This is a genomic window from Kitasatospora sp. NPDC093806 (assembly GCF_040683335.1).
Lineage (GTDB): Bacteria > Actinomycetota > Actinomycetes > Streptomycetales > Streptomycetaceae > Kitasatospora.
The window spans coordinates 1-47,769 of the sequence record NZ_JBFBDO010000065.1 but is presented as its reverse complement, the minus strand read 5'-3'; the positions used below and the strand labels follow the sequence as shown (position 1 = coordinate 47,769).

Annotated in this window: 33 protein-coding genes; 17 read left to right on the top strand and 16 right to left on the bottom strand. The window is 72.7% G+C overall.

From position 1 onward, the window contains the following. Positions 1 to 212 precede the first annotated feature (212 nt). From AB0N76_RS26275 to AB0N76_RS26265, 3 genes are all read right to left on the bottom strand, one after another. Positions 213 to 1,163: a hypothetical protein gene (locus AB0N76_RS26275; protein ID WP_363560970.1), complete on the bottom strand. Its 951-nt coding sequence runs from the start codon at positions 1,161 to 1,163 to the stop codon at positions 213 to 215. Between the two features lie 17 nt (positions 1,164 to 1,180). After that, the gene (locus AB0N76_RS26270) at positions 1,181 to 2,389 is read right to left on the bottom strand and encodes an MFS transporter (RefSeq protein ID WP_363560968.1); all 1,209 of its coding nucleotides are present in this window, start codon (positions 2,387 to 2,389) and stop codon (positions 1,181 to 1,183) included. Positions 2,390 to 2,471: 82 nt separating this feature from the next. After that, positions 2,472 to 3,818, bottom strand: a complete 1,347-nt coding sequence (locus tag AB0N76_RS26265; RefSeq protein WP_363560966.1) for a discoidin domain-containing protein — start codon at positions 3,816 to 3,818, stop codon at positions 2,472 to 2,474. Between the two features lie 545 nt (positions 3,819 to 4,363). Here AB0N76_RS26265 and AB0N76_RS26260 point away from each other — a divergent pair. From AB0N76_RS26260 to rph, 3 genes are all read left to right on the top strand, one after another. Continuing rightward, on the top strand, positions 4,364 to 6,376 hold the full coding sequence (locus AB0N76_RS26260) for an alkyl sulfatase dimerization domain-containing protein (RefSeq protein WP_363560964.1): 2,013 nt from the start codon (positions 4,364 to 4,366) through the stop codon (positions 6,374 to 6,376). Between the two features lie 272 nt (positions 6,377 to 6,648). Further along, on the top strand, positions 6,649 to 8,238 hold the full coding sequence (locus AB0N76_RS26255; RefSeq protein WP_363560962.1) for an alpha/beta hydrolase: 1,590 nt from the start codon (positions 6,649 to 6,651) through the stop codon (positions 8,236 to 8,238). Positions 8,239 to 8,551: 313 nt separating this feature from the next. Then, positions 8,552 to 11,176, top strand: coding sequence for a rifamycin-inactivating phosphotransferase (gene rph / locus AB0N76_RS26250; RefSeq protein WP_363560960.1), 2,625 nt, complete (start codon positions 8,552 to 8,554; stop codon positions 11,174 to 11,176). A gap of 44 nt (positions 11,177 to 11,220) precedes the next feature. On the opposite strand, the gene AB0N76_RS26245 is transcribed toward rph, so the two are convergent. Next, on the bottom strand, positions 11,221 to 11,595 hold the full coding sequence (locus AB0N76_RS26245; RefSeq protein ID WP_363560958.1) for a hypothetical protein: 375 nt from the start codon (positions 11,593 to 11,595) through the stop codon (positions 11,221 to 11,223). 130 nt (positions 11,596 to 11,725) lie between these two features. Here AB0N76_RS26245 and AB0N76_RS26240 point away from each other — a divergent pair, with 130 nt between their 5' ends. The 4 genes from AB0N76_RS26240 (at position 11,726) to AB0N76_RS26225 (ending at position 16,302) form a co-directional block, all read left to right on the top strand. Continuing rightward, entirely contained in the window at positions 11,726 to 12,484 is a 759-nt protein-coding gene (locus tag AB0N76_RS26240) for a VanZ family protein (RefSeq protein ID WP_363560956.1), read from the top strand. Between the two features lie 103 nt (positions 12,485 to 12,587). Continuing rightward, positions 12,588 to 14,213, top strand: coding sequence for a metallophosphoesterase family protein (locus tag AB0N76_RS26235; protein WP_363560954.1), 1,626 nt, complete (start codon positions 12,588 to 12,590; stop codon positions 14,211 to 14,213). An 84-nt stretch (positions 14,214 to 14,297) separates the two neighbouring features. Beyond that, complete coding sequence (locus AB0N76_RS26230) at positions 14,298 to 15,548, top strand: hypothetical protein (RefSeq protein ID WP_363560952.1); 1,251 nt, start codon at positions 14,298 to 14,300, stop codon at positions 15,546 to 15,548. Continuing rightward, entirely contained in the window at positions 15,532 to 16,302 is a 771-nt protein-coding gene (locus AB0N76_RS26225) for an alpha-ketoglutarate-dependent dioxygenase AlkB (protein ID WP_363560950.1), read from the top strand. Before AB0N76_RS26230 ends, AB0N76_RS26225 begins: the two co-directional genes overlap by 17 nt. 26 nt (positions 16,303 to 16,328) lie before the next feature. Here AB0N76_RS26225 and AB0N76_RS26220 read toward each other — a convergent pair whose 3' ends face one another. Together AB0N76_RS26220 and AB0N76_RS26215 are read right to left on the bottom strand one after the other, a co-directional pair. After that, positions 16,329 to 17,027: an SDR family oxidoreductase gene (locus tag AB0N76_RS26220; protein WP_363560948.1), complete on the bottom strand. Its 699-nt coding sequence runs from the start codon at positions 17,025 to 17,027 to the stop codon at positions 16,329 to 16,331. A 229-nt stretch (positions 17,028 to 17,256) separates the two neighbouring features. Next, positions 17,257 to 17,694, bottom strand: a complete 438-nt coding sequence (locus tag AB0N76_RS26215) for a MarR family transcriptional regulator (protein ID WP_363560946.1) — start codon at positions 17,692 to 17,694, stop codon at positions 17,257 to 17,259. Positions 17,695 to 17,805: 111 nt separating this feature from the next. Here AB0N76_RS26215 and AB0N76_RS26210 point away from each other — a divergent pair, with 111 nt between their 5' ends. Both AB0N76_RS26210 and AB0N76_RS26205 read left to right on the top strand, forming a co-directional pair. Next, positions 17,806 to 19,803 (top strand): aldehyde dehydrogenase family protein, encoded by a 1,998-nt coding sequence (locus tag AB0N76_RS26210; protein ID WP_363560944.1) that lies wholly within the window; start codon positions 17,806 to 17,808, stop codon positions 19,801 to 19,803. Positions 19,804 to 19,864: 61 nt separating this feature from the next. Next, positions 19,865 to 20,686, top strand: a complete 822-nt coding sequence (locus tag AB0N76_RS26205) for a maleylpyruvate isomerase family mycothiol-dependent enzyme (protein ID WP_363560942.1) — start codon at positions 19,865 to 19,867, stop codon at positions 20,684 to 20,686. An 86-nt stretch (positions 20,687 to 20,772) separates the two neighbouring features. On the opposite strand, the gene AB0N76_RS26200 is transcribed toward AB0N76_RS26205, so the two are convergent. The 4 genes from AB0N76_RS26200 to AB0N76_RS26185 form a co-directional block, all read right to left on the bottom strand. Continuing rightward, positions 20,773 to 21,756, bottom strand: coding sequence for a carbohydrate kinase (locus tag AB0N76_RS26200; RefSeq protein ID WP_363560940.1), 984 nt, complete (start codon positions 21,754 to 21,756; stop codon positions 20,773 to 20,775). 54 nt (positions 21,757 to 21,810) lie between these two features. Next, on the bottom strand, positions 21,811 to 23,043 hold the full coding sequence (locus AB0N76_RS26195) for an AGE family epimerase/isomerase (protein WP_363560938.1): 1,233 nt from the start codon (positions 23,041 to 23,043) through the stop codon (positions 21,811 to 21,813). Between the two features lie 154 nt (positions 23,044 to 23,197). After that, on the bottom strand, positions 23,198 to 24,181 hold the full coding sequence (locus AB0N76_RS26190; protein ID WP_363560936.1) for a LacI family DNA-binding transcriptional regulator: 984 nt from the start codon (positions 24,179 to 24,181) through the stop codon (positions 23,198 to 23,200). Positions 24,182 to 24,847: 666 nt separating this feature from the next. Continuing rightward, positions 24,848 to 25,564 (bottom strand): FCD domain-containing protein, encoded by a 717-nt coding sequence (locus AB0N76_RS26185; RefSeq protein WP_363560934.1) that lies wholly within the window; start codon positions 25,562 to 25,564, stop codon positions 24,848 to 24,850. 235 nt (positions 25,565 to 25,799) lie between these two features. Between AB0N76_RS26185 and AB0N76_RS26180 the strand changes: the two genes are divergently transcribed. The 4 genes from AB0N76_RS26180 (at position 25,800) to AB0N76_RS26165 (ending at position 30,274) form a co-directional block, all read left to right on the top strand. Beyond that, a complete protein-coding gene (locus AB0N76_RS26180; RefSeq protein ID WP_363560932.1) occupies positions 25,800 to 27,041 on the top strand; it encodes an aminotransferase class V-fold PLP-dependent enzyme in 1,242 nt (413 codons plus the stop codon). Between the two features lie 67 nt (positions 27,042 to 27,108). After that, positions 27,109 to 28,425 (top strand): sugar ABC transporter substrate-binding protein, encoded by a 1,317-nt coding sequence (locus AB0N76_RS26175; RefSeq protein WP_363560930.1) that lies wholly within the window; start codon positions 27,109 to 27,111, stop codon positions 28,423 to 28,425. Between the two features lie 29 nt (positions 28,426 to 28,454). Next, positions 28,455 to 29,441: a sugar ABC transporter permease gene (locus AB0N76_RS26170; protein ID WP_363560928.1), complete on the top strand. Its 987-nt coding sequence runs from the start codon at positions 28,455 to 28,457 to the stop codon at positions 29,439 to 29,441. Beyond that, on the top strand, positions 29,438 to 30,274 hold the full coding sequence (locus tag AB0N76_RS26165) for a carbohydrate ABC transporter permease (RefSeq protein WP_363560926.1): 837 nt from the start codon (positions 29,438 to 29,440) through the stop codon (positions 30,272 to 30,274). The genes AB0N76_RS26170 and AB0N76_RS26165 overlap by 4 nt, the downstream gene beginning before the upstream one ends. A 230-nt stretch (positions 30,275 to 30,504) precedes the next feature. On the opposite strand, the gene AB0N76_RS26160 is transcribed toward AB0N76_RS26165, so the two are convergent. Then, entirely contained in the window at positions 30,505 to 31,842 is a 1,338-nt protein-coding gene (locus AB0N76_RS26160) for a GH1 family beta-glucosidase (protein ID WP_363560924.1), read from the bottom strand. 259 nt (positions 31,843 to 32,101) lie between these two features. Here AB0N76_RS26160 and AB0N76_RS26155 point away from each other — a divergent pair, with 259 nt between their 5' ends. Continuing rightward, positions 32,102 to 33,748, top strand: a complete 1,647-nt coding sequence (locus AB0N76_RS26155) for a serine/threonine-protein kinase (protein ID WP_363560922.1) — start codon at positions 32,102 to 32,104, stop codon at positions 33,746 to 33,748. A 29-nt stretch (positions 33,749 to 33,777) separates the two neighbouring features. On the opposite strand, the gene AB0N76_RS26150 is transcribed toward AB0N76_RS26155, so the two are convergent. Continuing rightward, positions 33,778 to 35,061 (bottom strand): HAMP domain-containing sensor histidine kinase, encoded by a 1,284-nt coding sequence (locus AB0N76_RS26150; protein WP_363560920.1) that lies wholly within the window; start codon positions 35,059 to 35,061, stop codon positions 33,778 to 33,780. A gap of 43 nt (positions 35,062 to 35,104) precedes the next feature. Next, positions 35,105 to 35,779: a response regulator transcription factor gene (locus AB0N76_RS26145; protein ID WP_363560918.1), complete on the bottom strand. Its 675-nt coding sequence runs from the start codon at positions 35,777 to 35,779 to the stop codon at positions 35,105 to 35,107. A gap of 250 nt (positions 35,780 to 36,029) precedes the next feature. Between AB0N76_RS26145 and AB0N76_RS26140 the strand changes: the two genes are divergently transcribed. Continuing rightward, positions 36,030 to 36,320, top strand: coding sequence for a hypothetical protein (locus AB0N76_RS26140; RefSeq protein WP_363560916.1), 291 nt, complete (start codon positions 36,030 to 36,032; stop codon positions 36,318 to 36,320). A 69-nt stretch (positions 36,321 to 36,389) separates the two neighbouring features. On the opposite strand, the gene AB0N76_RS26135 is transcribed toward AB0N76_RS26140, so the two are convergent. From AB0N76_RS26135 to AB0N76_RS26125, 3 genes are all read right to left on the bottom strand, one after another. Then, the gene (locus AB0N76_RS26135; protein WP_363560915.1) at positions 36,390 to 36,887 is read right to left on the bottom strand and encodes a TetR/AcrR family transcriptional regulator; all 498 of its coding nucleotides are present in this window, start codon (positions 36,885 to 36,887) and stop codon (positions 36,390 to 36,392) included. 161 nt (positions 36,888 to 37,048) lie between these two features. Next, positions 37,049 to 38,626: an MFS transporter gene (locus AB0N76_RS26130; protein WP_363560913.1), complete on the bottom strand. Its 1,578-nt coding sequence runs from the start codon at positions 38,624 to 38,626 to the stop codon at positions 37,049 to 37,051. Positions 38,627 to 38,766: 140 nt separating this feature from the next. Continuing rightward, positions 38,767 to 39,555 carry an alpha/beta fold hydrolase gene (locus AB0N76_RS26125; RefSeq protein WP_363560911.1) on the bottom strand — a complete coding sequence of 263 codons (789 nt, stop codon included), beginning with the start codon at positions 39,553 to 39,555 and terminating at the stop codon, positions 38,767 to 38,769. Between the two features lie 369 nt (positions 39,556 to 39,924). Between AB0N76_RS26125 and AB0N76_RS26120 the strand changes: the two genes are divergently transcribed. Together AB0N76_RS26120 and AB0N76_RS26115 are read left to right on the top strand one after the other, a co-directional pair. Then, positions 39,925 to 43,227, top strand: coding sequence for a beta-ketoacyl synthase N-terminal-like domain-containing protein (locus AB0N76_RS26120; protein WP_363560909.1), 3,303 nt, complete (start codon positions 39,925 to 39,927; stop codon positions 43,225 to 43,227). 45 nt (positions 43,228 to 43,272) lie between these two features. Further along, the coding region (locus AB0N76_RS26115) for a beta-ketoacyl synthase N-terminal-like domain-containing protein (RefSeq protein ID WP_363560907.1) at positions 43,273 to 47,769 on the top strand (4,497 nt) is incomplete at its 3' end.

The window sequence follows — 47,769 nt, the reverse complement described above, 5'->3', positions numbered from 1 at the left end:
CATATCTGGCGTTGACTTTTGGCACGCTGTTGAGTTCTCAAGGAACGGACGCTTCCTTCAGGCGGCTTTCACACCGGCCCTCCGGGCGCTTCGTTTGTTTCTCCAGCTTATCAGACGTTTTCCGTGCCGTTTCCGGCGCTTCATTCGCCCGACCTGCTGGCGTCTTCTTGCGACTGGGAGACAGTACTCCCAATCCGTGCCCCACAACAAATTCACTGCGCCGCCGCCGTGACGGCCGCCGGCGACGAGCCGCCGGGTACCAACAGCTGCGGTGTCCCGCTGCCGTCCGCCGGGACGCTCCAGACGTCGCTGCCCTTCCCCTCCTTCGCCGGCAGCGCGTAACCGATGGTCCGGCCGTCGAGCCAGGCCGCCTGGTCGTCCACGCTGCGCGACTCGGCCAGCGGGTGCTCGCGCAGCCCGTCCAGCTCCAGGACGTGAAGGCGCCAGGGCGCAGCCGGGTCGGCGGAGACCTTCTTCTTGAAGGCGATCCGGGTGCCGTCCGGCGAGAGCGAGGGGCACTCCACGTTCTCCCGCAGGGTGCGGGCGGACCATGCCTTGAGGTCGCCCTCGACGAGGTGGGTCCGGCCGCCGGTCGAGACGGTGGCGTAGAACCGGTTGTCGTCGGCGGCGAAGCCGACGCCCCAGTAGTTGACGTCGGCGGCGTAGTAGCGGGTGCCGTCGACGGTCAGCGGGATGGACTCGATCGACTTGACCAGGTAGCCGGTGCGCAGGTCGAGGATCGACGTCCGGGTGGAGAAGGTGCCCTGCGCGTAGGAGTCCCCGACCGCGAAGGTGGTCCAGGAGAGCAGGTACCCGGAGGCCGACACCCGGGCCCGGTTCGGGATCCCGGGGACCGTCACCGTCTGGAGCTCGGTGAACTTCCGGTCGTAGACCACCGCCTGGGTGCGGGCCGGGGTGCCGGGCAGCGCGCGCAGGCAGAGGGCGCGGTCGCCGGCGGCGTAGAAGCGGACGCAGGACGGGCCGTCCGGTGTGCCCGGGCTGCGGGCGACCCGGCCGGTGGCGGTGTCCCGGTAGTAGAGCCCGGGCTCGTCCAGGGTGAACGTGCTCGCCGCGGCGACGAGGCGCGGGCCGCCGTCGCGCTGCCGCGCGTGCAGCACGTAGCCCAGCGAGCCGCCCAGCAGCACCAGGGCGGCGGCGATCATGATCAACGAGCGCGCCTTCACGAGCTGGTCCCCTCCTTGTCGTCCATCTCCGTCTCCTTCGCCGGCAGGACCCGCCAGGCGGCGAGGAGTGCGGCGGCCAGCGCGAGGGCGGCCAGCGCCAGGGCCGGGCGCGAACCCCACCACGTCCAGGCCGCACCGAAGCCGGCCGCGCCGACCAGCCGGGCCAGGGCCTGGCCGGTCTGCAGGACGGCGAGTCCGCTCGCTCGGCCGTCGACCGGCAGGGCGGGCCCGGCGAGCGCCATCAGCACGCCGTCGGTGGAGGCGTAGAAGACGGCCAGGAGCAGCAGGACGAGTGCGGCGGTCGGCCACTGCGGCGGGGCGAGCAGGGTGAGGTAGGCCGCGAGCAGCGCCCCGTGCCCGCAGAGGAAGGGGGTGCGCCGCCCGATCCGGTCCGCGATCCGGCCCAGCGGCACGGCCAGCAGCAGGTAGCCGGCCGCGGCGCCGAGCGGCAGCAGCGGGAAGTACAGGGGTTGCAGGTCCAGGCCGCGCTGGAGCAGCAGGTAGAGGAAGGAGTCGCCGATCGTCGCGGCTCCCAGCAGTGCGGCGGCCGTGACGACCCGCCGGAACGCCGGGTCGCCGAGGACCTTCCTCCTCTTCCGCTGCCCGATCGGCTTCGGTCCGATCGGGCTTCGAACGTCGGCCGGGACGCCCGCCGGCACGCCCGCCGGGACGAAGAGGACCAGCACCAGCACGCCGAGCAGTCCGATGGCGAAGCTCACCACGAACACCGCGTCGTACGCGTCCACCGTCGCCCACAGCACCGCGAACGCGACCAGCGGTCCGAGCAGTGCCCCCGTGGTGTCCATCGCCCGGTGCACGCCGAAGGCCCGGCCGAGCTCCCCCGGCGGGGCGCTGAGCGAGATCAGCGCGTCGCGCGGGGCGGTCCGTACGCCCTTGCCGAGCCGGTCGGCGGCCAGCGCGGCGGCGATCCCTCCGGCCGCGCCGCCGGCCAGCAGCAGCCCGAGCCGCGAGAGCGCCGACAGCAGGTAGCCGGCCCCGGCGACCGTGCGGTGCCGGCCGCCGCCGCGGTCGGCGAGCGTGCCGCCGAGCAGCCGGACCAACGCGGTGGCGCCGTTGAACAGGCCGTCGAGGAAGCCGAATTGGAGTGGCGAGAGGCCGAGCCCCAGCACCAGGTAGAGCGGCAGCACGGCGGTGACCATCTCCGAGGAGACGTCGGTGACCAGGCTGACCGCGCCGAGCGCGATGACCGTGCCGGGGACGCGCCGCCCCGCCCCGGGGGGCGGGGCGGCGCGTCCGGTCGGCGGCCGGTGGTGGCCAGGTACATCATCAGTGGCAGCTGTACTTCGGGCTGCTGTCCTTGACCTGGCCGTCCGTTCCGACGTAGCTCCAGCCGTAGCCGGTGTCGGTGAAGTCCAGCTTCAGCACGCCGTATTCACCGCTGATCCGCTTCTGGCTGTTCGGCTGGACCTGCTCGATCGGGTAGGGCTCGGCGCCGCCCATCCCGCCGACGATCTCGACGATCCCGTCCGCCGTCGCCTTGCCGTCCGGGTCCTGCGGGGCGAACCGCTCGTAGTGGTGGTCGTGCCCGTTCAGCACCAGGTCGGCCTTGGCCCCGTAGAGGATCTTCCAAACCGGCCGGGAGACCGGGTCGTTGCCGTGCCCGCCCGAGGAGTACAGCGGGTGGTGCCAGTAGGCGGCGACGCACTTCTTGGCGTTGGCCGCCAGGTCGGCCTTCAGCCAGTCGATCTGGGCGCTCTGGTCGAAGGCGTTGGAGTCCAGCGCGACGAAGTGCCAGTTGCCCTCGTCGAAGCTGTACCAGCTCTTGCCCTGCGGGTAGGCGATGCTGCCGAAGTACGACTTGTAGCCGGCCAGCGATCCGGCCGGGTCGTAGGTCTCGTGGTTGCCCGGGACCGGGTGGGTCTTGGCCTTGAACGCGCCCCAGCTCTTGTCGTAGTAGTTCTTGAAGTCCGACAACCGGGCGTCGTCGTACTGGTTGTCGCCCATCGTCAGGTAGAACTTCGGGTTGATCTGCTGGGCCAGCGCGGCGGTCTTCGGGTGGGCGCAGCCGCTGTCCGAGGCGGTGCACTGGGCGGCGATGTCACCCGCCGCGACCACGGTGAACGCCCCGCCCGGCGTGGTGGCGGTGGGAGTGGGGGTGGGACCGGTCGGCGTCGGGCCGGTGGGCGTGGGGCCGGTCGGCGTCGGTGTCGGCGTGCCGTCCGGCACCCCGAACACCTGCATCTCGAACAGCGAGTAGCCGTACGAAGTCCCGCGCGCCGTCCCGTACATCCGGACGTAGCGGCCCTTGGCGGTCAGCGCCGGCCAGTCGTCGGTGCCGCCGTTCCCGGCCTTCTCCTCCGCCGCCGTCGTCCAGACGACCCCGTCGGCCGACACCTCCAGCCGGTACGCCTTCGCGTAGGCGGCCTCCCAACTCAGCTTCACCCGGGAGATGGTGGCGTTCCCCCCGAGGTCGACCCGCAGCCACTGCGGGTCCTTCCCCTCCTCGCTCGCCCACCGCGTGGACGTGCTCCCGTCGAACGCCTTCCCCGCCGCGTACGACGATCCCTCGGTGGAGGAGGCCGTCGCGGCCTTCCCCTGCGAGATCAGCGGATCGGCCGCCGCCCCCGCGGGGCCGGACCAACCGAGTAACAGGCCGCCGAGCAACGCGAGCACGGCGGCGAGGATTCCGACACGAACAGGCCTTGCCGAGACACTCAGACGCATCCCTGGACTCCATGACCTTGAGAGACGGCGAGAGCTGGACACCGGTCCACACCACACGAGCTCACCGGGAAAGCGGCGACCGCGTCACCGCGGCGGCCGGGTCAGAGCTCTCACTGAGCGCGTCACGCCCCACCGGAAGCGGGCGCCGCGCCAAGCCGCCGAGCCACAGCGTAGTAGAAAGTAAAGTTACCTTCCAATAGTTGGGCGCCCCTGACTTCGACTCACCGCCCGCGCCGGGCCGCCGCGTTCGACGCGTCCGGGCGAACCGGCCGGCGACCGGTTTCCGCCAGGTGGATTGTCCGGAACGAGCCTTCAGGCGCCATCACCGAGCCCATACTGTGTGCATGCGGATCGCTACGGATCGTGTTCTCGGTCCGGGGTGGGACCGGTCCGCTCGCCATGCCCCGGCGCGCTCCCGCGCGCCCCTCACCCCGGCCTTCGCGCGTGCCGTACCCGGTTGCCTGCCCAGCCGACGAGAAAGGCGTGGAACGCCCGTGACTCCTCCCGATCGTGCCCAGACCCAGCCCGCCACCGCTCTGACCAGGGACCTGAACGCCGCCGTCGTGGTTCCCGACCCGGCCACGGACGCGGAGGCCGCGTTCGCCGCCCGTGGTCTGGTCGCCGCCCTGCCCGCCGACTTCACCGTCGAGAAGGAGGGTGGCGGCCCGGTGCCGGCCTGGTCGCTGGCGCCGTTCCAGTTCCTCACCGGCGAGGCTCCGGACACCGTCAACCCGAGCCTGTGGCGCAACGCCGTGCTGAACATGAACGCGGGTCTGTTCGAGGTCGTCGAGAACGCCGTCTACCAGGTCCGGGGCCTGGACCTGTCCAACATCACCTTCCTGGAGGACCCCACCGGCGCCTCCCGGGAGATCGTCGTCGTGGACCCCCTCATCAGCGAGGAGACCGCCGCCGCCGCACTCGCGCTCTACCGCGAGCACCGGGGCGACGACCGGGTCATCTGCGCGGTGATCTTCACCCACTCCCACGTCGACCACTACGGCGGCGTCCTGGGCCTGTGGGACGACCGGACCCTGCCCGAAGGCGTCGCGATCATCGCCCCCGACGGCTTCCTGGAGCACGCCGTCAGCGAGAACGTCTACGCGGGCAACGCCATGCAGCGCCGCGCCCAGTTCATGTACGGCTCCCTGCTGGAGCGCTCCGCGCAGGGACAGGTGGACGCCGGCCTCGGCAAGGCCAACTCCCTGGGCACCTCGGGACTGCTCGCCCCGACCGTCACCATCACCTCCGACACCGCCGACACCGCCGAGCGCAACGTCGTCCACACCTTCGGACCGGTGAACATCGAGTTCCAGCTCACCCCCGGCACCGAGGCCCCGGCCGAACTCAACTTCTACCTCCCCGACATCCGCTCCCTGTGCATGGCCGAGAACGCCACCCCCACCCTCCACAACCTCTACAGCCTGCGCGGCGCCCAGGTCCGTGACGCCAAGGCCTGGTCGGAGTTCCTGATCCAGTCCGCCGACTGGTACGCCGACCGCTCCGACTCCCTCTTCGCCTCCCACTTCTGGCCCCGCTGGAACAGCGAGGAGGACCCGCAGACGATCCGTTCGTTCCTGACCTCGCAGGCCGACCTCTACCGCTACCTGCACGACCAGTCGCTGCGCCTGGCCAACCACGGCCGGACCATGACGGAGATCGGCGAGGAGCTCGACAGCGCCGTGCCGGAGTCGCTGGCCGGGCAGTGGTTCAACCGCGGCTACTACGGCACCGTCAACCACGACTCCAAGGCCGTCTACCAGCGCTACCTCGGCTGGTACGACGGCAACGCCGCGCACCTGCACACCCTGCCCCCGGAGGAGGCCGGCGCCCGGTACGTCGAGGCCTTCGGCGGCGCGGACAAGGTCGTGGACATCGCCCGGACGACCTTCGAGAACGCCAAGAGCGCGCAGGACTACCGGTTCGCCGCCGAGCTTCTCACCCACGTGGTCTTCGCCGACCCCACGGACACCGGCGCCCGCGGCCTCCAGGCCGACGTCCTCGAACAGCTCGGCTACCAGGCCGAGAGCGGTCCCTGGCGCAACTTCTACCTCGCCGCCGCCAACGAACTGCGCGTACGCCCGGCCGACAGCCCCGTCACCCTGCCCTCGCCGCAGATCATCACCCCGCCGGTGCTGGCCGCGATGCCGCTGGAGATGCTCTTCGACTACCTCGGCATCCGCCTCAACGGACCGAACGCCGCCGCACAGCCCCTGACCATCGGCCTCACCGTCTCCGACGGGATCCCGGGCGACCCCACCAGCTACACCCTGCGCGTGCGCAACGGCGTCCTCGTCCAGTACCCGGGCACCCTCGAAGCCGCCACCACCGACGCCGTCTACGGCATCACCCGTGACGGCCTCAACCGGCTCGCCATCGCCGCCGCCACCCCCGAGCAGCTGCTCGCCGACGGCTCCCTGACCGTCACCAGCGGCACCATCGACCCGCTCAACCGGTTCGACGCCCTCCTCGATACCTTCGAGTACTGGTTCGGCCTCACCACCCCCTGACCGCCGCGGCGTGCGGACCTCCGCACGGGGCCGGTCCGGTCGGGCTGATCAGCCCGGCCGGACCGGCCCCACCTCGGCCGGCGGCCGGCCGCCGCCGACTGGCGCGCGCGAAGCCCATGGTGCGGGGCGATCAGGTCGCGGTACGGGGTGAACGAGGCTCCGGGGGTGCGGGGTTGGGTTTCGGTGCCGGTACCCCCGCGGGGGGATGACACCGGGCCGATCCCTCCCTATGGTCCAGACCTATGTTGACGAGACCCAGACTGACCAGGCCCATGGCGACGAGGCCCACAGCACCAAGACCCGGACCGGCCGGTCCGCTCAGGACCCTCGGTGCCGCGCTCGCGCTGGCCCTCGCCGGGACGACCGCCGGCGTCGGCGCGGCCGAAGCGGTCCCGGCGCCGTCGCCCCAGCGCCTGGTGTGGACGGACTGCCCGGCCGACCCGTCCGGCGCACCGGTGGACCCGCGGCTGCGCTGCACCACCCTGAAGGTGCCGCTGGACTACCGGGCGCCCCGCGGGCGGACCATCGAGATCGCGGTGTCCCGGCTCCCCACCGCCAAGCCGGGCCTGCGGCGCGGGATCCTGGTGCACAACGGCGGCGGCCCGGGGATCGCCAGCCTGCACCTGCCCAGCGCCCAGGAGGCCGGCTACCCGCGGGAGGTGCTGGACCGGTACGACCTGGTGAGCTTCGACCCGCGCGGCGTCGGCCGCAGCACGCCGGTCAGCTGCGGCCGGACGGCCGCCGAGGTGCCCTACGAACTGGTCTTCCCGTACCCGGCGCCGGACGGCTCGATCGCCCCCAACGTGCGCTTCGCCCGCGACCTGGCGCGCGACTGCCTGGCCCGCAACGGCGACTGGATCCGTCACCTCACCACCGCCGACACGGCGCGCGACCTGGACCGCGTCCGGGCCGCGCTCGGCGAGCCGAAGATCTCCTACCGCGCCGCGTCCTACGGCACCTACCTGGGCGTCGTCTACGCCGAGCTGTTCCCGGGGCGGACGGACCGCTTCGTGCTGGACGGCAACGTCAGCCCGAACGTCACCTGGCAGGACCGGCTCGCCACCTGGGACCACGCCGGCGAGCTGCGCTTCGAGGACTTCGCCGCCTGGGCGGCCGAGCGCGACGCCACCCTGCGGTTCGGCGCCACCCCGGCGGCCGTCCGCGCCAACTACCTGGCCCTGGCGGCGAAGCTGGACCGGGCACCGGTGAACCACCCGGTGGCCGGGCCGGTCGACGGGAACCTGTGGCGCACGCTCTACCGGCTGGACTCGTACCACACCGCGCTGTTCCAGGAGATCGCCGACTGGTGGCGCTTCCTCGCCGACGACGGCGCCGGTCCGGTCCCGTACTGGTGGCTGACCAAGGGCACGCCGGGCATCCCGGACGACAACGACGTGGCCGCGCTGACGGCGGTGCTCTGCGGCGACACCCCGGCACCGCGCGACCTCGGCCGCTACCAGCGCAACGTCACCGAGAGCCGGCAGCGCAACCCGATCGTGGCCGGCATGGGCGCCAACATCTGGCCCTGCGCGTTCTGGCCGGCCCCGGTGGAGCCCGCCGTCCGGATCACCGACCGGGGCCCCGCCAACATCCTGCTGCTGCAGACCGCGCGGGACCCGGCCACCCCGCTGGTGGGCGCGCTGGCCATGCGGGCGACGCTCGGCGACCGGGCCCGGATGGTCACGGTGGACGGCGGCAACCACGGCGCCTACGACCGCTCGGTACCGTCCTGCGCGGTCACCGCCGCCGACCGCTTCCTGAGCACCGGCGCGCTGCCGCCCCACGACCTCGCCTGCGCCCCGGACGCGGCCGCGGACGCGCCGACCTCGGCCGCCCCGCCCTCCGGCCGCAGCGGACGGTGACCGGCTCGGGGGCGCGACACCGGGGATGCGACGCCGGGGATGCGACGCCGGGGATGCGACGCCGGGTCAGGTGATCGTCGGAGGTCCGTCCCTGCCCGCCACTCTCAACGTATAACCGACCGGGGGGCTTGCGGCAAGGCCCCCGGTTACGGCGCAGAATCCTTGGCCGAGGCCACGACCTGCGGAAATGAGGGCACGACGTGCGGGTGTTGTTGTCGGCGTACCAGGTGTACCGGGGACGCGGTGACGTCGGAGGAGCGGTGGGAACGGCCGGTGCGGTGCGCCGGGGCTCGGCCGCCTCGGAGGTGTCGCGATGACCGGGCAGTACGTGCGCGACCTCCGAGAGGTCGACCGGACGCAGGTCGCGACCGTCGGCGGCAAGGCCGCGCACCTCGGCGAGCTGTCCCGGATCGAGGGCGCCCTCGTGCCGGACGGCTTCTGCGTGACGACGGACGCCTTCCGGCGGATCATGGCGGTGGCGGCACCGTCGATCGACGATCGGCTCGATCGGCTGTCCCGCCTGAGCCCGGACGACCGGCCGGCGATCAGCGCGCTCAGCGCGGAGATCCGTCGGACCGTCGAGGGGATCGCCGTCCCGGACGATCTCGCGGCGGCGGTCACGGACGCGCTCGCCCGCCTCGGCGGGCGGGCCGCATGCGCCGTCCGGTCCAGCGCGACGGCGGAGGACCTGCCGACGGCCTCCTTCGCCGGCCAGCAGGACACCTACCTCAACGTCGTCGGGCCGGCGGCGGTCCTCCGGCACGTCAGCCGGTGCTGGGCCTCGCTGTTCACCGAGCGGGCCGTGGCCTACCGCCAGCGCAACGGCATCGACCACCGCACGGTCCGGATGGCCGTGGTGGTGCAGCGGATGGTCGTCCCTGACGCGGCCGGCGTCCTGTTCACGGCCGACCCCGTCACCGGCGACCGGCAGGTCGCCACCGTGGACGCCGGCTTCGGCCTCGGCGAAGCCCTGGTCTCCGGCCTGGTGAACCCGGACGTCTTCAAGGTGCGCGACGGCGAGGTGATCGCCCGGACGATCGCCACCAAGCCGCGCGCCCTTCAGGCCCGGCCGGCCGGCGGTACGCGGGAGGTGGCGGTCGACCCGCGACGGCAGGAGCAGCCGGCGCTGACCGACGCCCAGGTGGTGCGGCTGGTGCGGCTCGGGCACCGGATCGCGGCGCACCTCGGCCGCCCGCAGGACATCGAATGGTGCCTGATCGACGACGACTTCCGGATCGTTCAGAGCCGGCCGATCACCACGCTGTTCCCCGTCCCCCGGGCCGACGACCGGGAGAACCACGTCTACGTCTCCGTCGGCCATCAGCAGATGATGACCGACCCCATGAAGCCCCTGGGCCTGTCCATGTGGCAGCTGACCGCGATGGCGCCGATGCACGAGGCCGGCGGGAGGCTGTTCGTCGACGTCACCGCGCGCCTGAGCTCGCCCGCGAGCCGGGCCGGCCTGCTGGACCTCGTGGGGCGAGGCGATCCGCTGGTCCGGGACGCGCTGGAGACCGTCCTCGACCGCGGCGACTTCATCCCGTCGCTCCCGGACGCGGGTCCGGCAGGGCCCGCGAGGCCGTCGGCCGCCGGCGCCTCCACTCCGGTCGAGGCCGATCCGGCCATCGTCGGCGAGCTGATCGCGCGCAGCCGGGCGTCGCTCGCCGCCCTGCAGCGCGACATCCGGACGAAGAGCGGGGCGGCGCTGTTCGACTTCCTGCTGGACGCCTTCGAGGAGCACAAGCGGCTCCTCGGCGACCCGCTGAACATGCGGGCGATCATGGCGGGGATGGAGGCCACCTGGTGGCTCAACGACTCGCTCCAGGAGTGGCTGGGCGAGAAGAACGCGGCCGACACGCTCACGCTGTCCGCCCCCGGCAACGTCACGTCGGAGATGGGATTGGCACTCCTCGACGTCGCCGACGTGATCCGCCCGCACCCGGCGGTGGTGGCGTTCCTGCAGGACGTCCGGCACGAGGGCTTCCCTGACCACGGCTTCCTCGACGAGTTGGCGAAGCTCCCGGGCGGAACCGAGGCGCGCGACGCCATCGAGGCCTACCTCGACCGGTACGGCATGCGCTGCGTCGGCGAGATCGACATCACCAGGCCGCGCTGGCGCGAGCGCCCCGGCACGCTGGTGCCCCTCCTCCTCGACAACATCGGGCTCTTCACGCCGGGCGCGGCCGAGCGGCGCTTCGAGCAGGGGCGGCAGGAGGCGCAGCGGAAGGAACGGGAGGTGCTGTCGCGCCTGCGGACCCTGCCGGACGGCGAGCGGAAGGCCGACGAGACCAAACGGATGATCGACCAGGTCCGGGCCTTCATCGGGTACCGGGAGTACCCGAAGTACAACATCGTCAGCCGCTACTTCGTCTACAAGCAGTCCCTGCTGAAGGAGGCCGAGCGTCTCGTGCGGGCCGGCGTCCTCCGCGCGCCGGAGGACGCCTTCTACCTCACGTTCCAGGAGTTCCACGACGCCGTGCGCACCGAGCAGGTGGACAGCCGGCTCATCCGGGCGCGCAAGGAGGCGCACCGCTCGTACGAGTCGCTCACCCCGCCCCGGGTGCTCACCTCGGACGGCGAGGCCGTCTCCGGCACCTACCGACGCGACGACGTCCCCACCGGCGCCCTGGTCGGCCTACCGGTCTCCGCCGGCACCGTCGAGGGAAGGGCCCGCGTCATCCTCGACATGGCACGGGCCGACCTCGAACCGGGCGACATCCTGGTCACGACCCACACGGACCCCAGCTGGTCCCCGCTCTTCGTCGCCGTCGCCGGCCTGGTCGCGGAGGTGGGCGGCTCGATGACCCACGGCGCCGTGATCGCACGGGAGTACGGCCTACCGGCCGTGGTGGGCGTGGCCCAGGCCACCCACCTGATCCGCGAAGGCCAGCGCATCCGCGTCCACGGCACCGCCGGCTACATCGAGCTCCTCCCCTGACCGACCCCGTCGAGGGGGCCCGCCCGTGGCGGGCGGGCCCGGGGTCACAGGGGGGTGAGGACGTCCTGGTGGGCCTGGTCGAGGACGAGGCCGTTGTCCCAGCGGACTCGGACGGTCAGGCGGGTGCCCTGGTTCTGGTGCGCGGTCCACAGTGGTTCGAGTTCGGCGATCCGGCCTTCCAGCCGGGTCCGGCTGGCCTCGGGCATGGTGTGCCCGTAGTCGTCGAGCAGGGCCTTGAGCCGGGGGTACTCGCGGACCTCCTCGCTCTGCGGGACCTCCCCGTCCACCCGCTCGACGGTGCCCTCGATCCCGGCCGCGAGGGAGAGGAACCCGACGACCGTTCCGGGTTCGCCGGTGACCGCCTCGCCGATCGCGAGGTCCTCGGCCAGCCTGACGCGTCGGCCTTCCTTCAGGGACATCCGTTCCGTGCCTCTCCGTCGATCGGTGCCGCGGGCGTGATCGGCCGGCGGTCCCGGTCATTATCCGCCGGACGGTTCGGGGGCTGCCCGGCGGGAACCGGATACGGCGTCACGGGAGTCGTTGGTCTTCATGGGAACCACGGACCGCACCGCACCTCCGTCGGCACCGGCGCGTCGAAGCCGCCGGGTCGCGCTCCTCCTTCCGGTGGTGGTCGGCGTCCCGGCCGTCGCCGCCGTCGCCGCCTTCGCCGCACGTGGGCCGCTGCACGACCGGCGCGGCGGGTGGCAGGTGTGGGTCGGCACGGTCAACGGCGTGGTCTTCCTGACCCTGGCCGCACTGCCGGTGGCCGCGCTGGCGGTGTGGGGTCTGGCCCGTCGCCGGCGGCTCGCGGGCGCGGCGCCGGCGTGGGCGTGGCGCAGGTCGCTGGCGGAGGTCGGCATGGTCTACGGCACGGTGCCGTGGGTCTGGATGATCATGCTGCCCGGCGCCGGGGCCGGTGTCGTACCCCGCCGGGTGAGCCTGCTGCCGCTGCGGGACCTGGCCGCGATCCTGGCGGAGGGCAGTCCGGTGACGGCGACGGTTCAGATCGTCGGCAACCTGCTGGTGTTCGCGGCACTGGGGTACCTCGCGCCGGTGCGGTTCGCGCACCTGGCGTCGGTCCCGCGGGTCCTGGCGCTCGCGGCGGGCTGCTCGGTCCTGGTCGAGACCGCGCAGTACGTGCTGTGGCTCGACCGGGTGTCCTCGGTGGACGACGTGCTGCTCAACACCGCCGGCGCCGGGCTGGCGGCACTCGCGTCGCGCCGCCGGTGGCGGGCGGCGGCCGACGGACCGTCGGAGCGCCCCCGACCCCGGCCCCGGCCCCGCGTCAGCGCCTCGCAGCGGACGTGATGCGAGCGGCGGCCTGCGGAGCTTGTCGAAACGATCGACTCGCCATGTGCATGCAGTTAGAGTGCAGCGACGTCAGCAGTCCATCCGGGGGGAGCGGGATTCGATGACCATCGCGCGCAGGTCGGTCCTCAAGGGCTCGTCGGTCGCCGGTGCCGCACTGGTGGCGGGCGTCGCGCCCGCGCCGAGCGCCGAGGCCGCACCGGACGCGGAGCCGAACACCGGCCCGCTGTTCCAAGCCACACCGCACCGGCTCGGTGCGCCCAGCGTCAGCGGGCTGCACCTGCAGTTCGGCACCGACGCCTCGTCCGAGATGGTCGTCTCCTGGATCACCCCGCAGACCGTGCGCCGTCCGCACGTCCGGATCGGCTCACCGGACGGCGGCCTCGGGCGGGTGGTGGAGGCCGAGACCCGCACCTACCGGGACTCGCTCTCCAAGGACGAGGTGTACGTCCACCACGCCCGGCTGACCGGACTCCGCCCGGCCACCACCTACCTCTACGCGGCCGGCCACGACGGAGCCAACCCCGAGATGGGGTCGTTCACCACCGCCCCGCGCGGCCGGGTCCCCTTCACCTTCACCAGCTTCGGCGACCAGGCCGCCCCCAACCTCCGGCGCGAGGTCAAGTTCCCCGACGGCGTCCCCGGACCGCTCGGCAAGTACCCGGTGTTCACCAGCAGCCAGGTCGGCACCGCGCACTCCGCCGACATCGTGGCGGCCGTCGAACGGGTCGGCCCGCTGTTCAACCTCGTCAACGGCGACCTCTGCTACGCCTCCTACAGCGGCCGGCACGGTCAGAGCCGCACCGCGACGTGGGCGGACTGGTTCATCAACAACAGCCGCTCGACCCGGCTGCGCCCCTGGATGCCCTGCGTCGGCAACCACGAGAACGAGGGCGGCAACGGCCCGCTCGGCGCCCTCGGCTACCAGACCTACTTCACCCTGCCCGACTCCGCGGCCTCCCTCGACGAGGAGACCCGGGGCATGTGGTACGCCTTCACCGCCGGTTCGGTGCGCGTCATCAGCCTCGCGAACGACGACGTGGCGATCCAGAACAGCGGCGACACCTACCTGCGCGGCTACTCCGGCGGAGCCCAGCGGCGCTGGCTCGAACGGGAGTTGAGGGCCGCCCGGGACAGCCAGGCGATCGACTGGATCGTGGTCTGCATGCACCACCCGATGATCTCCAGCTCCAAGCACGGCAGCGGCAGCGACCTCGGGATCCGGGAGGCCTGGGGCCCGCTGTTCGACTCCTACGGGGTCGACCTGGTGCTCAGCGGCCACGAGCACTACTACGAGCGTTCCCATCCCGTCCGCGGCACCCTGCCCAACGACACCCGCACCCCGGTGCCGACCGGCACCAACAAGGACCTGGCCGACACCGGCCGGGGCACCGTCCACATGATCATCGGCGCCGGCGGCAACGCCGCGACCACCCAGGACGACCTGTTCGAGCAGCCTCTGGGCCGGGTGGCCATCGGGTTGGAGGACCCGAAGCCGGGGATGCCGTACCGGGAGTCGATCTGGCTCACCGAGGACGCCCCGTGGGCCGCCTTCCAGGACCGCGAGCACACCCACGGCTTCGCCGCCTTCGAGGTCGACCCCGGCGACCGCCGGGGTGGACGCACGCGCATGCGGGTCACCTACTACACCTTCGACGGGCCGCACGGCGACCTCACCCCGGTGGACACCTTCACCCTGGAACGCCCCCGCTCCGACGCCCGGGACTGACTCCGGTACCGTCCGGAGTTCATGGAGCGGGTCAGTTGTGGACGGGCCAGCTGTGGACGGATCGGCGATGGCAGGTGTGGCTTGATGGACGCGACGGGGTCGACGGGGCCGGCGGAAGCCCGGATCGACGACGCGGGCAACGTCCTGGTCGCACCCTCGACGTTGCGATCCCATGACCTGGTCCGGGACTTCTTCGGATCCACCGTCACCCCGGAGGAACTCGTCTCCGGTTCGGTGGACCTCGCGCGGAAGACCGTCTACCTGTGCGGTGATGTGTCGGGGATCAGCGGCCGCGAACTGCGTGCGGCGGCCCAGGTGTTCGTGATCCGCGAACTGTCGCACGGTCACCACGAGAGGGTCGACGAGGCCGACGGACCCTGGACCCTCGTGAACCTCGGCCGGGTTCCCACCCGTGTCCACGGCGCCGGCGTGTACTACCGCCGCTTCTTCGACCCCGCCGCCGATCATTTCGGACGGATCCGCGCGGAGCACGCGTTCCAGTCGTTGACGGAGTCCACCAAGCCCGGAACGGCCCACCGCAGCGGAATCTACCTCACGCCCGTCACGCGAAGCGGCGACGAACTGCATTTCCGCCTGCTCCGGTGCTCCACGAATCTCTCGGGCCCGACCGAGGGATTCCGCCCGACCGACCACGGCATCGTCGAGGAGCTGAACCGCGAGGCCGCCGCCCTCTTCCGGAACCAGGCACCGCTGAATCACGTGCTCGCCCAGATCTACCACAACACCGCCGCCACGGCCGAGCGCAAGCAGTCCAAAGCCAGGATCTCGGCCCATGCCGACAAGACCAAGGACATGCCCGTCAACGGCATCATGGCCTTCTGCACCTTCTATGACGGGCTCGACAATCTGCATCCCCTGGGCGAAGACGAATTCGACTACGGCCTGCGGGGTGCCAGCGGGCTGACCAGACTTCACTTCCGACTCAAGGAGCCGACCGAAGAAGGCTTCGGGTCCGCACTCCCCCCGCAGTTCACCCTGTCCCTGCACCCCGGCTCCGTGTTCTTCATGCCGCTGTCCACGAATCGCCTCTACACCCACGAGATCCGGCCCTCGGCCTTGGACGCCGACTCGCTCCCGACCCGCCTGGGCTACGTGGTCCGCTGTTCGAGCGCCGAAGCCGTTCACAAGGACGGCGAAACGTTCCTCAAAACGGCCGCCGGAGACCCGGTGAAGCTGGGGCCGCCCACGCCGGCCGGCATGGACGAACTGCGCAGGCTGTACGCCGAGGAGAACCGGACCTCCGCCTTCGTCGACTACGGCGACGAGCTCCTCTTCAGCATGAACTCGGGAGACTACCTTGCCCCTCGGATCTAGCTTCTCGGACGAGATCCTCTACTGCGCCCTGCCGACCGAGGAGAACCTCTTCGCGGAACTGTCCGCCTCGGCCCGGCTGGAAGACGTCGGAAAGGGCCGCCGGGGCGCGGTGCTCACCAGGGCCGACGAGGCGAACGGCGTGCCTCTCGTCCGGACCACCACTCGCTACGGCAGCCCGGCCCAGCGATTCCGCGATGTGCACAATCGCCTGGCGCAGCGCATTCAAGAACTCGCGGCGATTCCGGTCGGCTTCAACAACGCCCTCATCGAGAACTACACGAACGCGTACACCACCATGGGCGGCCATTCCGACCAAGCCCTCGACCTGGCCGAGGATTCGTTCATCGCCGCCTTCTCCTGCTACCGGAACCCCCAGGCGAATCCGCCGAGAAAGCTGGTCTTCGAATCGAAGGAGCCCGGCGACGAGAAGTTCGAGATCCCCCTCGCCCACAACAGCGTCGTCGCATTCTCCCTCGCCTCAAACCGGCGACTCAGGCACAAGATCATACTCGAAAATCCCGGCCAGGCCGCGGACAACCAATGGCTCGGGATCACTTTCCGAACGTCGAAAACCTTCCTTCGATTCCACGACGGCCACGCGTACCTCCCACAGGGCACGCGGCTCGTTTCGGCCGACGAGGAGCAGCAAGGCGAATTCTTCCGACTGCGCCGCCGCGAGAACACCGAAACGGACTTCATCTACCCCCCGCTGACCTACACCATCAGCGCGAGCGACCTGCTGCCGCCAGTCTGAGCCCCAGGGGCCTTGGGAGCGCCGGGTCAGCCGAGCTGGCCGGTCGGACGCACGGTGATGTGGTTGATGTCCACGCCCACGGGCTGGTTGACGGCGAAGACGATCGTGCCCGCGATCTGCTCGGGAGTCATCGTCGGCGAGGCGTCAGGGGTGCCGCCGCGCTCGCTCCAGAACGGGGTGTCCACCACCCCGGGGGCGACGACGGTCACGCCGATCCCGTCCTTGCCGACCAGCAGCCGGGTGTTCTCGGCCAGCGCGTGCGCGGCCCACTTGGTGACCGAGTACAGGTTGCCGGGCGTGTGGCGCACCCCGGCGACCGAACCGATGATCACGATCCGGCCCTTGGACTCCCGGAGGTGCGGCAGGGTCTCCCTCACCAGCAGGGCCGGGCCCAGGACGTTGGTGAGGACCATGGCGCGCATGTCCTCGGGGGCGTGGCTCTCCAGGTTGCCGGGCAGTGAGAAGCCGGCGTTGGCGATGACGTTGTCCAGCCGCCCCCACGCGTCCACCACGCGGCGCACGGCGGCCGCGACCTCGTGCTCGTCGCCGGCGTCGCCGGTGATCGTCAGCAGCCGCTCACCGGCTCCGGCCGAAGCGGCGAAGGCGGCCAGCTTGTCCGCGTCACGTCCGGTGACGGCCACCCGGTGGCCCTCCTTGAGCAGGGCACGGGCGGTGGCGGCCCCGATTCCGGTCGAGCCACCGGTGATCAGCGTGACGGGTTCCATGGGACGACCTCCTGAGCGATGTGGTCCTCGGGGGCTCCCACCGCGTCCTGGCTGCCCGCGAACGCGAGCCGACGCGTCAAGTCGACGAACTCCCGGCGTCGGCCCCCCGAAACGCCTGCACTATACCCAGCGATCTTCCCACCCAGCCGCTCCCCCAGCGCCGACCGGCCACGACTTGGTCCCGAGGGCGTCCTCGGGACCGGGTCGGCCTCGTTCCCGGGGCGCAGCGTCAGGCCGCGCCGGCCGGGAAGATCCCGGTCAGCAGGCGCTGGAAGGTGCGTCGGTCCTGCTCTCCCAGGTCGTCCAGCCCGCTGAGGGTGGTCAGCAGTTCGGCGCGGATCTCCTGGACGGTCCGCTCGCCCTCCTCGGTCAGGGTGACCCGCTTGATCCGCCGGTCCGCCGGGTCGGCCTCGCGGCGGACCAGGCCGCGCGCCTCCAGCCGGTCGATGATGCCGGTGACGTTGGAGGCGTCGCAGGCGAGCAGGTCGGCGAGGCTCCGCATGGGCATCGGACGGCGGAGCAGGCTCAGCATCTTGCCCTGCATCAGGGTGAGGCCGCGCGCCGCCGCCGCGGTGGCGAAGTTGCGGTAGTACGCGGCCGCCGTCTGGGCCAGCTGGTCCATCAGCTCGACGGACGTGGGCGCGGCAGGCGGGGTGATGCTGGTCATGGATCGAGTGTAGGCGGTATTGGTTGACATCCTCAACCATTGTGACTACCGTCTGAGCCATTACTTGAGGTCCTCAACCATCGAGGTCCTCAATTCCTCTGGAGCACCACTATGACCGCCGCCCTCTTCGTCGTCACCGGCGCCACGCACTGGACCCTCGCCGACGGCACCACCCACCCGACCGGTTACTGGGCCGAGGAGCTCGCCGAGCCGCACCGCGTCTTCCGCGAGGCCGGCTACGAGATCACCATCGCCACCCCCGGCGGTGTCGCGGCCACCGTCGACCAGGGCAGCCTGGGCGCCGAGGTCAACGGCGGCCGGGAGCGGGCCGACGCCATCGCCGGGTACCTCGACTCCATCCGGGCCTCGCTCACCGCCCCCGCCCGGCTGGAGGACATCGACCCGGACGCCTACGACCTGGTCTTCTACCCCGGCGGCCACGGTCCGATGGAGGACCTCGCGGTCGACGAGGCCTCCGGCCGGATCCTCACCCGCACCCTCGACGCGGGCAGGCCGCTCGGCGTGCTCTGCCACGCACCGGCCGCGCTGCTCGCCGCGCGCCGCGCGGACGGCAGCTGGCCGTTCGCCGGCTACCGCATGACCGCGTTCACCAACACGGAGGAAGCCGCGGTCGGCCTCGCCGCCGGCGCCGCGTGGCTGGTCCAGGACCGTCTGGTCGAGCTGGGCGCCGACTTCACCGAGGCCGCCCCGTTCACCCCGCACACCGTCGTCGACCGCAACCTGTACACCGGGCAGAATCCGGCCTCCTCCGCGGCGCTCGCGCACCGCCTGGTCGAGGCCCTCGCCACCGACGCCGGCACCGTCGTGAAGCGGCTGCGCGCCACGTTCCGGTCCGGCCGCACCAAGCCGCCGGCCTGGCGCCTCGGCCAGTTGCAGGCCCTGCGCTCACTGCTGACCGAGCAGTCCGACGCGTTGCTGGCCGCGCTCAACGCCGACCTGGGCAAAGGCGCCGCCGAGGCGTACCGCACCGAGGTGGCCTTCACCGTCAACGAGCTCGACCACACGGTGGAGCACCTGGAGGAGTGGCTGCGCCCGAAGCCCGCCGCCGTGCCCGACGCCTTCCTGCCCGCCGCGGCCCGGGTCGTCCGCGACCCGCTCGGCGTGGTGCTGATCATCGCCCCGTGGAACTACCCGCTCCAGCTGGCGCTCGCACCGCTGGTGGGTGCCCTCGCGGCCGGCAACACCGCCGTGGTCAAGCCCAGCGAGCTGGCCCCGGCGACCTCGGCGGCCATCGCCCGGCTGCTGCCCCGCTACCTCGACCCGCAGGCCGTCGCCGTCGTCGAGGGCGCCGTCCCGGAGACCACGGCCCTGCTGGAGCAGCGCTTCGACCACATCTTCTACACCGGCAACGGCGCGGTCGGGCGGATCGTCATGGCCGCCGCCGCCAAGCACCTCACCCCCGTCACCCTCGAACTCGGCGGCAAGAGCCCCGTCGTGGTCGAGCCCGGCGTCGACCTGGCCGTGAGCGCCCGACGGATTGCCCGGGGCAAGTTCCTCAACGCCGGCCAGACCTGCGTCGCCCCCGACTACGTCCTGGCCGTCGGCGACACCGCCACCACACTCGAGGCCGAACTGGCCGCCGCCGTCCACGCGGCCTACGGCGACGACCCGGCGCTCGCCCCCGAGTACGGCCGGATCGTCAACGAGCGCCACTTCGACCGGCTCACCGCGCTGCTCGCCGACGGACGCGTCGTCACCGGCGGCGGCCACGACCGCGCCGCCCGCTACCTCGCGCCCACCGTGCTCGCCGACGTCCCGCCCGAGGCCGCCGTCATGCGGGAGGAGATCTTCGGGCCGATCCTGCCGATCGTCACCGTGCCCGACCTCGACGCGGCGATCGCCTTCATCAACGAGCGCGACAAGCCGCTGGCGCTGTACGCCTTCACCGACTCCGAGCACACCAAGCGGCGACTGGCGGAGGAAACCTCCTCCGGAGCGCTCGTCTTCGGCCTCCCCGTGTCGCACCTGGCGGTCCCCGAGCTGCCGTTCGGCGGCGTCGGCGAGAGCGGCATGGGCCGCTACCACGGCGAGTACTCCATCGACACGTTCAGCCACAGCAAGGCGATCCTCGACAAGCCGCTCGCCTGAGACCGCGGCGGCGTCCTGAACCACCCCCACCAACCCTCACCCTCCCGAGAGGCAACACACCATGAGCATGTCCGGCCGCCCCGCGCCCGAGCACGGACCGTCCCCGGTCGACCACCGCGCGAACGTCGCCACCGAGACCGCCCGGTTCGTCGAGACGGTCAAGGGCGCCGACCTGACGACCCCGGTGCCCGGCTGCCCGGGCTGGACGCTGACCGACCTGGTCAAGCACGCCGGCAGCGTGCAGCGCTGGTTCTCGGTCCTGCTGCGCGGGCGCGTCCAGGAGCCCCCGCGCAGCCGCGACGTCGACCTGCGGCTGCCGGCACAGGAGGACGGCTGGGCCGACTGGCTGGCCGACAGCGCCACCGAGGCGGCGGGCGCGTTCGCGGCCACCGGCCCGGACACCCCGATGTGGGCGTGGGGCGCCGACCAGCACGCCAGGTTCTGGGAGCGCCGGATGCTGTTCGAGACCCTGCTCCACCGGGTCGACGCCGAGATGGCGCTGGGCATCCGGCCCGGGATCGACCGCGCGCTCGCGGTCGACGGCGTCGATGAGTTCCTGGTGAACCTGCCCTTCGCCGCCTTCTTCGCCCCCAAGGTGGCCGACCTCCGCGGGGACGGCGAGACCATCCGGTTCCGGACCACCGACGGGTCCACCGACAGGGACGGCGACGGGGACGGCGACTGGCTGATCCGACTGCGGCCCGACGGCTTCGGACTCGACCCGGCCCGCGAGGGAGCGGACGCCGCCGACGCGACCGTCCGGGGAACCGCAGCCGATCTGCTGCTGCTCGTGTACGGCCGCCTGCCCCTCGGCTCGGAGGCGTTCGAGCACACGGGAGACCGGGAACTGCTGGCGCGCTGGTTCGCCGGCTCCGCGTTCTGAGCCCCCGTCCGACCGCCCCCGCTCCCTCGGCCGCCCCTCGACGAAACGCCGGAGGACGGGCGGCTCTGGCGCTCGGAGGCTGCCGGTCACTCGGGACGGTGGGGTCGGATCCCGGAGTGGCTTCCTGCGGGAGCGCCGCTCCGGACGCTCGCCCGGTAGGCGGCCAGTTCCTCGGCGGTCGGCGGGTCGGCGCCCGGGCGGGTGCAGGTGAAGGCGGACACCATGGACGCCTCGTCCAGCAGTTCGCCGAGGGTGCCGGTGTCGATCCCGTACAGGCGGTTCGCGTTGTCCGGGCCGAACAGGTCACGGCGGTGCAGCGCGTCGAGCAGGCCGGCCATGAACGCGTCGCCCGCGCCCACGGTGTCGGCGACCACGACCCTCCGGGCCCGCCGCTCCACCGTCCCCGCGCGGCAGACCCCGACGGCGCCGGCCGCACCTCGGGTGACCACCACCAGCGACGGGCCCAGCGCCAGCCACTCCCGGGCGGCGTCGACGACGTCCTGCCCGGGCCGCAGCCACGCGAGGTCCTCGTCGCTGGCCTTGACCACGTCGGCCGAGGCGACCAGCGACTCGATCCGGGTGCGCGCCTGCTCGGGGTCGCCCATCAGCGACGGGCGACAGTTGGGGTCGTACGAGACGGTCCGGCTGCCGCGGGCCCGTTCGACCAGGCGGCGGACGGTGCTCGCGCCGGGCTCCAGCGTGGCCGCGATCGAGCCGGTGTGCAGGCAGGCGCTCCCCGCGAGCAGCCCGTCCGGCTCCAGGTCCGGGAGCTGCCAGGTGACGGCGAACTCGTAGGTCGCGGAGCCCGACTCACCGGTGTGGGCGATCGCGGTGCTGGTGGGGTGCTTGTCCACGGCCCCCGGCGCGAGGGCGACGCCGCTGCCGGCCAGATGGCGGGCGAGCCGGGTGCCATGGGCGTCGGGACCGAGGCGCGTGACCAGCGCGACGTCGTGGCCCAGGCGGCCGAGGCCGACCGCGACGTTGGCCGGGCTGCCGCCCGGGTGCGCGGTGGTTTCGCCCTGGCCGGACCGCACCAGGTCCATGATGGCTTCGCCGACGACTGTGATCACGTTCGGTCCTCCTCGGGTCGGGCGGTCTGGGTCCGGCGGGACTTCGGGCGAGCCTCAGTCGAGCTTTCGGCGCAGCGCCACGGCCATCGCGGGCGCGGCGGGAAGGCGCGGGACCAGGGTGGCCTGCACGGCGTGGTAGGCGTCCGGCTTGCCGGGCCAGACGGTCGTGGCGGGGGAGTTCTGCGGGTTCAGCTCGTGGTGCCAGCTGCCGCGGGCGCGGTCGAGGAACGCCCCCTCGGTGTACTGCCACCAGGTGCGGTACCAGCGCTCGTACTCGGCCTTGCCGGTGACCCGGTGCAGGACGGCGGCGGCGGCGATCGCCTCGGCGGCGACCCAGTGCATGCGGGCGCGGACGGCCGGAGCGCCGTCCCAGCCCACCGTGTAGACGAAGCCCGGCGAGCCGTCCGCGTGCCAGCCGTCCCGGAGGCCGGCGGCGAACAGCGCCTCGGCGTCGTCGAGCAGCCAGCCGGGCGGGTCGGGCAGGCTCGCGCGCAGCCCGAGCATCAGCCGCGCCCACTCGAACCAGTGGCCGACGGTGGCGCCGTACGGACGGAACGGGTCGTCGGGCCGCTCCCGGTTGTAGTCGTACTGCGGGGTCCACTCGGTGTCGAAGTGCTCGATCAGGCGCCAGTCGGCGGCGCGGGCGTGGACGTGGACGATGCGCCGGGCGATCCTCAGCGCCCGCCGGTGCCAGATCGGGTCGCCGGTGACGTCGCCGGCCGCGAGGAACGCCTCGACGGCGTGCATGTTGCTGTTGGCGCCGCGGTAGGGCTCGCACGCCTCCCAGGGCAGGTCCCAGGACTCGACCAGCAGGCCCTGCTCCTCGTCCCAGAAGCGGCGCTCGATCACGTCGAGCGCCTCGCTCAGCAGTTCCCGGGCGCCGGGGCGTCCGGCGGCGGTGGCGCCGGCGGCGGCCAGCACCACGAAGGCGTGGTCGTAGGCGGACTTCTCGGCGGTGAGCGGGGTGCCGTCGCGGTCCACGCCGGTGTACCAGCCGCCGTGCTCGCGGTCGCGCAGCAACCCGGTCAGGGCGGCGAGGCCGTGGTCGACGAGCGCCGCCGCGTCCGGGTCCCCGAGCAGGTGGGCGAGGGCGAAGACATGGGTCATCCGGCTGGTGATCCAGGTGTGGACGGCTCCGTCCGGCTGCACGGCTCCGTGTTCGTCGAGCCACCCGAAGCCGCCTTCGGACAGCCTGGCACCGCGGGCGAAGCCCAGCAGCCGGTCCTGCTCGGCCACCAGCCATGCCTCGTCGCCCGGCAGGGGGGTGCTCTCGGCCTGGGGGGACATCGTTCTCCTCGGTGGCGGGGACTCGCTGTAGACAACGTTGTCAGAAAGCTGAGTGCGTAGCATCACCCGCCGTTCCGCGACCTGTCAACAACGCGACGGGGCCGCTCGCGTCGGCCACCGGGAGGCCGGAGCCCGACGCGGGCGACCCCGAGGGTCAGAGCGGCAGTTCGCCCGATCCGCGCGGGACCAGGCGGGTGGGGATCTCCAGGCACTGGACCTGGGCCCGCTCGCCGCGCAGGCGCCGGAAGAGGAGTTCGGCGGCCATCCGGCCCATCAGCGCGGGGTCCTGGGCGACCACGGTGACCGGCACGGGCAGCATGTCGGCGAGTTCGAAGTCGTCGAAGCCGACCAGGGCCGGCCTCTCGGGTCGGGTGGCCAGACTGCGGAGCACGGCGACCGTGGTCCGGTTGTTGCCGCACATCAGCGCGGTCACCGGCTCCGGCCCGGACAGCATGCGGTCGAGGGCGAGGTGGATTCCCACCGGCTCGGGCCTGCCCATGGCGACCCAGGGCTCGGCGATCTCGTAGCCTTCGTGTGCCATTGCCTGCCGGTAGCCGGCGAGGCGTTCGGCGGCGGTGAAGATCGCGGGGTTGTCGCCGAGGTAGCCGATCCGCCGGTGGCCCTGCCGGATCAGGTGGCCGACCCCGTCCGCGACGCCTCGGCGGTTGGCGGTCAGGACGGTGTCCACGGTGAGGCCGGTCACCGGGCGGTCGACGCCGACCACGGCGGTGCCCGCGGCCAGTTCGGGGGCGAGGAATCCGTGGTCGGCCGCGGTCGGCACGACGATCAGGCCGTCCACCCGGCGGGCGCAGAAGTCGAGGGCCAGCTCCCGTTCGCGGGCCGGGTCCTCGGCGGAGGAGCCGGTGAGCAGCAGTGACCCGTGGGAGCGGGCCACGTCCTCGACCGCCCGGCTGAGCTGCGAGTAGAACGGGTCGGCGAGGTCCTCCAGGATCAGCCCGACACTGCCGGTACGGCTGCCCTGGCGGAGCAGCCGGGCGCCGTCGTTGCGGCGGAAGCCCAGTTCCTCGATCGCGCCGCGAACCCGGGCAGTGGTGGCCTCGCTCACGCCGGACTCACCGTTGACGACGCGCGACACCGTCTTGAGCCCCACACCCGCGGCAGCGGCCACGTCCTTCATTGTCGGCCGTGCGGGGATGTCGGGTCCTCGCTGCTCCGCCTTGTCCGGCAACACTTCAACCGCCCCTTCTGGCGCCTTGCCCGTTCTGTGATCCTACTGACTGCGCCGACACGTAGATAACGTTGTCAACACGGCCCCGCATCATCTGGGGTCATGGCAGGCCGGGTTCGCCGGCGCCGCGCCGGCCTGACTGCCAGTCCTTCGCCAGCGTCAAAGAGCCCGATGAGCTGCTGATCTACCCGTTCGGCGGGCTGCTGCCACTGCATGAGAGGCGGGATCACTAGGCGCCATCGCAGGGGGGTGGTTGTCAACCGACCCCTTGACATGAGGTTCCGTGCGTGAGTTCAATCCCTCAACGCCGACAACGTTATCAAGCCAAGGTGTTCGGCCGGCCCGGGTCGGCGGCGGCGCGGTGAGGTGTCCGGCGCCGAACCGGGAGGCCGGCCCGTTCGGGGCTCACGGTGCCATCGGTCCCGCGAGATGGGCCGGCCTCCCGCGGGGAGCCGGTCCCCGCGGAACGACGCAAGGAGGAACGGTGTCAAAGCCACTGCCGGAAGCGCGCGATGCGGTCGAACAGTCCGGCCGCGTGCAGGCGTTGCAGGGGGCCGATTTCACGGCCTGCCCGGGTGAGGTGGTCTCGCGCGACGACTCCCGCACGACCGGGGGTCACGCCGAGAGCCCTGCCGCACCACTCGGCGGGACGCCATCGTCGGGCAGGTAGCCGCGCAACCACTTCTCGGTGTGGGCGGCATGAGCGGCGGCCGCCGTGGCCGCGGCGACCGGGTCCCGGTTGGCGATGGCTTCGGCGATCACGCGGTGGTCGTCGTCGCTGGTGCGCTTGATCAGGGCGCCTTCGGGGAGGTCGTAGACCTGGTAGTCGTGACTGCGGGGGCGGAAGACCTCGAGCATGGCCTCGATGGCGGGGTTGCCGCCGGCCTTGGCGATCTCGGCGTGAAACCGCCGGTTGGGGGCGAAGGTCTCGGCCGGGTCGTTGGTGGCCTCCATCTCCTCGATGCAGTCGTAGAGAGTCCGGATGCCCGATTCGGTCATCCGGGCGGCAGCCTGGGCGGCGGCGTGCGACTCCAGGACGCGCCGGATCTCGTACAACTCCAGCAGGCCGGTCAGCGGCAGCAGGTCGACGGTGAGCGAGAGGCTCCCGATGATGTCCTCCGACCGCAGCCGGGAGACGTACGTCCCGGAACCGTGGCGCGGCTCGACGACGCGCAGGGCGGCGAGCATGCGGATCGCCTCGCGCAGTGACCCGCGGGAGACGTCGAGCTCGTCACAGAGCTCGGGTTCGGGCGGCATGCGCTGCCCGGCGACCAGCCGCCCAGTGGCGATCATGTGCCGAAGGCCGCGGAGGGCCCGGTCGACTGCGGACACTGTGCTGCCCCTTCCGGTGGAGTGCCCTCACCCTACCGAGCCAGCTGACCTCGCTATCTCTCTAGAGGTCGACGAAGTCATCAGATGACATGACTTACAGCGACCTCCTTCCTCTGTGTCACTTTCGATGAATCCCCAAGGTAGTAGGGAGAAATAAGCTCCCAGCTCTTGCCGCCCCCAGGACCGCATGTGACCATTCCCCGCAAGTCATCGGATGACTCTTGGACGATGATCGATGATTTCGAAATGGAGGCCCCTCGTGAACCGCGCGCCGCGCCCTCTGCTCCTCCCCGACGGACGTCCTGCCGCGCAGGCATGGACTCTGGACCCGGCGATGAAGCACCTCAACCACGGATCCTTCGGGGCCGTCCCGCTGGCGGCTCAGCAGGAACAGCAGCGGCTCCGCGCCGAGATGGACCGGGCGCCGGTGGTGTGGTTCCCGGCGCTGCCGGGGCGGGTGGCCGGGGCGCGGGCGGCCATCGCCGACTTCCTCCGGGTCGACGTGCGCAACCTGGCGCTGGTCCCCAACGCCAGCGGCGGGGCCAGCGTCGTCTACGGCAGCCTCCCGGCGCGGCGCGGCGGCGAAGTCGTGGTGACCGACCATGGTTACGGCGCGGTGACCATGGGCGCCGAGCGGCTGGCGCGCCGCTGGGGCGGCAGCGTCCGCACCGCTCGCGTGCCGCTGGACGCCACCGCGGCGCAGGCCGCCGAGGCGGTGCTGGCGCAGCTCACCGACCGGACCGGGCTGATCGTCCTGGACCACATCACCTCCCCCACCGCGCGCTGGATGCCGGTGCAGGAGGTCGGTGCGGCTGCCAGGGAGCGCGGCATCCCACTGCTGATCGACGGGGCGCACGTGCCCGGGCTGGCCGAAGACCCCCTGGCCGGGCTGGAGTTCGACGTCTGGATCGGCAACCTGCACAAGTTCGGATGCGCCCCGCGAGGCGCCGCCGCGCTGGTCGCCGGCAGCGGACTGCGCGACGAGCTCTACCCGTTGATCGATTCCTGGGCCGCCCGGGAGCCGTTCCCGCAGCGTTTCGACAACCAGGGCACCCTCGACGTCACCGGCTACCTGGCGGCACCCGCCGCACTGGACTTCATCCGGCAGACCTGGGGCTGGGAGACCGCTCGCGGGTATCTGCGCGAGCTGGCCGACTACGCCGAGGAGACCATCGGAGCGGCGATGGCACAGCTCACCGGCGAGCGCGCCGCCGTCGACGTCGGGATGCCGGTGAACGCCCTGCGGCTGGTGCGGCTCCCCGCAGGGCTGGCGGACACCCGTGAGGACGCCGACGCCCTGCGCGACCGGGTCGCGGCCGAGTTCGGCGTCGAGGCGGCGTTCACCAGCTTCGACGGCATCGGCTACTTCCGGCTGTCGACCCACGTGTACAACACGCCCGCCGATTTCGAGTACTTCGCGGAGCGCTGTGTCCCGGCGCTCGGCGACTGGGCTCTCAAGGCCCGATCAGCACGCTAGCGAGTCCCTCTCGCGAAACTCCCCCCGGATGCGTCCGGCGCATCGACCCCCACGAAAGAAGACGGCGATGAGAACCAGAAACACGGCAGTCGGCCTCGCGGTGGCCACGGCATTGGCACTGAGCGCCTGCGCCGGCGGCGGCGGCGCAGCGGGCGGCAAGAACGGGAAGGTGCACATCTCGATGGTCGAAAGCCTGACCAACCCGAGCCGCACCGCCGTGCTCAAGGGGCTGATCGGCCAGTTCGAGGCGCGGAACCCGACGATCAAGGTCGACCTGATCTCGCCGCCGACCGATCAGGCGGACCAGAAAATCCAGCAGATGCTGCAGTCCGGCACCGGCATCGACGCCCTCGAAGTCCGTGACACCACCGTCGGCACGTTCGCCACCAACGGCTGGCTGTACGACATGGGGCCGGAGCTGAAGGGCTGGAGCGGCTGGGCCGACCTGACGGAGAACGCCACGAGGTACTCCAAGGACTCCAAGGGCCGTACCTTCTACATCCCTTACGGTTTCTACGGCCTGACCCTCTACTACCGCACCGACCTGACGGCCAAGGCCGGCTTCGGCGCGCCGCCCGCAAGCTGGGACGACCTGCTCGCCCAGGCCTCGGCCGTCCAGAATCCGGACCTGCGCCAGTACGGCTACGCGTTCCGGGGCGGCAAGGGCGGCAGCAACCACGCGGTGGCGGCGATCGAGGCGTACGTGGCCGACAAGATCGACCGGGACAACGCCTACAGGCTGACCGACGGGCGCACCATCTTCGCGGCGCCCGAGGCGCTGGACGCCATGAACACCTATCTCAAGCTGTTCCAGCAGGCCTCACCGTCTTCCTCGGTCGCCTGGGGCTTCCCGGAGATGGTGCAGGGCTTCACCAACGGCTCCACCGCCTTCCTGCTCCAGGACCCGGAGGTGATCGCCACCGTGAAACAGTCGAAGGCGATCAACACCGACCAGTGGAACACGGCTCCCCTGCTGACCGGCCCCGGCGGGAAGGCCTGCCAGCCGGTCGGGAGCGCGGGCTGGGGAACGGCGTCGAGCAGCAAGCACAAGGACGAGACCGCCAAGCTCATCGAGTTCCTCGCCGAGGGCGACGCTTCCGCCACGTTCACCAAGGAGAACGGCCTGGTGCCGGTCGTCAAGAGCGCGGCCGCCGACCCCTTCTACAAGACCGGGCCCTGGGCCAGCTACCTGGCGATGAACCAGAGCCCGGACAAGTACCTCACCGTCATCCAGCCGCGCTCGGTGGCCTGGTGGTCGGAGTGGAGCCAGAAGGCCGACGCCGACCTCCAGCGGGTGCTGCTCGGCAAGGTCGGCGCCAAGGACCTGCTCGCCGACTGGGACGCGTACTGGACCGCGAAGTGGAAGAACCAGCCGAGCCAGTAGCAGCCCGAATCACATCAGGAAGGCGGGAAATGACACTGTCACCCCCCGAGCACACGGAGCGCCCCGCCAACACGGGGGGCGCTCCGCGCGCCACACGCACCGCCCCCGGCGGCCACACCTCGCGCAAGCGGGTGTTCAACGTCCGCCGTGGACTCACCATCGCAGGCTTCCTCGCGCCGGCCGTACTGGCCGTCACGACCTTCGTCTACTACCCGATGATCACCGGCAGCCAGATGGCCTTCCGGCACTGGAACCTCAACGACCTGACCGACACCTCGTGGATCGGTCTGGACAACTTCCGGGACATCTTCGCCGACCCTGCATGGGGCACCGTGCTGAGCAACACGGTCTTCTGGGTCGTCGCCTCGATCGTGCCGCAGTTCCTGATCGGCTTCGCGATCGCGCTGTGGCTCAGACGCCGGTTCCGCCTGCGCGGGCTGTACCAGGCGCTCATCTTCTTCCCGTGGGCGATCTCCGGCTTCCTGATCGGCATCCTGTTCCGCTGGATGTTCAACGGCGAGTTCGGTGTCGTCAACGACCTGCTGCAGAAGGCGGGCCTGATCGACCAGCCGATCCCGTGGCTGGCCGACCCGGAGACGGCGATGACCGCCGTGGTCGTCGCCAACGTCTGGTACGGCGTCACGTTCTTCGCGATCATGATCCTGGCCGCGCTGCAGTCCGTGCCGGACGAGCTCTACGAGGCGGCGGCCCTCGACGGGGCCGGCCGGGTCCGCACGCTGTTCAACGTCACCATCCCCTCGATCCGCGGGACGCTCAGCCTCACCGTGCTGCTCCGCGTCATCTGGATCTTCAACTTCCCGGACCTGATCTTCGGCATGACCGGCGGCGGGCCCGCGAACCAGACCCACATCGTGACGACGTGGATGATCTCCATCGCCCAGCAGGGCAACTACGGCGAGGCCTCCGCGCTCGGCCTCATCGTGATGGCGACGCTGTTCGCCTTCTCGCTCTTCTACCTCACGGCCACGCGCGAGCGGAAAGGATCCACCTCATGATCAACAAGCCCTCCGCCGCCGGCCGCGCCGCCCGCTTCGCCTTCCTGGGAACCTGGCTGGTGATCACGCTGTTCCCGCTCTACTGGATCGTCGTGACCTCCCTGAAGAGCCCCGGGGCGATCTTCAGCTTCCCGATCTCCTACTGGCCGGACCACATCTCGTTCGAGAACTACACCGGCCTGTTCTCCCAGGCCAAGTTCGGCACGTACCTGGTCAACAGCCTGATCTGCGCCGCCGCCGCCAGCGCGACGGCCACCGGCATCGCGATACTCTCGGCCTACGTGCTGGCCCGCTTCGAGTTCCGCGGCAAGGGCGCGACGATGATGGCAGCCCTGGTCACGCAGATGATCCCGTCCTTCATCGCGCTCGGCCCGCTCTACCTGCTGATGACCGACCTCGGCCTGGTCGACAACCGTCTCGGGCTCACCCTGGTCTACACAGCGATCTGCATTCCCTTCTGCACCGTGATGCTCCGCGGCTTCTTCGAGAACGTCCCGGACGCCCTGGAGGAGGCGGCCATGATCGACGGCTGCTCGCGGTTCGGGGCGCTGTTCCGGGTCCTGCTCCCGGTGATGCGGCCAGGCATCGTCGCCGCGTTCATCTTCAACTTCGTGAACTGCTGGAACGAGCTGTTCCTGTCCGTCACCTTGATGAACAGCGATGCCAAGAAGACCGTCCCCACCGGGCTGAACGACTTCATCTCCAGCTTCAACATCGACTGGGGTTCGATGTCCGCCGCTGCCGTGCTGACGATCGCGCCGACCATGGTGCTGTTCGCGTTCGCGAGCCGGTACATCGTCCAGGGGCTCACTTCGGGAGCGGTCAAGGGTTGACGGGCCCGCCCTGCGGGTGCCGGAGATCGTCGCCGCAGCGCAGTCGCTCTCTCCACCGACACCGGCTCCGACGGCAACCAGGTCACGGGGCGCGTGCTGACGGCAGCCGGGTGTACGGGTCCTGCCCGGGTGGTCGTCCGGAGCGACCGGAGTCCCCGTCCACCGTGCTTCCACAGCCCGGTCAGGCGATGCCCATCCGCGTCACCTCTCCCCAAGGACCGCCACAAGGCCTACCTCGCATGCGGGGCCCGATGGGCCACGATGAGCCGGCGATACCAGGCGTATGAGGCCCTGGGGGTTCGGCGTTGGGTCTCGAAGTCGACGTGGACGAGGCCGAAGCGTTGGTGGTAGCCCTCGGCCCATTCGAAGTTGTCGAGGAGGGACCAGGTGTAGTAGCCGCGGACGTCGATGCCCTGGGTGGTGGCGGTGGCGAGGGCGTCGAGGTGGGTGGCGAGGTAGGTGATGCGGGCGGGGTCGTCGAGGGGTTCGGGGGTGGAGCAGCCGTTCTCGGTGATGGTGAGGGGTGGGAGGGCGGTGCCGTAGGTGTCGCGGAGGTGGAGGAGGAGGGTGGTGAGGGCTTCGGGGACGACGGGCCAGCCGAAGGTGGTGTGGGGGACGTCGGGGATGTCGACGAGGTCGAAGGGGAGGGCGGGGTCGGTGGGGGCGGCGACGCGGGTGGGGTTGTAGAAGTTGACGCCGAGGCCGTCGAGGCCGGGGGTGTGGATGAGGTCGAGGTCGCCGGGGTGGACGGCGCCGTAGATGTCGTCGGGGACGCCGAGGGGGGTGAGGTCGGGGTAGCGGCCGAGGAGGACGGGGTCGGTGAAGAGGCGGTTGTGGAGGGTGTCGTAGGCGTGGGCGGCGGCGAGGTCGGCGGGGGTGGGGGTGGCCGGGTGGACGGGGGTGAGGTTGTTGGAGAGCAGGACGTCCAGGCCGCGGTCGTGGAGGAGGGTGGCGGCCAGGCCGTGGGCGAGGAGTTGGTGGTGGGCGGCCGGGAGGGCCTCGAACATCAGGGCGCGGCCGGGGGCATGGATGCCGAGGGCGTAGCCGAAGACGGTGTGGACGAAGGGCTCGTTGAGGGTGATCCAGGCGGGGACGCGGTCGCCGAGGCGGTCGGCGGCGAGGGCGGCGTAGTCGGCGAAGCGGTGGGCGGTGTCGCGGTTCAGCCAGCCGCCGCGGTCTTCGAGGGCCTGCGGGAGGTCCCAGTGGAAGAGGGTGGGGAGGGGGGTGATGCCGGCGGCGAGCAGGGCGTCGACCAGGCGGTCGTAGAAGGCGAGGCCGGCGGGGTTGGCGGGGCCCGTGCCGGTGGGCTGGACGCGGGGCCAGGCGAGGGAGAAGCGGTAGCCGTCGAGGCCGAGGTCCTTCATCAGGGCGATGTCCTCGGGCCAGCGGTGGTAGTGGTCGCAGGCCACGGCGCCGGTGTGGCCGTCGCGGACGGCGCCGGGGCGGGCGCAGAAGGTGTCCCAGACGGAGGGGCCGCGGCCGTCCTCGTCGACGGCGCCCTCGATCTGGTAGGCGGCGGTGGCGACACCCCAGCGGAACCCCGCCGGCAGGTCGAAGCGGTCCGGCATGGCAGCCCCTTGAGGAGAGTGCGGGAGGAGAAGTGCGGGAGGAGAAGTGGGAGACGAGAATGTGAGGAGTGCTCATGTTAGTGGGGGCGGGTCGAAACGTCAGCGGAAGAGCGGGGGTCGGTGGCCTCATCGAATCCTCAGCTTCGCTGCGGAAGACTCGGCTGTCGTGGCGCGCGGCCCTGCCCCCCGGGGGTCGCGCGCCGGTTCCGTCCCGAGGGTCCCGAGGAGCGGATCCCCTGCCCCGTCGAGAGAGCCGCAGATGTCCGCACATCGAGCCGACGCCGTCCTGCCCGCCGCCTTCCAGCCGCTCACCGGCGACGATCCGGCCGCGGTCGGCGGGTACCGGCTGTTCGCGCGGCTGGGAGCGGGCGGCATGGGGCGGGTCTACCTCTCGTACACCCGGGGCGGTCGGCCGGTGGCCCTCAAGGTGGTCCGGCCCGAGCTGGCGGAGGACCCCGACTTCCGGCAGCGCTTCGCCGGGGAGGTCGCCAACGCGCGCCTGATCCACGGGCTCTACACCGCCCAGGTGGTCGACGCCGGCGTGGACGACGCCCTGCCCTGGCTCGCCACCGCCTACGTCCCCGGCCCCTCGCTGCACCAAGTGGTCAACCACGGCGGGCCGTTGGCCGAACCGACCGTCCTGCTGCTGGTGGCCGGGATCGCCGAAGCGCTCCAGGCGATCCACGCCGCCGGCGTCGTACACCGGGACCTCAAGCCCGCCAACGTCCTGATCGCCGCCGACGGCCCGCGCGTGATCGACTTCGGCATCGCCCGGGCCGCCGACGCCCTCGCCCTCACCGGCACCGGACTGCGCATCGGCTCCCCCGGCTTCATGGCCCCGGAACAGGCCCAGGGCCGGGCGGCTACGCCCGCCAGCGACGTCTTCGCGCTCGGCGCCCTGGCCGCGTACGCCGCAGGCGGCACCCCGGTGTTCGGGGACGGTCCGGCCGCCAGCGCCCTGTACCGGGTGATCCACGACGAGGCCGACCTCGGCACCGTGCCCGCCTCGCTGCGCGCCCTGATCGAGCGGTGCCTCGCCAAGCGGCCCGAGGACCGTCCGACCGCCGCCCAGGTGCTCGAAGCCGTGCACGCCCACCCGGCCCTCGTCGGGGACCTCCGCTTCGCCGAGGGCTGGCTGCCCGCGCGGGTGAGCGCCGAGATCGCGCAGCGCAGCGACCTGCCGCGGGCGCCGTCCGAGGCGCAGACGGCGCTTCTCCCAGCTGCGGTGGTGCCGACGCCCGGCGAGACGCGGTTGGACTTCTGGGCGCCGACCGCCGAGGCGCCTGGTGCGCGTGACGACCACGAGGACCGCACCGACCGCGACAGGCGTGCGGGGCACCGGGGTTCGCGCCGGCGGACCGCCGTGATCGCCGCCGTCGCGCTCGTCCTCGGCGCGGTCGGCACCTTCCTCGTCCTCCGGCACACCTCGGGCCAGGCCGTCCCGATCGACGCCGACGACCCGGCGACGATCGCGGCCGCGACCGAACCGGACGCCCCCTCCGCCGCCGTCCCGCCGCCGACCGGCGCTCCCGTCTACACCTCCGTCTCCTCCGGCACCACCCTCCTCTCCCCCGACCACAACTACGCGTTCGACCTCCGGCAGGGCCGGGTCGTGCCGGAGGAGACGGCGTCCTGGTTCGTCGCCCGGACGTCGAGCGAGTTCCTCGTCACCGAGGGCAGCGACGCGTACGTCGGCGCGGACGACCGGCTGGGGACCGGCGAGTGCCTCAAGGGCCTGGGCAGCCGGCCCGCCAGCCGGCTCGACTTCGCCTCCCTCCGCGGCCGCGCCTTCTGCGTCCGCGGGAGCGACGAGGGCGAACTGGCCGTCGTCCGGCTGCTGTCGGCGGCCTCGGGCAACGGACCGGTCAAGGTCTCGGTCGACTACTACCGCCGGACGGGTGGCTGACGGGACGCCTGAACAGCAACCCTGGCCGTTCAGGACTTCCGGCGGACCGGGACGCGCAGGACGAAGCGGGCGCCGCCGCGGGCGCTGGCGGTGACGGTGAGCGAGCCGCCGTGCGCGTGGGCCACCCAGGCGGCGATGGACAGGCCGAGGCCGCTCGATCCGGAGCCACTGCGGAAGCGTTCGAAGAGCGAACGGACCCGGTCCGGCGGGATGCCGGGCCCGGCGTCGTCGACGGCGACCGTGCCGTCCGCGGTCACGGTGACCTCGATGTCGGCGGGTTCGCCGGGGGCGTGGCCGTGGGCGAGCGCGTTGTCGAGCAGGTTGCCGACGGCCCGGCGCAGCAGCACGGCGTCGGCGAGCACCACCACCGGCTCGGTCCGGACGGTCACCCGGTGGCCCAGGGCGGAGGCCGGAGCAGCGGCGGGGACGTCGGAAGCGGCGGCCTCGACGAGTTGGTCGAGGCGGAGCGGTTCGAGGTCGAGTTCGACCACCCCGGCCATCAGCCGGGCACGGGTGAGCAGCCCGTCGACCAGGTCGCCCATCCGGGTCGACAGGCGCAGCGTGCGTTCCAGGACCTCGGTGGGGTCGGCCTCGCCGCGCAGCCCGGTCTCGGCGAGCAGGCGCAGCGAGGCGGCCGGGGTGCGGAGGTCGTGGGCGGCGTCGGCGAGGAAGGCTTCCTGCTGGTCGAGGGCGGCGAGCGCGGGGCGGACGGCTCGCCCGGCGAGCAGCCGGCCGGACAGCGCCGACAGGGCGATCAGGGCCGCGCAGGCGGCCACGACCACCAGGGTCAGCCGGTCGTGGGCGGCCTCGTCCTGGGAGACGTCCGCGGCCACGACGATCACGCCCTCGGTCGTCTCGGGATCCGACGGGTCGCCGAAGGGCTGGGCGAACAGTCGCACCGGGCGGCCGTCGTCGGCGTGCGCGGTGGCGCGGGCGGAGTCGGAGCCGGCGGCGGCCCGGGCGACCGCCTGGAGCGGGCCGAGCGGCACGAGGACGCAGGCCCGGTGCGGCCGGGCGGTGACGGTCAGCCGCTCCGGGGGGCCGGTCAGCAGGGTCACGGCCGGGCAGTCGTAGCCGCCTTCCCTGGGGTCCGGGAACTCCAGCTCGCCGTCCTCCCCGGTGCTCAGTGCGGCGACGGTCTCCCGGGCCCGGGCGTTGAGCTCGGTGTCGACCTTGCCGCGCCAGGCGTCGTCGTCGGCCCGGACGGTCAGGACGGCCATGCCGATCAGGGCGACGGCGCTGGTGAGGGCGAACAGCAGGGTGATCCGCAGGCGCAGCCGACGGATCCGCCCGGCGGGGGTCGGCGGTCTCACTGCGTCCCCACCAGGTCCGGCGTCCTCACGGGGTGCGGCGTCCTCACGGCGTCGACTCCAGCCGGTAGCCGACGCCCCGGACGGTGTGCACCACCGGCGGGTCGCCGAGCTTGCGGCGCAGCTGGGAGACGAGCACCTCGACGACGTTGGAGTTGGGCTCGGTCAGTTCGTCCCAGCAGCTCTCGATCAGGTCGGCCCGGCGCACCGCCTCACCGGGGCGGGCGGCCAGCATCTCCAGGACCGCGAACTCCTTGACGGTGAGCGACAGCAGCACGCCGTCGCGGTGCACCGTGCGGCGGGCGGTGTCGACCTCCAGGGTGCCGCAGCGGTGGACCGGGGACCGGGGGACCTCGGCCCGGCGGCACAGGCTGCGTACCCGGGCGACCAGTTCCGGGACGGCGAACGGCTTGACCAGGTAGTCGTCCCCGCCGGTGGCGAAGCCCTCGACCCGGTCGGCGACGGTGTCGCGGGCGGTGAGGAACAGCACGGGGACGGTCCGCCCGTCCCGCCGCATCCGCTGCACGTACTCGGCGGAGTCCCCGGAGGGCAGCATGCGGTCGAAGACCACGCAGCTGTACTCGGTCACGAACAGCGCCTCGTCGGCGGCGGGCAGATCGGCCGCCACGTCGACCGCCAGACCGCCCCCGCGCAGCGCCGCCGCGACGGCGAACCGCAGATCCTCATCGTCCTCGACCACCAGTACACGCACAGCGGGCATGGTATCCACCCCTTCGCCCCGCTCTGTCGGGCGCACCCCGGCGGCACCGGCCACGCGGCCGGCCCGGTGCGGTGCGGTGCCGTGCGGTGCCGGTGCCGCGCGGTAAGTCGACGAGGCGCCCTCCCGTGGGGGATGGGGAGAGCGCCGTCGTCCACACCCACAGCTTCGCCGAACCAACCTGAGGATTCGATGAGGCGACGGTGAACCGTCACTCTGCGGTCCCCGTTCGTGACAGAGTATGAACTCCTGCATGCACGACGAGGGCGAGTACCGGAGGTTCCCGGTGACGGACGAGACGACGCCGCAGTACCGCAGTTACGCCTGGGACGACGACCAGGGGGTCCGCTACGCGGTCATCTACCCGAGCGAGCGGGAGCCGGACGAGGAGGACAAGGCCCGCCTGCGCGCGATGGCCGCCCGGATGGCGGCCGAGGAGGCGGAGCGGGAAGCGGCGAAGGAAACGGCGGAGGATACGGCCGAGGAACCGGGCGGCGGCACCCGGCCCGCCCTGCGCCTCATCCGAGGCGGGGGCACGCCCTGAACGGCGACGAGGGCCCGGTGGGGAGTCCACGGGGCCCTCGGTCGCGGGTGGCCCGGTCCGGGCCTCGGGTCATCTGGGGGTCAGGCCGTCCAGGACCGCGTCCACCAGTTCCTGCGGGTCGAGGTCGGAGAAGCCTGAGTCCGGTGAGTCCGCTCCGGCGGAGCGGAAGGAGCGGATCAGGACCGGGCCGAGCAGCATGTCCATCGCGAGGTTGAGGTTGGCCCCCGGGCGGACCTCGCCTTCCGCCACCCCCCGGCGCAGCACCTGGAGCACGATCTCCCGGCGGGGCCGGATCGCCTGGTCCATGTACTCCCGGTAGAGCGCCGGGTGGCTGTCGGCGACCCCGAACAGCCGTGGCACCAACCGGATGTAGCGCGGGTCGTCGTGCATCTGCCGCATTCCGCCGACGCACTCGATCAGCGCCCCGCGCAGGTCCCGCGCCGCCGGCGACCCCGGCATCTCGCCCCGGAGCGAGATGATCGCGGCCACCAGCAGCTCGTCCTTGTTCTTCCACCGCCGGTAGATGGTCGTCTTGGCGACGGCGGCCCGGGCGGCGACGGTCTCCACGGAGAGACCGTCCGGTCCGACCTCGGCGAGCAGGGACAGGGTGGCATCCAGGATCGCCCGCTCGGCCTCCTCACTGCGAGGCCGGCCCGCGCGGGCGCCGGTGGTTCGTTTGGCCGGCGCCTTCTTCTGGATGCTGGGTGGGTTGCGGATGGCGGAGCCTCCTAATCGATGTCGAGCGAGTGCTTCGGCATCACCAACACCACCACCGCCGCGCCGATCAGTGCGAATCCGCCCGCGGCGATCGACGTGATGTGCATCGCCGAGATGAAGGCGTCCTGTGCCTTCTCGAACAGCGCGTGCAGGTTGGCGAGCGCCGACTGGGGGACGCTACCCGACTGTACCTGCGCGACCAGCTTTTCGGCCTCGGCTCCGGTGCCGACGATCGATTCGGCCGCGTTGTGCCGGGCCGCCTCGGGGAAGACGCCCTTGACCGCGTCCGTCATGTCGCCCCGGTAGCCGGCGGCGAGCACCGAGCCGAGCGCGGCGATGCCGAGCGCGCCCGCCATCTGACGGACGGTGTTGTTCACCGCTGAGCCGGCGCCGGATTTGGCGAGCGGGACGGCCTTCATGGCGAGCGCGGTCGCCGGGGCGAAGACGTTGCCCATGCCGGCGCCGAACAGCAGGCTGATCACCAGCAGGTACCAGACCGAGGTGTCCTGCTCGACGATCACCCAGCCGACCAGGGACAGGCCCATCAGGGCGAGTCCGCTGGCGACGGTGCCGCGGTAGCCGTACTTCTCGGCCAGGCCCGCGCTCAGGCCGGCGGCGATCATCATGCCGATGGCGACCGGCAGCGCGAACAGACCGGCCTTCAGGGCGTCGTAGCCGCGCGCCGCCTGCCAGTAGTAGGCCATGTAGACCAGGCCGCCCATGAGCGAGAACGAGGTGACCGACAGGGCGAGGGTGCCGCTGGAGAACTCGCGGTTGCGGAACAGGGTCAGGTCCAGCGCGGGCGAGGAGCTGCGCTTCTGGAGCCAGACGAAGAGCAGCAGGACGGCGGCGCCGGCCAGGGTCGGGACGAGCACGGCGGCGGAGGTCCACTCGTTGGTCTCGCCGCCCTTGATGATGCCGTAGACCACGCCGACCACGCCGGCGGTGCTGAGCAGCACGCCGAGCGGGTCCAGCCGGCTGGGCTTCGGGTCGCGGGACTCGGGGACCACCAGCAGCACGGCGACCACGCCGATGATGATGACCGGGATGTTCACCATGAACAGCGAGCCCCACCAGAACCACTTGAGCAGCAGGCCGCCGCTGATCGGGCCGATGGCGATGGCGATGCCGGAGAACGAGGACCAGATCGCGATGGCCTTGCCGCGCTCCTCGTCCGGGAAGACGTTCTGGATGATCGAGAGCGTCTGCGGCTGGACCATCGCCGCGCCCAGGCCCATCCCGGCGCGGGCCAGGACCAGCGGGAGCGGCTCGGTCACCAGGGCCGCGACCACCGAGGTCAGGCCGAACACCACGAGGCCGAGCACCAGGACGAGCTTGCGGCCGAAGCGGTCGCCGAGGACGCCGGAGGTGAACATCAGACCGGCGAAGATCAGGATGTAGGAGTCGAGCACCCACTCCATCTCGCTCTGCGTGGCGTTCAGGTCGTGCTGGATGGTGCGGAGGCCGACGTTGAGGATCGTGTTGTCGATGAGGATCACCAGCAGGCTGGTGACGAGCACGCCGAGGATCAGCCAACGGCGTGGATGCCCGGCCTCGGGCTGGACTTGGGGAAGCGCGGTCTGCGTCATGGCCCAGAACTGTAGGGGATTTCGATACGCAACGGGAGCGTATCGCTATCCAGGTGGAGTGTGACCCTCGTCACACTTTTCGGTACTGACGCCGGCATCGGAACGCGACGGCCCGCGGTCGCGTTCCGGGCCTCCGGAATTCACCCGGCGTCCACCTTCGCCCGATTCCCTGAAATGAACTCGGCAATCACCGGTATCACCGCCGGCGCGTGGTCGTTGAGGAAGAAATGGCCACCGGTGAAGGTGCGCCGGGAGAAACCACCGGTGGTGTGCCCGGCCCAGGCCTCGGCCTCGTCCGCGGTCACCTGTGGATCGGTGTCCCCGGTGAGCACCAGAATGGGGCTGCGCACGGAATCCGCGCCGGGCCGGGAACGATAGGTCTCGGCGGCCTTGTAGTCGCTGCGGACGGACGGCAGAATCATCCGCAGGATTTCCGGATCCCGCAGCATCCGGGGATCCGTCCCGCTCAACCGCTCCAGGTCCCGCACCAGCGCGCGCTCGTCCAGCAGGTGGACGAACTCGTCGCGCGGACGGGACGGCGCGCGCCGGCCGGAGGCGACCACACCGTCCACCGCGACGCCCTCCGCCTCCAGCCGGACGGCCACCTCGAAGGCGAGCGAGGCGCCCAGGCTGTGGCCGAACAGGGTGAACGGCCGGTCCGCCCACGGGTGCAGCGCCGCCACCACCTGATCGGCGAGTTCGTGCAGGTCCTCGACGCAGCGCTCGGCGGAACGGTCCTGCCGGCCGGGGTACTGCACGGCCAGGACGTCCACCGACTCGGGCATCGCCCGGGCCACCGGGAGGAAGTACCCGGCCGAGCCGCCGGCGTACGGGAGGCAGACCAGTTGCGAGGGCGCCTCGGGGGCCGGCCGGAACCGCCGGACCCACTGACTGCTCCGGTCACCCGGTGCCGACCCGTGCATTCGCATTCCCCTTCCTACGCGCGTTGACCTCCGCCGGACATTCAACCGGCGGTGATACCCCCGGGCCAGCCCGGCCACCCCCCTCATGCGCCCCGGGCACCCCTAGCGGGGAATAGGGGGGTCCGCCAGGGGTTGAGCGCCGAATAGCGGCCCAGCTAGGGTCGGCGCCATATAGCCCGCCATATCGCCCGCCATTCGCTCCGCCGGATAACCGGGCACCCGGACCGCACGTTTCCCGCACCATTTCCCCGGTGCATTTACCGGTGCGGCCGACACCTCCGCCGCACCGGCCGACCGCGCCGCACCAGCCCTTTCCGCCGCACCAGCCGCCCGCATTCCGCCGCCCGCTCTCCAGCCGAGGAGAAAGACGTCCGCATGACCACGAACGAGGAAAAGCTCCGGGAATACCTCAGGCGGACCACCACGGCCCTGCACCAGACCCAGCAGCGGCTGAACGCCCTCACCGACCGGGAGCAGGAGCCGATCGCGATCGTCGCCATGAGCTGCCGCTACCCGGGCGGGGTCGCCTCCCCGGAGGAGCTGTGGCGGCTGGTCGCCGACGGCACCGACGCGATCGGCGACTTCCCGGCCGACCGCGGCTGGCCGGTCGAGGATCTCTACGACCCGGACCCGCGCGCGATCGGCCGGACCTACTCGACCCGGGGCGGATTCCTCTACGACGCGGCCGAGTTCGACGCCGGCTTCTTCGGCCTGCCGCCCCGGGAGGCGGTCGCGATCGACCCGCAGCAGCGGCTGCTGCTGGAGACCTCCTGGGAGGCCTTCGAGCGGGCCGGGATCGTGCCGGACTCGCTGCGCGGCGAGCAGGTGGGCGTCTTCACCGGCGTGATGTACCAGGACTACGCCTGGCGCCTGCGGCCCACGCCGAAGGAGGTCGAGGGCATGGTCGGCATCGGCAGCGCGGCCAGCGTCGCCTCCGGCCGGCTCGCCTACACCTACGGCTTCGAGGGCCCGGCGATCACCGTCGACACCGCCTGCTCCTCCTCCCTGGTGACGCTCCACCTCGCGGCGCAGTCGCTGCGGCGCGGCGAGTGCACGCTCGCGCTGGCCGGCGGGGCGACCGTGATGGCCACCCCCGGCGTGTTCGTGGAGTTCAGCCGCCAGCGCGGGCTGGCCCCCGACGGCCGGTCCAAGGCCTTCGCCGAGGCCGCCGACGGCACCGGCTGGTCCGAGGGCGTCGGCCTGCTGCTGCTCGAACGGCTGTCGGACGCGCGGGCCAACGGGCATCCGGTGCTCGCGCTGGTGCGCGGCTGCGCGGTCAACCAGGACGGCGCCAGCAACGGCCTGACCGCGCCCAACGGGCCGGCGCAGGAGCGGGTGATCCGGCAGGCGCTGGCCCAGGCCGGACTCGCCCCCTCGGACGTCGACGCGGTCGAGGCGCACGGCACCGGCACCGCCCTGGGCGACCCGATCGAGGCCCAGGCGCTGCTCTCGGTGTACGGGCAGGAGCGCGAACGGCCGCTCTACCTGGGCTCGTTGAAGTCAAATCTGGGCCACACCCAGGCGGCGGCGGGCGTCGGCGGCGTGATCAAGACGGTGCTGGCCCTGCGGCACGGCGTGCTGCCGAAGACGCTGCACGTGGACGAGCCGTCCCGGCACGTGGACTGGGCCTCGGGCGCGGTGGAGCTGCTCACCGAGCAGCGGGAGTGGCCGCGGGTCGACCGCCCGCGCCGAGCCGGCGTCTCCTCCTTCGGCATCAGCGGCACCAACGCGCACGTGATCCTGGAGCAGGCCGCCGAGCCGGAGCAGGAGGACCGCGACGGGTCGGCCGACCGGACGGCGGCCGCCCCGGGCCCGCTGCCCTGGGTGCTCTCCGCCCGCGGCCCGCGGGCGCTGCGCGGGCAGGCCGAGCGCCTGTGGACCTTCCTGGCCGACCGGCCCGAGGCCCCGCTCGACTCCCTCGCCACCGCCCTGCTGACCGGCCGGACCGGCTTCGAGCACCGCGCCGTCGTCCTCGGCCGCGGCCGGGAGGACCTGCTGGCGGGCCTGGCCGCGCTGGCCGCCGGCGAGGCCAACCCGGCCGTGGTGCAGGGCCGTTCGGCCGGCGGACCGCTCGCCGTGCTGTTCACCGGCCAGGGCGCGCAGCGGCCCGGCATGGGCCGCGAGCTGTACGCGGCCTTCCCGGTCTTCGCCGAGGCCTTCGACGCGGTCCGCGCCGAGCTGGACCCGCTGCTGGACCTGCCGGCCGGCCGCTCGCTGCGCGAGCTGTGCTTCGACCCCGCCTCGGCCGAGCTGGACCGGACCGAGTTCACCCAGCCGGCCCTGTTCGCCGTCGAGGTCGCGCTGTACCGCCTGCTGGAGTCCTTCGGCGTCCGCCCGGACCACCTGATCGGCCACTCGATCGGCGAACTGGCCGCCGCGCACGTCGCGGGCGTGTTCGACCTCGCCGACGCCGCCCGGCTGGTCGCCGCCCGCGGCCGGCTGATGCAGGCCCTCCCCGAGGGCGGCGCCATGGTGGCCGTCGAGGCGGGCGAGGAGGAGGTGCTCGCGGCGCTGGCCGGCTACGGCGAGCGGGCCTGCGTCGCCGCCGTCAACGGCCCCGCCGCCACCGTCCTGTCCGGCGACGAGGACGCGGTCACCGAGGTCGCCGCGGCGCTCGCCGCCGCCGGCCGCCGCACCAAGCGGCTGCGGGTCAGCCACGCCTTCCACTCCGCGCACATGGACCCGATACTGGCCGAGTTCGCCGCCGTCGCCGAGGGCGTCCGCTACCGCGAGCCGGACCTCCCGGTGATCTCCGGCGTCACCGGCGCGCCCGCCGAGCCCGGCCGGCTCACCGACCCCAAGTACTGGGTGCAGCAGGTCCGCGAGGCGGTCCGGTTCGCCGACGGCGTCGCCGCGCTGCGGGCGGCCGGCGTCACCGTCTTCCTGGAGGCCGGACCGGACGCGGTGCTGACCGCGATGGCCCGGGCCACCCTGGCCGAGGACGGCGCCGCCGTCGGCGTGCTGCCCGCGCAGCGCCGCGACCGGGAGGAGCCCGCCGCACTGCTCACCGCCCTGGCCGGGCTGCACGTCGCCGGCCACCCGGTGGACCTGGCCCCGGCGCTGCCCGTGCCCGCGCTTCCCGGCAGCCTGCGCGCCGGTGACCTGCCGAGCTACGCCTTCCAGCGCGAGCGGTACTGGCTGGAGGACCCGGGGGCCCGGCCCGGCGCGGCCGACCCGGACTCCCCCGAGGGCCGGTTCTGGCAGGCCGTCGCCGCGGGCGACACCGAGCGCCTGCTCGGCCTGCTGGACGCCGCCCCCGAGCACCGGGAGGCGCTCGACCGGGTGCTCCCGCTGCTCGCCGGCTGGCGGCTGCGCCAGGAGCCGGCCGCCGGGGCGGCGGAGCCCGCGGCCGAGCCCGCCGAGGAGGCCGCGGCCACCCTGCTGGACCGGCTGCGCGGCCTGGCCCCGGACGAACTCACCGAGGAGCTCTGCCGGTTCGTCCGGCACGAGGGCGCGGTCGCGCTCGGCTTCGCCTCCGCCGAGGCCGTCGCCGCCGACGCGGACTTCCTCGACCTCGGCTTCACCTCGCTGTCCGCCGTCGACTTCGGCACCCGGCTGCGCGAGGAGACCGGCCTGGAACTGTCCCTGAGCGCCGTCTACGAGTACCCGACACCGGTCGAGCTGGCCGAGTTCCTGGCCGCCGAACTGCTCGCCACCGTCCCTGAACTGCTCTCCTGAAGCTGGATTGGGTGTATGTCTAAGCGTGCCACTCACACAGACCCGGTGACCGACCAGCCGAGCGGGCCGGCGCCCGAGCCGGTGGCGGTCGTCGGCCTCGCCTGCCGCCTGCCGCAGGCCCCCGGTCCGGACGCGTTCTGGCAGCTGCTGCGCGAGGGGCGGGACGCCGTCACCGAGGCCCCGGACGGCCGCTGGTCCGGTCCCGACGGCCCGCGCACCGACTGGCGGCGCGGCGGGTTCCTGGACTCCGTCGAGGAGTTCGACGCCGCGTTCTTCGGGATCTCCCCGCGCGAGGCGACCGCCATGGACCCGCACCAGCGCCTCGCCCTGGAGCTCGGCTGGCAGGCCCTGGAGGACGCCGGCCTCGCCCCCGACCGGCTCGCCGGCGCCCGGGCGGGCGTCTTCCTCGGCGTCATCACCGACGACTACGCGGGCCTCACCGCGCAGCTCGGCCCCGAGGCCGTCACCCCGCACACCATGACCGGGCTGCACCGCAGCATCATCGCCAACCGGCTCTCCTACGTGCTCGGCCTGCGCGGCCCCAGCCTGACCGTGGACACCGGCCAGTCCTCCTCGCTGGTCTCCGTCCACCTGGCCTGCGAGAGCCTGCGCAGCGGGGAGTCCGCCGTCGCGCTGGCCGGCGGCGTCAACCTCAACCTGCTGCCGGAGACCACCGAGCGGATCGGGGCCTTCGGCGCCCTCTCCCCCGACGGCCGCTGCCACACCTTCGACGCCCGGGCCAACGGCTACGTGCGCGGCGAGGGCGGCGGCGTGCTGGTGCTGAAGCTGCTCTCGCAGGCCCTCGCCGACGGCGACCCGGTGCGCTGCGTGCTGCTCGGCAGCGCCGTCAACAACGACGGCGGCGGCGCCACCCTGACCGCGCCGGACCGCCGGGCCCAGGAGGAGGTCGTCCGGCTCGCCCACCGGCACGCCGGGGTGCGCGCCGCCGACGTCCAGTACGTCGAACTGCACGGCACCGGCACCCCGGTCGGCGACCCGATCGAGGCGGCGGCGCTCGGCGGGGCCGTCGGCACCGCCGAGGGGCGGCAGCGGCCGCTGGTGGTCGGCTCGGTGAAGACCAACGTCGGGCACCTGGAGGGCGCGGCGGGCATCACCGGCCTGCTCAAGGTGGTGCTGAGCGTCCAGCACCGGGAGCTGCCCGGCACCCTGAACCACGAGACGCCCAACCCGGAGATCCCGCTCGACGCGCTCAACCTGGAGGTCCGCACCGCCCTCGGCCCCTGGCCGCAGCAGGAGCGGCCGCTGCTGGCCGGCGTCTCCGCGTTCGGCATGGGCGGCACCAACTGCCACGTGGTGGTGGGCGAATGGGACGGGCGGCGGCCCGCCGAGGACCTCCCCGCCCCGGCCGGACCGGCCCTGCTCACCGCCGCCGCGCCCGTCCCCTGGCCGCTCTCCGGCAGCGGCCGGGCCGGGCTGCGCGCCCAGGCGGAGCAGCTGGCCGCGTTCGCCGCCGACCGCCCCGCGCTCACCCCCGCCGACCTCGGCCGCTCGCTCGCGCTCACCCGGGCGGCGCTCGACGAGCGCGCCGTCGTGCTCGCCGCCGACCGGGCGCAGGGCCTGGCCGGGCTGACCGCGCTCGCCCGCCGCGAACCCGGCGCGGGCGTCGTCACCGGCCGGGCCGACCTCACCGGCAAGGCCGTCTTCGTCTTCCCCGGCCAGGGCGCCCAGTGGCACGGCATGGCCGCGCAACTGCTGGAGACCTCACCGGTGTTCGCCGACCGGCTGGCCGAGTGCGACGTGGCGCTGCGCGAGTTCGTCGACCGCTCGGTGCTCGCCGTGGTGCGCGGCGACGAGGGCCCGGAGGCGCTGGAGGACGTGGTCCTGGTCCAGTGCGCGCTGTGGGCCGTGATGGTCGCGCTGGCCGCGATGTGGCGGGCGGCCGGGGTGGAGCCCGCCGCCGTGGTCGGCCACAGCCAGGGCGAGATCGCCGCCGCCACCGTCGCCGGGGCGCTCAGCGTCCGGGACGGCGCGCGGGTGGTCGCGCTGCGGGCCCGGGCGATCAAGGAGCGGCTGTCCGGCCTCGGCGGCATGGTCTCGCTGGCGCTGCCCGCCGAGCAGGCGGTGGCCCGGCTGGCCCCGTGGAGCGAGCGGATCTCGCTGGCCTCCGTCAACGGCACCTCCTCCAGCGTGGTCTCCGGCGAGCCGGCGGCGCTGGACGAGCTGATCGCCGCCTGCGAGGCCGACGGCGTCCGAGCGCGTCGGGTGGCCGTCGACTACGCCTCGCACGGCGCCCAGGTCGAGCTCGTCCGCGCGGAGGTGATCGAGGCGCTGGCCGGCATCGAGCCGCGCACCGGCGAGATCCCGTTCTACTCCTCGGTCACCGCCGAGCTCACCGACACCGCCGGCCTGGACGCCGAGTACTGGTACACCAACCTGCGCCGCACCGTCCGGTTCGCCGACACCGTGCAGGCGCTGGTCGCCGACGGGCACGCGTTCTTCGTCGAGTGCAGCGCGCACCCGGTGCTGACCCTCGCCGTCCAGGAGAGCCTGGAGGCGGCGGGCGCCACGGCCGTCGCGCTGGGCACGCTGCGCCGCGGCGAGGGCGGGCCGGACCGCTGGCTCACGGCGCTCGCCGAGGGGTACGTGCGCGGACTGCCGGTGGACTGGGCCGCGGTGCTCGCCCCGTTCGGCGGCGAGCGGACCGCGCTGCCGACGTACGCGTTCCAGCGGCAGCGGTACTGGCTGGATGGCACCCCCGCCGTCGTGGCCGCAACGGCGCGGCCGGCCGGGAGCGCCCTCACGGAGGCTGCCGCCCTCACGGAGGCCGCCGGCTCGGACGCCGCCGGCTCGGCGCTGCGGGAGGAGCTGGAGCCGCTGGACGAGGCCGCCCGGACGGCCGCCTGCCTGCGGCTGGTCCTCGCGCACACCGCCGCCGCGCTCGGCCACCCCGCGCCGGAGGCCGTCGAGGCCGACCGGACCTTCAAGGACCAGGGCGTCGACTCCCACCTGTCGGTGCGGATCCGCAACGCGCTCGGCGCCGAGTGCGAACTGGCGCTGCCCACCACCGTGCTGTTCGACCACCCGACGCCGGCCGCGCTGGCCCAGCACCTGCGGCAGGCGGTGTTCGGCACCGCAGCCGCCGTCGCCACCCGCGCGGCGGCCGCCGTCGACGACAGCGACGACCCGATCGCGATCGTCGGCATGGCCTGCCGCTACCCCGGCGGGGTCTCCTCCCCCGCCGAGCTGTGGCGGCTGGTCGCCGAGGGCCGGGAGGGGATCACAGGCTTCCCCGAGGACCGCGGCTGGGACCTGGAGGCGCTCTACCACCCGGACCCCGAGCACTCCGGCACCAGCTACGTCACCCGGGGCGGCTTCCTGCACGACGCCGGACGGTTCGACGCCGGGTTCTTCGGCATCTCGCCGCGCGAGGCGGCGGCGACCGACCCGCAGCAGCGGCTGCTGCTGGAGACCTCCTGGGAGGCCGTCGAGCAGGCGGGCATCGACCCGGCCGCGCTGCGCGGCTCCCGGACCGGGGTGTTCGCGGGCGTGATGGCCCCGGACTACGGCCCGCGGCTGCACGAGGCGACCGAGGGTTCCGAGGGCTACCTGCTGACCGGGATGGCCGGCAGCGTGGTCTCCGGCCGGATCGCCTACTCCTTCGGTTTCGAAGGCCCGGCCGTGACGGTCGACACCGCCTGCTCGTCCTCGCTGGTCGCCCTGCACCTGGCCGGGCAGTCGCTGCGGTCCGGCGAGTGCGACCTGGCGTTGGCGGGCGGCGTGACGGTGATGGCCACGCCCGGCATGTTCCTGGAGTTCAGCCGGCAGCGCGGACTGGCGGCCGACGGCCGCTGCAAGGCGTTCTCGGCGACGGCCGACGGTACCGGCTGGTCGGAGGGCGTGGGCGTGCTGGTGCTGGAGCGGCTGTCCGCCGCCCGGGCCAACGGGCACCGGGTCCTGGCGCTCGTCCGGGGCTCGGCGATCAACCAGGACGGCGCCAGCAACGGTCTGACCGCGCCCAACGGCCGCTCGCAGGAGCGGGTGATCCGCGAGGCGCTGGCCACGGCCGGGCTCACCGGGGCGGACGTGGACGCCGTCGAGGCGCACGGCACCGGCACCGCGCTCGGCGACCCGATCGAGGCCGGGGCGATCCTGGCGACGTACGGGCAGCAGCGTTCGGCCGAACGACCGCTGCTGCTGGGCTCGTTGAAGTCGAACATCGGGCACGCGCAGGCGGCGGCGGGTGTCGGCGGCGTGATCAAGATGGTGATGGCGATGCGGCACGGTGTGCTGCCGCGGACCCTGAACGTCGAGGAGCCGACGCCGCACGTGGACTGGTCGGCGGGCGCGGTGGAGCTGCTCACCGAGCAGCGGGACTGGCCGTCGGCCGGGCGGCCCCGCCGGGCGGGGGTCTCCTCGTTCGGGATCAGCGGCACCAACGCGCATGTGATCGTCGAGCAGGCCGCCGAGCCGACCGCTGAGGAGACCGCCGAGGAGACCGAGGCGCCGGCGAGCGTGGGCGGACCGCTGCCGTGGGTGGTCTCCGCCCGGACGGCGGACGGGCTGCGGGCGCAGGCCGCCCGG

What these genes read in the sequence shown, in the direction of transcription:
- AB0N76_RS26205 (WP_363560942.1), top strand. Translation starts at nt 19,865, where the DNA reads ATGAGCATGTCCGGCCGCCCCGCGCCCGAGCACGGACCGTCCCCGGTC.
- rph (WP_363560960.1), top strand. Translation starts at nt 8,552, where the DNA reads ATGACCGGGCAGTACGTGCGCGACCTCCGAGAGGTCGACCGGACGCAG.
- AB0N76_RS26235 (WP_363560954.1), top strand. Translation starts at nt 12,588, where the DNA reads ATGACCATCGCGCGCAGGTCGGTCCTCAAGGGCTCGTCGGTCGCCGGT.
- AB0N76_RS26130 (WP_363560913.1), bottom strand. Translation starts at nt 38,626, where the DNA reads ATGACGCAGACCGCGCTTCCCCAAGTCCAGCCCGAGGCCGGGCATCCA.
- AB0N76_RS26215 (WP_363560946.1), bottom strand. Translation starts at nt 17,694, where the DNA reads ATGACCAGCATCACCCCGCCTGCCGCGCCCACGTCCGTCGAGCTGATG.
- AB0N76_RS26230 (WP_363560952.1), top strand. Translation starts at nt 14,298, where the DNA reads ATGGACGCGACGGGGTCGACGGGGCCGGCGGAAGCCCGGATCGACGAC.
- AB0N76_RS26165 (WP_363560926.1), top strand. Translation starts at nt 29,438, where the DNA reads ATGATCAACAAGCCCTCCGCCGCCGGCCGCGCCGCCCGCTTCGCCTTC.
- AB0N76_RS26240 (WP_363560956.1), top strand. Translation starts at nt 11,726, where the DNA reads ATGGGAACCACGGACCGCACCGCACCTCCGTCGGCACCGGCGCGTCGA.
- AB0N76_RS26120 (WP_363560909.1), top strand. Translation starts at nt 39,925, where the DNA reads ATGACCACGAACGAGGAAAAGCTCCGGGAATACCTCAGGCGGACCACC.
- AB0N76_RS26175 (WP_363560930.1), top strand. Translation starts at nt 27,109, where the DNA reads ATGAGAACCAGAAACACGGCAGTCGGCCTCGCGGTGGCCACGGCATTG.
- AB0N76_RS26145 (WP_363560918.1), bottom strand. Translation starts at nt 35,779, where the DNA reads ATGCCCGCTGTGCGTGTACTGGTGGTCGAGGACGATGAGGATCTGCGG.
- AB0N76_RS26190 (WP_363560936.1), bottom strand. Translation starts at nt 24,181, where the DNA reads ATGAAGGACGTGGCCGCTGCCGCGGGTGTGGGGCTCAAGACGGTGTCG.
- AB0N76_RS26155 (WP_363560922.1), top strand. Translation starts at nt 32,102, where the DNA reads ATGTCCGCACATCGAGCCGACGCCGTCCTGCCCGCCGCCTTCCAGCCG.
- AB0N76_RS26220 (WP_363560948.1), bottom strand. Translation starts at nt 17,027, where the DNA reads ATGGAACCCGTCACGCTGATCACCGGTGGCTCGACCGGAATCGGGGCC.
- AB0N76_RS26195 (WP_363560938.1), bottom strand. Translation starts at nt 23,043, where the DNA reads ATGTCCCCCCAGGCCGAGAGCACCCCCCTGCCGGGCGACGAGGCATGG.
- AB0N76_RS26255 (WP_363560962.1), top strand. Translation starts at nt 6,649, where the DNA reads ATGGCGACGAGGCCCACAGCACCAAGACCCGGACCGGCCGGTCCGCTC.
- AB0N76_RS26210 (WP_363560944.1), top strand. Translation starts at nt 17,806, where the DNA reads ATGACCGCCGCCCTCTTCGTCGTCACCGGCGCCACGCACTGGACCCTC.
- AB0N76_RS26160 (WP_363560924.1), bottom strand. Translation starts at nt 31,842, where the DNA reads ATGCCGGACCGCTTCGACCTGCCGGCGGGGTTCCGCTGGGGTGTCGCC.
- AB0N76_RS26180 (WP_363560932.1), top strand. Translation starts at nt 25,800, where the DNA reads ATGATTTCGAAATGGAGGCCCCTCGTGAACCGCGCGCCGCGCCCTCTG.
- AB0N76_RS26125 (WP_363560911.1), bottom strand. Translation starts at nt 39,555, where the DNA reads ATGCGAATGCACGGGTCGGCACCGGGTGACCGGAGCAGTCAGTGGGTC.
- AB0N76_RS26140 (WP_363560916.1), top strand. Translation starts at nt 36,030, where the DNA reads ATGCACGACGAGGGCGAGTACCGGAGGTTCCCGGTGACGGACGAGACG.
- AB0N76_RS26170 (WP_363560928.1), top strand. Translation starts at nt 28,455, where the DNA reads ATGACACTGTCACCCCCCGAGCACACGGAGCGCCCCGCCAACACGGGG.
- AB0N76_RS26245 (WP_363560958.1), bottom strand. Translation starts at nt 11,595, where the DNA reads ATGTCCCTGAAGGAAGGCCGACGCGTCAGGCTGGCCGAGGACCTCGCG.
- AB0N76_RS26275 (WP_363560970.1), bottom strand. Translation starts at nt 1,163, where the DNA reads ATGATCGCCGCCGCCCTGGTGCTGCTGGGCGGCTCGCTGGGCTACGTG.